Here is a 56,021-nt window from a genome sequence, read left to right on the forward strand (position 1 = left end):
GGATGACCGGGAAAAGCTTATGAAGAGATCGCCGTCTGGTGGTATATTTGAACTCAGAAAGGCCATTGCGGATTATCTCTATCAGTTCAGGGGGATGTCTGTAAGCCCGAACCAGATCATAGTCGGCGCGGGAACGGAATATCTGTATGGTCTTATCATACAGCTTCTCGGCAGGGACAGCGTATACGGTGTGGAGAATCCGGGATATCAGAAGATACAGCACATATACGATGCATATCAAGTGAAATGCTGTTATATAGACATGGATGAGAGCGGTGTCAACATAGATTCGCTAGAGCGGTCCGGGGCTGATGTGGTGCATATATCACCGTCACACCATTTCCCTACGGGAACTGTCACTCCGGCGAGCAGGAGATATGAACTGCTGGGCTGGGCGGCAAAGCAGGAGGGCAGATATATCATAGAGGATGAATATGACAGTGAATTCCGTCTGGTTGGAAATCCGATCCCGGCGCTTCAGAGTATAGACGCATCTGATAAAGTCATATACATGAATACATTTTCAAAAAGTTTGTCATCAACCATACGAATAAGCTACATGGTATTGCCAATACCGCTCATGGTAAGGTATAATCATGTACTAAGCTTTTATGCGTGTACGGTGTCGAATTTTGATCAGTATACACTCACAAGGTTTATCCAGGAGGGGTATCTGGAAAAGCACATCAACAGGATGAGAAAGTTTTACAGGAACAGCAGGGACAGGATACTTGGTTGTATCAGGAGTCACAGGCTGTATCCACAGGTAACGATAAAGGAAGAGAATGCAGGTCTTCATTTCCTTATGGAGATCGACACGTCATACACGGACAGAGAGATGGTGGACAGGGCTGCCGCGGCAGGAATCAACATATCCAGCCTTAGCCAGTACTGCCACGGAAAAGAGCAGGAGGACAGCCACACGCTGGTTATCAACTATTCGGGTATAGAAGAAGATATAATAGAGGAAGCCTGTGACAGACTTCTTGAGAGTGTGGTGCGCTTGACGACATAGCACGCAGACGCCGCGCGGAGCGTATTATATGCGTTTGCAGGATTTTTTCGTATTTTTCGTAAGGAGGACAACAGATGAAGATATCATTCGATTCACTTGAGGAGCAGAATATTCAGAACTTTAAGGGCGGTGAAGGCGTATTCAAGCCACGCATGCACGTAGGCAATTACAACAAGATCATGAGGGCAACACTTCCAGCAGGAAGTTCTATAGGACTTCACACACATGACACCAACAGCGAGATCATATTTATCATCTCAGGAGTTGGAACCATGGAGTATGACGATACCATGGAGATACTGAATCCGGGCGACTGCCACTATTGTCCGCCGGGACACAGCCACAGCCTGAAGAACAACGGCGATGAGGATCTTGTGTTCTATGCTGTAGTGCCAGAGCACAACTAGAAGAAATCGATAAAATAATATATAAGAAATATAGCTGAAAAAAAGAGGTTTCCGAATGAAATACATCTGAAATATATCTGGAATTTTGGATGCGTATCAGAGTGTGGCGACCTCTTTTTGTATACTATCAAGCACTTGTATTGATATATGGCGTCAATTTGCGTCGTAAATTCTCCCCACACAAAGAAAATTCATTTGTTAATGAGAAAATAAGCTGATAAAATGTTCTTTAGTGGCATCATTCATACGTTTGCTAAACTGTGATTTAGAGTGCCACCGGGCTGGATCATATACACAAAGACTGAGAAAGACAACTGGGCTGGATCATATACACAAGAGCTGCAACAAAACATCGATCATCGCATAGGGAAAAAGATAGATGATCGATAAAGGAAGGTGCAGATATGATTTCAGAAGAAAAAACAACAAAGACAGCAGATCCAACTATATCCCGCGAGGAGGCTATAGGGATACTCAACACGCCGGATGATCAGCTTGACGAGCTGGTGGCACGTGCCGGAGAGCTCCGCGAGAAGTACAAGGGAAAACACGTTGGGATACATATTCTGACAAATGCAAGAAGTGGTAACTGCTCCCAGGACTGTGCATACTGCGCACAGTCGTGTCGTTCAAAGGCAGACATCGACAAATACCGCTGGGTTGGCGATGAGAAGCTTTACAGAGACAATGATTTTGTGGACAAATACCATCTGTCCAGACATTGTATAGGACTCAGCGGAATGAAGTTCACGGATAAGGAGATTGAAGAGCTTGCGGTGCGCATCCGCAGGATGAAGGAAAGCGGAACACACCTGTGTTGCTCCATCGGATTTCTGACGGAGAAGCAGGCGCATATACTGCGGGATGCGGGACTTGACAGGATCAATCACAACCTGAACAGCAGCCGTGGCTTTTACAGCAATATATGTTCAACCCACACATTTGACCAGAGAGTTGCAAATATAAAGATGCTGCAGAGCGTGGGATTTGAGATATGCAGCGGAGGCATCATAGGAATGGGTGAGAGCAGGGAGGATGTGGTGGACATGCTCTTGGAACTCAGGGAGATCAATCCCGAGGCGATTCCTATTAACTTTCTTCTTCCGATAGAAGGCACGCCACTGGGGGACATTGATACGTCAGTACTCACAACGGAGTACTGCCTGAAGGTGTTGTGCCTTGCGAGGCTCATGGTGCCACAGGCGGATATAAGATGTGCCGCGGGCAGGGAGAGATATTTCAAGGGTGAGGAGAAGAGACTTCTCACTGTTGTCAATTCTATCTTTGCATCGGGTTATCTCACAGAGAACGGACAGGGCATGGAGGATACGATAAAGGCGATCACGGATGCCGGATTCACATATGAGGTGGAGTCGGCGTAGCGGTTCGTTTACATAAATTTTACGTGCCTGCATATTGAAACAGAATCGTGATGTGGAGGAGATAAACTCACAGGAACAGCAGTATGCAGATGCCTATGAGAGGGCACGTCAGTAGGCGCATTGCATAGTGAGACTGCGCAAAAGTAGCAAAGGCATTTGCTTTCTGCGGTCAGATATGTTAGAATCTGTAAAAATCAAAGATAAAAATAACGTGCAGATTACGGACCGAAAAGGATAACGACTGTGCATGCTTTGGCATGCCGGCTGTTATCCTTTTTGTGTTTTATAGTGATTGCGGATAAGGAGAAGTGCATGTATCTGATGATAGACAATTTTGATTCGTTTGTATATAACCTGAAGGCGTATTTCGAGGAAATGGGAAGATGTGTGACCGTAAAAAGGTGCGATCGGATATCTCTGCATGATGTGGAAGATCTGGAGCCGGAGGGCATAATACTTTCACCGGGACCTGGGCGGCCATGGGAGGCAAAAATGTGTGTGGATGTTGTGAACATGTATAAGGGAAAGATTCCGATACTTGGAGTCTGCCTTGGACATCAGATACTTGGGTATTGTGCGGGCGCCATTGTTGAAAAAGGAAAGATGCCAATGCATGGAAAGGTGACAGAGATACATAACTGTGGAACAGGTCTGTTTGCGCGGCTGCCGGAAAGCTTTCATGTCACAAGATACCACTCATTGGTAATAAATGGCAGCAGTCTGCCGGATGATTACCAGGTGGATGCGATATCCGAGGATGGTGCAGTTATGGGAATATCACACAGAAGGCTGCCGTTGTACGGTGTGCAGTTTCACCCGGAAGCGGTACTTACGGAGTATGGTCATGATGTATTGTATAATTTTTGTATAGCGGCGGAGAAGTTTAATTGCAGATAAGGAGTCATATATGAGCAGTATGAGGCGAGTGGTAAAAAAACTTGACAGATATGTGAGTGCAGCTGATGTTTTTGAAATATATGAGGATGAGACAGGAATAGCATTTCTTGACTCATCCCTTGTGAATAATCTGGGACACTATTCGATCATCGGGAGATGCCCGTATCTCAGGCTTGTTAAGAATGGGGATACATTTGAGGTTAATGGAGATTCTGAAAAGGATATAACATTTGAAGAATATATGAGACAGTATCTTGTACAGCATATGGATAAGAGTTCGGAGGATTTGCCGATCGTATCAGGAGCGATAGGGTATGTATCCTACGATTATGGAATGGACAGGATGGGGATTGGCTCCATCAATGAAGACCTTGTGTCTGTTCCAGAGGCAGTCATGATCTTCTATGACTGTTTCGTTGTTGAAGATTGTCTAAAAAAAGAGACATATCTTGTGGCAAATGGGATGACAGGTGATGCACAGTCAAATATTGATGTAATGGAGAATGATATAGAGAAGTATTGCGGCAGGGATGATCGGGAAAATGGCAATATAATTGACAGGACGAGTGAAGATGTACAAAAGAGGAAGAAGTATAACTTGAATGTGTACGAAGAATGCAGCAGGGAAGAGTATGAGCACTCTATAAGAAGACTGAAGGATTATATAATCGAGGGTGATGTATATGTTGCAAATATGACAAGGCATATGGTTATCGACAGTGATAAAAAGCCTCTGGACGTGTTCCATGACCTGAGAGTCAGCAATCCGTCGCCATTTGGTGGATATCTTGATCTGGGAGATTATCAGATAGTGAGCGCATCTCCTGAACGGTTCATGCAGATAAAGGATCGCCATGTGTATACCCGGCCGATAAAGGGGACGAGGAGACGAGGAGAGACTGTCAGGGAGGATGAGGCGCTCAGGAGGGAGCTTGAGAAATCACAGAAGGAAAAGAGCGAACTTCTGATGATTGTAGATCTTGAGAGAAATGACCTGAACCGTGTGTGCAGACCGGGAAGCGTAAAAGTGACTGAACTGTTTTCGATAGAAGAATATGCGACTGTTTTTCATCAGGTGGCAAATGTAGAAGGCGTGCTGCAGGATGGAGAAGATGTGATGTCTCTTCTTACTGCGGCGTTCCCGGGTGGTTCTGTTACAGGGGCGCCGAAACGCAGGGCTATGGAGATCACAGATGAACTTGAATGCGGAAAGAGAAATATTTACACCGGATCTATTGGTTATATTACATTGGATGGAAAATGCGATTTTAATATAGTGATAAGAACTGTATTGTACAGAAATGGCAGGTATTATCTTGGCGTTGGAGGCGGTATTACTGTCGATTCAGATCCTGGTGCAGAGTATGAAGAGACATGGGATAAGGCAAAAGCAATACTCAGTGCATTGCAGTAGCATTTGAAAATGATGAAAATGGGAGAAATGTAAAATGAATGTAAAAATGGATGATTGCTTTCAATTTGGTCTTGGAGCATTTGAAACTATAAGTGTGGTTGACGGCAGGCCGATATTTCTTGACAGGCATCTGAGACGCCTGGAAGATGCTGCAAGATTCCTGGATCTTGGCATGCCAGCAGAACGGGGCATAGACAGGATGACTGTGCTGGAATATCTGAGAAAGTGGATGAGTGAGCATGATTACAGAGATCGATCAGGTCATATGAGGCGATGTGCGTTAAAGATCATGCTGACTCAGGAAAATGTGGTTTTTTCAATGAGAGATAATCCTTACACCCCGGATATATACGAAAGAGGGTTTGCAATGGACATAAGTAATGTTAGAAGAAATGAGACATCGCCGTTCGTATATCATAAAACCATGAATTACGGAGACTGCATTCTTGAAAAAGGGCGGGCTGGCAAAGCTGGAATGGATGAACGGATCTTCCTGAATACAAAGGGACAGATATGCGAGGGTACGGTGAGCAATATATTTTTTGTGAGAGATGGCAGGATATACACACCCGCGATAGACTCAGGTATTCTGCCTGGAACAGTAAGGGAGTATATCTGTGAATCAGAGGCGGTCACACAGACGGTGATATTCCCTGATGAACTGTCATCGTATCAGGAATGCTTTGTGACCAATTCTCTGATGGGGGTCATGCCGGTGAAACTGTTGGGAAATATCAGCTTTGATGAGAGGAACGTCACAGCCATGATAATGAGAAAATATCATAATTTTTCAGCTTTATGCCGGTAAAATGCCTTTTTGTATCATTGTGGTCCGGGCTCAGCCACTTCGCATATGGTAAGAGTGTCACCAGATATGGTAAACCTTATATCGTATCCGCCGTACAGCATTCCATAGCGTCTATTCGGTTCATCCTGATAGCCTGGTCTTGGATCCTGCGCAAGTATCTCTTTCAGGGCCTCGATCTGTGTACTTGAAAATATCGTTTCAAGTTTGGCAGAGATATCGTCAGAGAAACGTACTGACAGCTCTGGAATATCAAGGGAGTCTGTCCAGCCCCCGGTCGCATCCGGATGGCTGTCGGTGTATGGTAGATAAGGCTTGATGTCGTACACCGGTGTTCCGTCCAGTATATCGGCTCCTGACACCACAAGTCCGTGTACACAGCCGTTTTCTTCATTATATATAATGTCCAAAAGTCTCACCGATGACAGACCGATGTTGTTCGGCCTGAATGGTGATCTGGTGGCAAAAACCCCCATCCGCTGGTTACCACCCAGCTTTGGGGGTTTTACTGTTGCGGTAAAACCATTCTTGTGAGCCCTGGAGAAGTCCCACAGCAGCCATATGTGGGAGAATCCGTCAAGTCCTCTGAAAGCCTCTGCCTGATTGTACGGTGGAAGCACCTCTATAAAAGCGGCGGCGCAGTCTGTCAGACCGCTCTGCCTTGGAATCCCGAACTTCTCTTTGTAGTCACATCTCACATATCCTATTACTTCTAAACTGGTATTTATCATGTGTTTTTATCCCACTTTCTGGTTGTAATTTATAAGTCATGACAGATTATTTGCTGTACATTCAGCATGCATTGATTAACGCCGACTTTACATTCAATTTACATTGCGTTGGTTATGTATTTTACTTGTGCCATTTATCATAGTGCAAAGAAAAGAACGAAAGGCGCGCGAGTTCTTTTCCGGGAAATAAGCAAAGAATGATATGTCCCAATAATACAATATTTGCAAAGACCGGTTCAAGAGATAACCGGCACATGTAACAATTTTCGTAGAAAATTGTTATGCAGCATCAGCCATCGCCGATAGGCGATTTTGCATGGCTGATGTTCCAGAACACATGTAATAAGTTTTCGTAGAAAACTTGTTATGCAGCATCAGCCATACCATAACGCGATTTTGCATGGCTGATATTCCAAGAAAGAATATGGACAAAGTAAGGAGAAGAAGAAAATGGTTAAATTAAAGAAAGTATTGGCAGTAACACTTGGAGCAGCACTTATGGTAGGAAGTCTTGCAGGCTGTGGAAATAATTCATCAAAGAGCGCAGATGGCGGATTCGATGCAGCACAGGATATATCAGTAGTATCAAGAGAGGAAGGCTCAGGAACAAGAGGAGCATTCGTAGAGCTCACAGGAGTTGAGGAGAAGGATGCAGATGGCAATAAGGTCGACAACACAACAACAAATGCCATCACATGCAACAGCACAGAGGTCGTACTCACAACAGTAGCAGGAGATGATTATGCAATCGGTTACATATCTCTCGGAGCACTCAACGATACAGTAAAGGCACTCAAGATCGGTGGAGTTGAGGCAAGTGAGGACAACATCAACAACGGTTCATACACCCTCTCAAGACCTTTCAATATCGTTACTAAGGATGGTATCAGTGATGTTGCACAGGATTTCATCAACTACATCATGAGCGAGGATGGACAGAAGATCATCTCAGCAAATAAGTACATCGAGGTTGCGAACAGCGGAGCATTTACTTCAACAAATCCAAAGGGCAAGATTGTTGTTGCAGGTTCATCGTCAGTAACACCTGTTATGGAAAAGCTTATCGAGGCATACAAGGCGATCAATACAAATGCTGACATCGAGCTTCAGGAGAGCGATTCAACAACAGGTATCACATCAACATCAGATGGAACATGCGATATAGGTATGGCATCACGTGAGCTTAAGGACACAGAGACAGCACTTGGTCTCAAGGCAACTGTAATAGCTATGGACGGAATCGCAGTTATAGTAAATAACAACAACCCTGCTGAGGACTACACAGTAGATCAGGTCAAGGACATATTCACAGGTTCAGCAGCAAAGTGGGAGGACGTAAAGTAATCAGCTTATGCATAAACTTAAAGAAACAATTATGCATGTAGTATTCCTGATAGCGGCACTGGTATCTATCGCGGCGGTAGCGCTCATATGTGTGTTCCTGTTTGTGAATGGAATACCGGCCATTAAAGAGATAGGCTTCGGGGATTTCACCCTTGGTGAGATCTGGAAGCCTACAAATGGATACTACGGCATTCTTCCTTTCATATTAGGAAGCATATATGTAACAGCCGGAGCACTGATAATAGGAGTTCCGATAGGACTTCTTACAGCGATATATCTGGCAAAGTTTTGTCCCGACAGATTATATAAAGTTATAAAGCCATTTATCAATCTGATGGCTGGAATACCTTCGGTAGTATATGGATTCTTTGGAATGTGTGTGCTTGTACCGATGGTGAGAAGCATATTTGGAGTAAATGGTAACACGATGCTCACAGCTTCGGTACTTCTCGGTATGATGATCCTTCCAACGATTATCAGTGTATCCGAGACTTCCATCAGAGCGGTGCCTGACAAGTATTATCAGGGAGCCCTGGCACTTGGAGCAACACATGAGCGAAGCGTGTTCAAGACTGTTGTCCCTGCAGCAAAGTCAGGAGTTATGGCAGCGATTATCCTTGGTGTTGGCCGTGCAGTTGGAGAGACTATGGCGGTCATCATGGTCGCTGGAAATCAGGTCCATATGCCTGACGGAATACTGAGAGGTGTCAGAACACTCACCACAAATATAGTAATGGAGATGGGATATGCGACGGACCTGCACAGACAGGCTCTGATAGCGACGGGCGTTGTACTGTTCGTATTCATACTCATTATCAACCTCCTGTTCTCCATCATAAAGAGAAAGACGGTGGCATAGATGACAGAGAGAGTAGAAGGAACAAAGATAGTTGTCGCATGTGGCGATGACAGAACAAAAAATACAATAATCAGCACAAAAAAGACGGCACCTGAGGACGATCCTTCATCCATAGTTGATGTGGACAGCATAGAGGCTATAAACAAGAGCACATGGTCTGAGAAATGGGCTGAGTACAGAAAGAAACCGGGATCATTCATAATGTTTATCTTTGTACATCTGGCGACACTCATAACTGTGCTCTCCATAGGATTTCTGTTGGTGTATGTACTGGTAAAGGGAATCCCAAATCTTAATGCGGACATATTCAGCTGGGAATATACATCGGACAACTGTTCGCTGGTACCGGCACTTATAAATACGGTTTACATGACGCTGCTGTCCCTCCTGATAGCAGGTCCGATAGGAATATTTGCAGCGATATATCTTGTCGAATATGCAAAGACTGGCAATAAGCTGGTGGGGGTAGTGAGGATCACAGCGGAGACACTTACAGGAATACCTTCGATCGTATACGGACTATTTGGAATGCTGTTTTTCACAAATGCGTGTGGACTTAGATTATCACTCATATCAGGTGCGTTAACCCTGGCGATAATGGTTCTTCCGGTCATAATGAGAACCACAGAGGAGGCACTTATGGCAGTGCCTAAGTCTTATAGAGAAGGAAGTTTTGGACTGGGAGCCGGAAAGCTCAGAACAGTATTCAAAGTAGTGCTTCCAAGTGCCGTTCCTGGAATACTGTCAGGAATCATACTTGCGACAGGACGTATCGTGGGCGAAACGGCAGCACTCATATACACAGCAGGATCGGTTGCAAAGATGGCGACAAAGCTTACCGATTCAACAAGAACTCTGGCGGTTCATATGTATCTTCTGTCAAAAGAAGGACTTCACACGGATCAGGGTTATGCAACAGCGGTAGTGCTTCTTGTACTTGTAGTGCTTATCAACTTTGCGTCAGATAAGATTGCAGGCAGGGTTGCAGCAGATAAAGCAAATTAAGTGATGTGTCAAGTTTTATATGAAAACTTGGCATGTAGCGCCAGCCATTTGCCGAAGGCAAATTTTGCATGGCTGGTGTTCAAAAAGAATGGAGAAAAATAGATGAATAATAACGTTAAGTTCAGCGTTAAAAATCTGAACCTCTATTATGGAAAGTTCCATGCCCTTAAGGGTATTGATATGGATATTCCGTCAAATGAGGTTACAGCATTTATCGGACCGTCAGGTTGTGGTAAGTCAACATTCCTTAAGTCGCTCAACAGAATGAATGATTTGGTAGAGGGATGCAAGATAACAGGTGATGTGAGGCTTGATGGAGAGGATATATACAGCGGAATGGATATTAACCTTTTGAGAAAGAGAGTTGGAATGGTATTCCAGCAGCCAAATCCATTTCCGATGAGCGTGTATGACAATATAGCATATGGCCCAAGAACCCATGGAATAAGAAATCATGCAAAGCTTGATGAGATAGTTGAGAGATCCCTCAGACAGGCGGCAATATGGGATGAGCTTAAGGACAGACTGAAGAAATCAGCCTTGGGTCTTTCGGGTGGTCAGCAGCAGAGACTCTGTATAGCCAGAGCACTTGCAGTGGAGCCTGAGGTACTTCTCATGGATGAGCCTACATCTGCCCTTGATCCTATATCGACATCCAAGATAGAGGATCTGGTACTTGAACTGAAGGACAATTACACAATTATCATGGTTACGCATAACATGCAGCAGGCAACCAGAGTTGCGGACAACACAGCGTTCTTCCTTCTCGGAGAGGTCGTTGAGTACGCAGAGACAGAAAAGATGTTCAGCAAGCCGGCTGACAAGCGTACAGAGGATTACATCACCGGTAGATTTGGTTAGGAGGGACACGATGAGAGACAAATATGAGATGCAGCTTAGAAAGCTTCACGCAGAGATGATAGAGATGGGAACTATGATCGAGCAGGCGATCGAGACAGCGATCAAGGCTCTCGTGGCCCAGGACACAGAGCTCGCAAAGAAGGCAATCGAGGCGGATGACGCCATCGATCATCAGGAGAGAGAGATTGAGAATCTGTGCCTCAAGCTGTTCCTTACCCAGCAGCCGGTTGCCGGGGATATGAGAAATATATCCGCAGCACTCAAGATGATAACGGATATGGAGAGGATCGGAGATCACGCCTCAGATATATCAGAACTCACACTGTGCATGGCTGGCACACCATATATAAAGAAGCTTGAGCACATACAGCAGATGGCAAAAGAGACGATCGTCATGCTGGTATCAAGTATAGAGGCATATGTCAACGCAGATGAGAAAAAGGCAAAGAGTGTAATAGAGCATGACGATGTCGTCGATGATCTTTTTGACAAGGTCAAGAATGAACTCATCACAATGATACATGAGAATCCGGATGATGGAGAGCAGGCTTGTGACCTTCTTATGGTTGCCAAGTATCTTGAGAGGATTGGCGATCACGCAACGAATATATCAGAGTGGGTCCTCTTCTCGATAACAGGAGAACATGTAGACTGATGATTGAGTCATGGACGAAAAGAGGTGATTTCTATGAAGTGGGTATGTACGAAGATAAATGAACTGTCACACATAACAGGTATAGGCAATATGAAACTTTTCATAACAGTCAGCATGGTAGTGTGCGGACTTGCGGGATGTGCTGCAGCATTGCTGCTCCACATGATCCCTGTGCTTGGAGATGCCTCATTAGCAAAGCTGATGTTCATATGTGGCGGCTACGGCATGTTCCTGGTAGGAATGCTTGGAAGTGCGGTGTATCTGCTCATAAATGAGCCACTGGGAAGCAAATAAACAGATGAAAACAGAAAAAAGGTCTATGTGATACCACAAAACTGTGCCAAATATTTTGCAGGATTTTACATAGATTTTAAATTTACACAGATTTTACATACACATATCTCACATTTTACATATCCCTTTTACAATAGACTCTGATAAAACAGACGCTGTAAAAGGGATATTGTGTATACAAGTCCTTATACAGAAGTAATTGGAAATGTAATAAGGAGACAAAAGATATGGATATTTTCAATGTGTTATCCCTTCTGGGCGGACTTGCAATGTTCCTGTATGGAATGAACGTGATGGGAGATGGCCTTGCCAAGACGGCTGGCGGTAAGCTGGAGAAGATACTGGAAAAGCTCACATCCACACCTATAAAGGGTGTTCTGCTGGGCGCCGCGGTGACAGGAGTGATCCAGTCGTCATCTGCGACCACGGTTATGGTGGTTGGACTTGTAAACTCTGGAATCATGAAGCTGAGACAGGCGGTGGGTATCATCATGGGTGCTAATATAGGAACAACAGTAACATCATGGATACTCAGCCTTACAGGAATACAGAGTGACAATATATTTATTAATATGTTGAAACCCTCATCCTTTTCACCTATACTCGCAGTAATAGGAATAATATTCCTCATGTTCACCAAGTCTGAGAAGAAGCACGATATAGGTGGAATCCTTCTTGGATTTACAGTGCTCATGTTTGGCATGGAGATGATGAGCGGTGCGGTTGCTCCGCTTAAGGATGTACCGGAATTTACGAATATACTCACCATGTTCTCCAATCCATTCCTTGGAATGCTTGTGGGAATGTTGATAACAGCCATCATACAGAGCTCTTCGGCGTCTGTAGGTATACTCCAGGCGCTGTGTGCAACCGGGGCTGTGTCATTTGGGACGGCGATCCCAATCATCATGGGTCAGAACATAGGAACCTGTGTAACGGCACTGATATCATGTATAGGAACCAAGAAGAATGCCAAGAGAGCTGCGTTTGTGCATCTGTACTTCAACATCATAGGAACAGTCGTGTTCATGGTGGTGTTCTACACGGTCAATTCATTTGTACACTTCCAGTTCCTGAATGATTCAGCGAATGCAGCTGGTATAGCTGTTGTACACAGTGTGTTCAACGTTGCAGCGACACTTCTTCTGCTTCCGTTCTCAGGCGGACTTGAGAAGCTTGCAACGCTCACTGTCAGAGATAAGGATGAGGTGGAGAAAAATACTCCTGCAGAGCTGGAGATGCTCAAGCGTCTGGATGCCAGATTCCTTGAGAAACCAGCATTTGCTGTTGGACACTGTATAGAGGTCGTAAAATACATGGCTCAGCTTTCAAAGAACAGTGTTGATATGGCACTGTCACTGGTTGATAATTATGATGAAGCGGTCAGGGATAAGGTTGAGGATCTTGAGGGTATCATAGATACCTATGAGGATGAGGTCGGTTCTTACATGGTAAAGCTCAGCAGCAAGGAGCTCTCCCATGAGGACAGCCAGAAGGTGTCGATCGGACTCCATGTTATAGGCGATCTTGAGAGAATGTCGGATCACGCCATAACCATAGCGGATATATGCAGGAAGATGAATGAGGCGGGCGCGTCTTTCTCAGAAAAGGCAAAGTCAGAGCTTGGTGTATACAAGGATGCAGTTCAGAACATAGTCAGCATGACTGTGGAGGCTTACGACAAAGAAGACCTTCAGGAGGCATCCCATGTGGAGCCGCTTGAGGAAGCCATCAATGAACTCAACAGTGCGGTTAAGAAACAGCATATCAAGAGACTTCAGAAGGGCAAATGTACCATTGAGCTCGGAATATCACTGGAGAATCTTATAAACAACTATGAGAGAGTTGCAGATCACTGTTCCAACGTGGCGGTGGCAATGCTCCAGTTGAAATCAGACAACTTTGATACACATGAATATCTGGACAACATGAAGAAGGATTCAAACATAGATTTCCAGAGCATGTACACATATTACAGAGAGATGTACAAGCTGAAGTGATATCTGGCGTGCATTAATATAAAAGATAATGATAAAAATAAAATGCAATATGCATATAAATGAAAGTGGTGTTGCATATGGAAAGGAGACAAAATGGCAGTACATATTTATATTGTAGAAGACGATAAGAATATAAGAGAGATCGAGATGTTTGCTTTGAAGAATAGCGGATATGCGGTGGAGGAGTTTGAGAATGCGAAATCATTCTTTTCAAGAACTGTGGAGAAGGTCCCTGATCTGGTGCTCCTGGATATCATGCTCCCGGACATGGATGGTCTTGAGATTGTGAAGAAGCTCAGGAGCAGACCTGATACTGTCAGAGTTCCGATCATCCTTGTGACAGCCAAGACTACAGAGCTTGACAAGGTCAAGGGATTGGATATAGGGGCGGATGATTACCTCACCAAGCCATTTGGTGTGATGGAGCTCATATCCAGAGTTAAGGCGCTGCTCAGAAGAAGCAGAGCGCTGCAGGATGACAAGCAGCTGGTACTCGGGGATATAACCCTTGATTCAGAGAGACGCGAGGTGCATGTGGGCGGCGAGCTGTGTGAGCTTACCTTCAAGGAGTTTGAACTCTTAAAGCTTCTCATGGTGAATGCAGGAATAGTCCTTCACAGAGACACGATCATGTCAGATGTGTGGGGAACGGATTACGAGGGCGAATCCAGGACCCTTGATATGCATATCAAGACACTTAGACAGAAGCTTGGCGAAGCAGGTAATATGATAAAGACAGTCAGAAATGTAGGATATAAGATGGAGTAGCATATGGGTAAGAGAGACGATAAAAGGCTGAAAAAGGTTATCAATCTGGAGTTTATCATCTTTTCACTGGTGGCCATAGCGGTGACCATGGTCCTGTCGACGTTTATATTCTATGAGGTGTACAAGGCGGAGATCATAAGGGACCTGAAGGGGTATGCTGAGGTGCTTAAGAATACCGGAGATTTCGACGCGGATGACCCCGGTGTGTATGCAAGCGTGGATACCAATGACCTCAGATTGACGCTTATAGCGCCTGACGGCAGTGTTCTGTATGACAATCAGGCCGATGAGATTTCCATGCAGAACCATCTTGACAGACCAGAGATAGCAGAGGCATTTGAAAATGGTGACGGACATGTTATAAGAAAGTCGGCAACCCTCAATAAGAGCACATATTACTATGCGATACTGCTCAAGTCTGGAAGGGTACTGAGAATAGCGAGGGAGACCAACAATGTAATCAGTATGTTCCTTGCGGCTGTGCCGGTCATGCTGGTGGTGATGGCGATTCTTGTCTGTGTCACCATCATAGTGACACACTATCTGACCAGAAACATATTGAAACCAATAGAGCAGATGGCGAACAGTCTGGATGACGATACCCACATAGTTGCGTACAAGGAGATGCGCCCATTCATAGATATGATACAGAAGCAGCATGCGGATATAGTGAAGAGCTCACAGATGAGACAGGAGTTCACGGCAAATGTATCACATGAGCTCAAGACGCCACTCACATCTATATCGGGGTATTCGGAGCTCATCGAGACCGGTATGGCTACCGAGGCGGATGTGCATCATTTTGCAACTGAGATCCACAAGAACTCCAACAGACTTCTCACCCTCATCAATGATATAATCAGACTGTCAGAGCTGGATGTATCCGAGGATGCGCCACTGATGGAGAAGATCGATCTGGCGGTCATAGCCAGAACAGCCACGGATATGCTGGCGATAAACGCAGAGAAGAACAGTGTGACACTCAGCTATGATGGCAGTCACGGATATATATATGCGAACAAGATGATGATGGAGGAGCTTGTGTACAACCTCACAGACAATGCCATCAGATATAACAATAAGAATGGAAGTGTGGATGTATCTGTAAAGACAGTAGACGGCAAGGTTATACTCAGGGTGAAGGATACGGGAATAGGAATCCCGAAGGAGCATCAGGAGAGAATATTTGAACGATTCTACAGAGTGGATAAGAGCAGATCTAAGTCAACAGGTGGCACAGGACTTGGCCTTGCTATAGTAAAGCATATAGTTGCCCGCAACAATGCACAGCTTGATATGGACAGTGAACCAGGTAAGGGAACTGACATAAAGGTTACATTTGACGCATACAGGGAAGATGAACAATGATGCAGTCGAAATCAATGAATTTTGATGGGGAATGCTGTAAAAGAACAGAATAGATGCTACAATAAAAAGGAGCCTGGTGGAAGTGTTTTAGCCAGACTCCTTAAGTATATTGATATTCACACACACCGACATTAAGTTCGAAAATATGTGAAATCTTCTGAATTTAATAATATAATACAGCATGTTACGGAAAAAATCAAGTGGTAATTATGCATAACATACAATGCGATTTATACATAATTCACAAAACATGCAGTTGAAAGGCAGATAATTTTGGCGGATCGGAAGGAAACAAATTCTTGATTATTGAATTTTATAGTATTACTATATGGTCTTGAATAAGGAGAGTGATAGTATGTCAGCAAACGAATATTTAAGGGCTCAGAAGCTTGGTGAGAAGAGATATCAGGCAGCCGTAGCAAAAAATGAATATCCATATCTTCCGGTTTTGGATGAGATAATATCACCATCCGACACTGTGGGTGAGGTGAATCTTGGTCTCCAGACCATATCGCTTGACCGCGTGGTTGGAACCGCTACCGCTGCAAGGACGACGGCGTTTGCTAGTAATTTTATGCCTATATTGGATTATCATACTGAATTTGGAATGAAATGGGCCGCATTGTGTGAGTCCCACATAGAGGAAGGTATACATGACCCGATAAAGGTATATGAGTATATGAACAAATTCTATGTAGTAGAAGGAAATAAGAGAGTGAGTGTGCTCAAATACTTTGGTGCGGACTCAGTTCCTGCCATGGTTACAAGAAAGATACCTAGAAGGACAGACTCACTTGAGAATAAGATATATTTTGAATTTATAGATTTCCACAAGCAGACGGGGATCAACTATGTATATTTCTCACAGCTCGGTGGATATGATAAGCTCAGGGAGTTCATAGGGATCACTAAGGATGCGGTTTTCACAGAGGATGAGAGACTGGATTTCAACTCGGCACATCTCGCATTTGAGAAGGCTTATCTTGCTAAGAAGGGCAATGAGGAGCTCACTATAACAGTGGACGATGCCATGCTTGTATTCCTCAATGTGTATGGCTATGAAGCTCTTAAGAACATGACTACATCCCAGGTGAAGGACAGTGTTGACAAGGTATGGAATGAGATAGTCCTCACAAATGAGAAGAAGGATAAGACGGTTCTTCCAAAGCTCGATCCTGTGGAGCCTAAGAAGTCTATACTCGACAGGGTTATAAAGCCATCAGGCCCTTCGAACCTGAAGGTGGCATTTGTGTATGATAAGTCGCCAGCCAACTCGGTCTGGACATACAGCCATGAACTGGGTAGAATGGACATGGAGAATAAACTCGGAGATTCTGTCGACAGCAGAACCTTCTGTAATGTGGATACACCTGCCAAGCTGACAGAGTGCCTTGGAAGACTTGTGGATGAGAAGTATGATGTGATATTTACGACAGGGCCTGAGATGCTTCCTGAGGCTCTTAAGACTGCAGTGCTCCACCCGGAGATAAAGATACTTAACTGTTCCCTCAGCCTTGCGAACAGCCATGTGCGTACCTATTATGCAAGAATGTACGAGGTGAAGTTCCTCACCGGTATGATAGCGGGAAGCCTGTGTGCTGACGGACAGATAGGATATGTAGCTGATTATCCGATATTCGGAACAACAGCGAACATCAATGCATTTGCCATCGGAGCAAGGATGGTCAACCCTAGGGCAAAGATATATCTGCAGTGGACGAAGGTTAAGAATGCTGATCCACAGAAGTTCTTCGAGAGAAATGGAATAACATATATATCCGATAGAGACATGATCATGCCGGATGATGCGTCACGAAACTTCGGACTTTATCACTATGATCAGAATGGAGAGGTCGTCAACCTTGCCATGCCTTTCTACAACTGGGGTGCATTCTATGAGAGAATCCTTAGATCCATACTGGAGGGCAACTGGAAGCAGGAGGAGAGGAACGAGACCAGCAATGCGATAAGCTACTGGTGGGGTATGTCAGCGGGAATAGTTGACGTCATATGCTCAAAGCACCTTCCGGCCGGAACACAGAAGCTCATATCGGTTATGACAAACCTCATAAGAGAGGGCGCTATCACACCGTTCAGTGGAAAGCTTACATCCCAGAACGGAATAGTGAGAAATGAAGATGACGGAGCGATGCTCCATGAAGATATACTCAAGATGGATTGGCTTGCTGAGAATGTAGTGGGCATGCTCCCTACAGAGGACGATCTTGTCGATGAGGCAAAGACGGTAGTTGCACTTCAGGGTATAGACACACCGGAGAGTCTGGAGCTCAAGTCGGTTCCGGAAGTGAAATAAGATAAATCTCCTACGGAGAAGGTATACTGTAGTACAGGGGAATAGATACGTGAAGATTTTGTTGTTGGCGGATGAAGAATCCAAGTATTTGTGGGATTATTTTGATAAGAGTAAGGTCGAGGGAATAGACCTGATAATATCCTGTGGCGATTTATCGCCACAGTATTTGTCGTTCCTTGCGACATTCAGTCATGCGCCCGTTCTCTATGTCCATGGCAATCACGACGTGTGCTACAAGGATACACCGCCGGGGGGCTGCGAGTGCATAGACGACAAGCTTTATGTGTATAAGGGTGTCAGAATTCTGGGACTTGGCGGTTCGATGGAATACAAGTTTGGTGGTGCGGATCATCAGTATTCCGAGCGTGCGATGGCCAGAAGAGTACGGAAACTCAGGTTTAAGATCATGAGGAACAAGGGCTTTGACATACTTGTTGCCCATTCGCCTGCATACAGGATAAATGATTCCGAGGATCTCCCACATACAGGTTTTAAGTGTTTCAGAACGCTTATGGAGGAGTACAGACCTAAGTATTTTGTCCATGGCCATGTGCATATAAATTATGGAAGAGATTTTGTCCGCGAATCAAAATACGAGGACACGACGATCATAAATGCCTATGAGAGATATATTATTGAAATTTAGGCAGAAATATTTTGAAATTAAATAATTTTTGCGAAAAGACAGGAATAAATCAAATTTATTGCTGTCTTTCTTGCGAAAATGGAGTTTTTTTGATAAACTGTGGTGAGTTGATATAGTTTATTGATAAGATCCGGAGAAGCTCCGGGATGATGAACAGGGATTGGATAAAGGAAGGAGACATGAGGTTTGGAAAGAAACAGCGAGGAATATAACAGAATACTGGATGAGCTTACAGGTTATTGTACAGAATCTGGCAAGATAGACCAGAACCTCTATGTCAATTATGATGTCAAGAGAGGCCTCAGAGATTCCACAGGAAAAGGTGTACTCACGGGACTCACAGAGATATCTGATGTCATAGGATATGATGTAATAGATGGAGAGAGAGTGCCGACTGATGGTCGTCTGTATTATCAGGGGTACAATGTTGAGGATCTCGAGAGAGGTTTTCACGGAAGTAAATTCGGATTTGAGGAGACTATGTATCTTCTGTTGTTTGGAAAGCTTCCAAATGAGCAGCAGTTTAAGAGATTTGTTGAGATGATGGAGTGCTACAGGGAGCTTCCTAGAAAGTTTACAAGAGATGTTATCCTCAAAGCACCAAGCAAGAATATGATGAACGTTCTGCAGAGATGTGTTCTCACACTCTATTCATATGATGATAATCCGGATGATATAAGCATAGAGAATGTTCTCAGACAGTGTATGGAATTGATAGCACAGTTCCCTGTGATTGCCGCATATGGTTATCAGGGCTACAAGCACTATTTCCACGACATGAGTCTTGTAATACACAATCCGAAGCCGGGGCTTTCCACTGCGGAGAATTTCCTGAGGCTTATCAGATCGGATAAGAAATATACAGAGCTTGAGGCGCAGGTGCTTGACATATGTCTGGTTATACACGCTGAGCATGGTGGTGGTAATAACTCCACATTTACAACTCATGTAGTATCGTCGACAGGAACAGACACATATTCTGCAGTTGCAAGTTCACTTGGATCGCTGAAGGGACCTAAGCATGGTGGTGCGAACCTCAAGGTTCAGCAGATGTTTGATGACCTCAAGAGCCATGTCAAGAACTGGGATGATGAGGCTGCACTGGAGAAATATCTCACAGGACTTATTGACAAGAAGGGCTTTGACCATTCAGGCCTTATATATGGAATGGGTCATGCGGTATACACCAACTCAGATCCTAGAGCTAGGATACTCAAGGGATATGCAGAGAGACTTGCCCAGGAGAAGGGCAGGACAAAGGAATTTGAGCTGTACAAGAAGGTTGAGGAGATATCAGGAAGACTGCTTGCGGCCAGAAGACGCAGCGGCAAGCCTATATCGGCAAATGTAGACTTCTACAGTGGATTTGTATATACGATGCTCGGTATCCCTATCGAGCTGTTTACTCCTATATTTGCCATCGCACGTATTGCAGGATGGTCAGCGCATAGAATAGAGGAGCTTGTCAATGCTGGCAAGATCATCAGACCTGCATACAAGTATGTGGGAACACACAGAGAGTATCTGCCGATGGAAGACAGATAAAGTTATGTACGGCAGATTAAGATAAAGCCGGAGAATACAATAGACATGCATACAGCGCTTCAATCTTCAATAGACAAGGTTGGGGCGCTTAGTGCATTTGATGACAAGGAGATGACCTGGAACATGAAAGATAAGAATAAGAACGCAAAGACTGAGGAAAAGACAAATGTCATGCGCATACTTGACAGCAAGAAGATAAAGTACAACCATTATTGTTATGTGGAGACGGGCGAGACGAATGGAGAGAAGGTTGCTGCCATACTTGGACAGGATCCTGCGTATGTGTATAAGACCCTGGTGACCGTTGCGAAGTCCGGCGCAAATTACGTGTTTGTAATTCCTGTCAAGGAGGAACTTGATCTCAAGAAAGCTGCGAAGGCTGTGGGAGAGAAGTCGATAGATATGCTCAAGGCAAAGGAACTCCTCCCTCTTACCGGATATATACATGGCGGCTGCTCACCTATCGGTATGAAAAAGTTTTTCAGGACCACGATAGATGCAAGTGCTGAAAATCTTGATAAGATGTATGTGAGTGCGGGTAAGGTTGGGTATCAGATAGAGATAGCCCCTGCGGATCTGGAGAAGGTCATACGTCTGGAGTATGTGGATGTGACGGTGTAAAGGACTAAATTACGTGACAAAAAAGCTGAAATTAAGAAGCTGAAAAATTAAAAAAAGCAGGAATATGAGCCCCTATAACGAAGTTTGCTGGGTTTCATATTCCTGCTTTTAGTTTATCTGCAAAATGTATCTGCCTCAACCGATCCGTTGTTATCTCTGCCATCTTCCGGCGGCACCGCAAGGAAGAACAAGACCTGTCTCTGTGACAGGAAGTCCGATCTCATCTGCCACAACATGTCCGCCAAATCTGCTCTTTACCTCTGTGGATATCATATATGTGAGCACCGCAGGCGCGAGACCTGTTGTATATGAATTTACAAGGAAGAAAAGCGGCTTGTCACAGAGAAGCTGGCTGCAGAGCTTGATGAAAGGATGGATCTTCTCTTCGATCTTCCATATCTCACCCTTTGGTCCTCTGCCGTATGAAGGAGGATCCATGATGATCGCGTCATATTTGTTGCCTCGTCTGATCTCTCTTTCGACAAATTTCACACAGTCGTCAACTATCCATCTGATCGGTGCGTCGGCGAGTCCTGATGATGCTGCGTTTTCCTTTGCCCAGGTAACCATTCCCTTGGATGCATCAACATGGGTGACTGCAGCTCCGGCTTTGGCGGCTGCACATGTTGCGCCCCCTGTGTATGCGAACAGGTTCAACACCTTAATATCCTTTTTAGGTGAGTTATTTATCAGTTCGCTGAACCAGTCCCAGTTGGCAGCCTGCTCAGGGAATAGACCAGTGTGCTTGAAGCTGAATGGCTTCAGATTGAAAGTCAGATCCCTGTAATTTATCGTCCACTGCTTAGGCAGGCTGAAAAACTCCCATTCTCCGCCGCCTTTGTTGCTTCTATGATAATGTCCGTTCAGTTTATTCCATGCAGGATTTTTCTTTGGAGTGCTCCACAGAACCTGGGGATCCGGTCTGAGCAGAGTGTATTTGCCCCAACGCTCAAGCTTTTCTCCGTCAGAGCAGTCAATAACTTCATAATCCTTCCATCCATCTGCTATCCACATATATGTAATCCTTCCTTATAAAAATAACTTCAAAAAATATATCCTATAGATTATACTTGTATCAAAGCACTGCGTCAAGGCTGCTGTGTGCATAGATTGATGACAGAGATTAATGACGATACAGATTGTTGGTAATGGAGAAGTTGGAATAATGGCAGATATAAGTATAAAAGAATTAATAGAAGAGATGGTACAGAGTGATCCCCACAAGATTATCCTCAGTGGCGGACGCGGTGAATATAGAAAAGTGGTATTTGAGAGAAAAATCATAGGCGGTAAAAGGTGCTTTCAGATAGAAAGGTATACGGAGAAGCAGGTGTTCCACCAGAATATAGATGAGGACGAGCTTGGAGAAGCACTGGCCGGAGATCTGCAGGATGGATTCAGACAGATAAACATGTTCTCGGCCCGGGAGGAGTGGGATGTGAAGATCTCAAAGAAGGGCAAAGTAGCTGTGAATAAGAGGCACACGGAGAATAAACTCATAACTGTTCAGGGGAACAACCGAAGAAAGAAATACATACTTGAAGAGGGAATGGATATCCTGTATTTACCCATCTGGGCATATTTACAAAGGATGGCAAGGTTGTGCACTCCATGTATGACAAGTTTAAGCAGATCAACAGATTTGCGGAGATCGTGGACAATGTCATGAAGAGCTACAACAAACCTTCTATTAATATAGTAGATTTTGGATGCGGCAAATCGTATCTGACATTTATAGTTTACTATTATCTGCATGAGGTTAAGGGGCTTGATGTCCATATAACCGGCCTGGATCTCAAGGAGCAGGTGATAAAAGACTGCAATGCGCTGGCGGAACAGTTTGGATATACTGGACTAAAATTCGAACTTGGGGATATAAATGGGTATAAGACGGATGTGGATGTGGATATGGTCATGACGCTGCATGCGTGTGATGTTGCCACGGACTATGCGCTGTACAATGCCATTTGCTGGAACGCACAGTATATATTGTCCGTGCCTTGCTGCCAGCATGAGCTGAATAAACAGATGCATTCTGATGAACTGGCTGCGCTGACAAGATACGGTATCATCAAGGAGAGGATAGCTGCGCTGGCAACAGATTCCATCCGCGGACATATGCTTGAGGCGTGTGGATATAAGACTGATATAATGGAATTTATAGACATTGCACATTCGCCTAAAAATCTGCTCATAAGAGCTGTGAAGAAAAATGTATCTCCGGACAGGAGAAAGAAGACTCTTAAGGATGCGGAAGCACTTTGTGAGGAGTTTGGATTCAGACAGACTCTGATGGAGATGATTAAGGCGGATGGCAGGATATAATTGGATTAAACCTGTGGTTTGTTGTGTGTGTGATGGTTGTGGAATATTATTAAGGAGGATATCATGAGGGCTGCGCTGTATATAGATTGTGATAGCATAGAGGCAAAGGCTGTGCCTGTTATATATGAGGATATAATCAGAACGGACAAGCTTGTGATCTGCAAGATGTTTAATTCCGACAAAGACGATGACAGTTTTATGGAGAGTGCAGGGAGGTTCAGAATACAGGACTGCATGCACGGAGAGTATAAGGTGTCATCGGCGATGGTTGCGCTGGCCGTGGAGGTTATGGCGGATGCTGTGCTTTCAAAGCCAGAGCGCATATATATAGCAACGGGGGACAGTCTGACAGTACCGCTTCTCGACAAGCTGAGGCTCACGGATATAGAGGTTGTGGTTGCCGGTCCATGTGACGCAGACAAAATCCTTGTGAACAGCGCCCAGAGATATATGTATATAGATGTTCTTGCCGGAGGAAAATGCACTGCTGATATACCGGATATAGGTGATATAGCAAAGGAGATATATTCGGTTTCTTCCTATTATAAAGGACAGGGAAGAGATGCTGTCATGGAACAGGTGTATGAAGGCGTTGTGAGAAGATACCCGGATTTTGATGTCAGAAATTATGGCTATACTCATCTTGATACATTTGTGGAGAATAATGTGAGTGGAGTGAAGGTTTATACCGATGAGAATGGCGTGACAAAGCTGACGTTGGTCGATGACAGGGAGGAGATAGACACATTTGCATATGAGTATATGACGGGCAGGGGATATAAGATAGATGATATGGCAGAGCTGCTCGATGCGATTCGAAGCAGATTCCCTGGGTTTGCGATGGAGAATTATGGTTACCATACAGATTACGGGTTCATCTTAAGCTTTTCGAAGTTTGAGATATGGGAGAACAAGGGGATCAAAATGAAGAGGACATTCAAGCTGAGTGAATCTGGCGAGTGATACCCTGTAAATACCCGTTAAAAAATAATTCAAAAAAACATAAAAAAATTAAAAAAACCTCTTGATTTAAAGAAATCCCTAGTATATAATCAAACGTGCTGTGGCATGATAGCTGAGAAGCGGAGGTTGCTGCGTACATATATGACGCAGGTTTTTCGTGGAGCGAATGTCAATTTACAAAACTGGCGACAAGTCACTGTACAATATAACCGTCTGTCAAGAGGACAGAAACGACGTGATGGTTCTGGGTTTTAACTTAGGACACACACGGGAGAGTGTACAGTCACCGCTTGTTGTACTAAGATTAAGTGCGAAAAGGAGGCGGCTTTTTTTATGGCAAATCAGATTATGAGAATTACACTTAAGGCTTATGACCACAAACTTATCGACAAGGCAGCAGCACAGATTGTTGATACAGTTAAGAAGACTGGCGCAAAGGTAAGCGGACCAGTTCCAATGCCTACTAAGATTGAGAAGATCACAATCTTAAGAGCAGTTCATAAGTACAAGGACTCAAGAGAGCAGTTTGAGCAGAGAACTCATAAGAGACTTATCGATGTTGTAGCACCAACTCAGAAGACAATTGATGCATTACAGAAGATCGATCTGTCCGCTGGCGTGTTCATCGATGTTAAGATGAAATAATCAAAGTCAGACAGCAATTCAAAAGAAACCCAATTAGATGCGGACTAATTTAAAACAAACCGCAGAAACAATTAAATAACAGTACCTAATGCATTTTCGGATGTAATTTAGTATGATTGCAGATGCAATCCGCTGTGAATTAAATTAGGAGGAAACAGAAATGAAGAAGGCTATATTAGCTACAAAAGTCGGAATGACACAGATTTTCGACGAGAACGGTGTATTAACACCAGTTACAGTATTGCAGGCTGGTCCATGTGTTGTAACCCAGATCAAAACAGTTGAGAATGACGGTTACGATGCAATTCAGGTAGGATTCGGCGAGAAGAAGGAAAGAGTAACAACAAAGGACGTATCAGGAAAGAAAGTTATCAGAAATCCACATGGTGCTGGTAAGGCAGAGGTTGGTCATGCTAAGAAGGCAGGAACAACTCCAAAGGCTTTCTATAGAGAGTTCAGACTTGAGAACACTGCTGAGTACGAGCTTGGCGCAGAGATCAAGGCAGACGTATTTGCTGCTGGCGACAAGATTGATGTTACTGCTAAGTCAAAGGGTAAGGGATACGCAGGCGGTCTTAAGAGACACGGCCTTAAGTCAGGTCCTTCAGGACATGGTTCAAAGTATCACAGACATGCAGGTTCAAACGGTTCTGCAACTACTCCAGGTAGAGTATTCAAGGGCAAGAAGATGCCTGGACATATGGGTAGCGTAAGAGTTACAATCCAGAACCTTGAGGTAGTTAAAATAGATGTTGAGAACAATGTAATCTTGGTTAAGGGCGCTGTTCCAGGACCAAAGAAGTCATTGGTTATGATTAAAGATACAGTAAAGTCTGGTAAGTAGGGCTTTGGAAAGGAGAGACAACAATGGCATCAGTTAAGGTTTATGACATTGAAGGCAAAGAAGTTGAGACATTAGAGCTCAATGATGCAGTTTTCGGTGTAGAAATAAATGAGCATATAATGCATAAGGCTGTAGTTGGTCAGTTAGCCAACAACCGTCAGGGAACACAGAGCGCTAAGACACGTTCAGAAGTTTCTGGTGGTGGAAGAAAGCCTTGGAGACAGAAGGGAACTGGTCATGCTAGACAGGGTTCAACAAGATCTCCACAGTGGACAGGCGGTGGAGTTGTATTCGCACCAAAGCCAAGAGATTATTCAGTTAAGATGAATAAGAAAGAGAAGCAGCTTGCTATGAAGTCAGCACTTTCATCAAAGGTTGCTGAGAACAAGCTGGTAGTAGTTGACAAGCTTGATCTTCAGGAGGCTAAGACAAGCGTATTTGCAAAGATCCTTGCAAAGCTTTCAGCTCCTAAGGCTCTTGTAGTAACAAAGGATAAGAACAATAACGTTGTTCTTTCAGCAAACAACATTCCAACAGTTAAGACAACAGTAGCTAATTCACTTAGCGTATACGATATTCTCAAGTATGAGAAGCTTGTTCTTACTAAGGAAGCAGTTGCAGCAATTGAGGAGGTGTACGCATAATGGCAGATATCAAATATTATGACGTTATACTTAAGCCAGTGATCACAGAGAAGAGCATGAATGCTATGGCTGAGAAGAAATATACATTCCTTGTTCATCCAGAAGCAAACAAGTCACAGGTTAAGGAAGCTGTAGAGAAGATGTTCGAGGGAACAAAGGTTGCAAAGGTCAACACAATGAACAATGACGGTAAGGTCAAGAGACGTGGTATGACACTTGGTAACACAGCAAAGTACAAGAAGGCTATCGTTCAGCTTACAGCTGACAGCAAGGACATCGAGATCTTCGAGGGACTTTAAGATATAGCCGTGGGTGGCTGCGCAGTATAGCCGCTCATCACATTAGTTGTATACGCAATCAAAGCGTGAGAATAAATTGAACCGAAAGGAGAACAACAATGGGAATTAAGACATATAACCCATATACACCTTCCAGAAGAAATATGACTGGCCTTGATTTCTCAGAGATCACAAAGACAACTCCAGAGAAGTCACTCGTTGTTTCAACAAGCAAGACAGCTGGTCGTAACAATCAGGGTAAAATAACAGTAAGACATCACGGTGGTGGTGCTAAGAGAAAGTATAGAATAATAGATTTCAAGAGAAATGACAAAGATGGTATTCCAGCAACAGTAGCTGCAATCGAGTATGATCCAAACAGATCAGCAAATATTGCACTTCTGTTCTATGCAGATGGAGAAAAGAGATACATCCTTGCTCCTTTCAAGCTTGCAGTTGGCGATGTGCTGATGAATGGCGCAGAGGCAGAGATCAAGGTTGGTAACTGTCTTCCACTTCAGAATATTCCAGTTGGTACTCAGGTACACAACATCGAGCTTTATCCAGGTAAGGGCGGACAGTTAGTTCGTTCAGCAGGAAACGCTGCACAGCTCATGGCTAAGGAAGGAAAGTATGCAACACTTAGACTTCCATCAGGCGAGATGAGAATGGTTCCGATTATCTGTAGAGCAACAGTTGGACAGGTAGGAAACATCGAGCATGGCCTTGTTAACATTGGTAAAGCCGGTCGTAAGCGTCATATGGGCGTTAGACCAACAGTTCGTGGTTCTGTCATGAACCCTAATGACCATCCACATGGTGGTGGAGAAGGTAGAGCACCTATCGGTCGTCCAGGTCCTTCTACTCCATGGGGCAAGCCAGCAATGGGTCTCAAGACAAGAAAGAAGAACAAGCAGTCTAATAAGTTGATCGTAAGACGTAGAGACGGTAAGAATGTTAAATAGTTAAGGAGGAAGAAATATGGCTCGTTCATTAAAAAAAGGACCATTCGCAGATGCACATCTGCTTAAGAAGGTAGATGCTTTAAACGCTGCTAATAAGACAGAAGTTATAAAGACCTGGTCAAGACGTTCAACAATCTTCCCATCATTCGTTGGCCACACATTTGCCGTTCATGATGGAAGAAAGCACGTACCAGTATATGTAACAGAAGATATGGTAGGACATAAGCTCGGTGAGTTCGTAGTTACCAGAACATACAGAGGTCATGGTAAGGACGAAAAGAAGGGTAGAAGATAATATTAGGAATATTTGAAAGGAGGACTTTTCAAAATGGCTAAAGGACATAGATCCCATGACAAGAGACTCAGAAATGAGAACAAAGATACAAGACCATCAGCTAAGGTTTCATACGCAAGAGTATCAGTAACCAAGGCATGTTTTGTGCTTGATGCTATCAGAGGTAAGGATGTTCAGACAGCACTTGCTATCGTAGAATACAACCCAAGATATGGCTCAAGCGTTATAGAGAAGCTTTTGAAGTCTGCTATTGCTAACGCTGAGAACAACAATGGCATGAAGAAGGAGGACCTTTACGTAGCAGAGTGTTACGCTAACAAGGGACCTACAATGAAGAGGGTTCATCCAAGAGCACAGGGTAGAGCATATAGAATCGAGAAGAGAACAAGCCACATCACAATCGTGCTTGACGAGAAATAGGAGGTAAAATATGGGACAGAAAGTTAATCCTCATGGTTTAAGAGTCGGCATTATCAAAGATTGGGATTCAAACTGGTATGCTGACAAGAGAAATGACGAGTTTGCTAAGAACTTAGCAGAAGATCAGATCCTTAGAAAATACTTAAAGACAACTCTTTACAAGTCAAACATCTCAAAGATCGAGATCGAGAGATCAGCAAAGAATGTAAAGATCGTATTATACACAGCTAAGCCTGGAGTAGTAATCGGAAAGGGTGGAGCCGGAATCGAGAAGATCAAGGCTGACGCTCAGAAGTTAACAGATAAGAAGCTCTTTATCGACGTTAAGGAGATCAAGAAGCCGGATGCTGACGCTCAGCTCGTTGCAGAGAACATCGCAGCACAGCTTGAGAATCGTATCGCATTCAGAAAGGCTATGAAGTCTTGCATGGGTAGAACAATGAAGTCAGGCGCACAGGGTATCAAGTGTGCATGTTCAGGTCGTCTTGGCGGTGCTGATATGGCTAGAACAGAGTTCTACAGCGAGGGAACAATTCCTCTTCAGACACTCCGTGCTGATATCGATTACGGATTTGCTGAAGCAGATACAACATATGGTAAGGTTGGCGTAAAGACATGGATCTACCATGGTGAAGTACTTCCAACAAAGACAGTAAAGGAAGGGGGAAATAAATAATGTTAATGCCAAAGAGAGTAAAGCGTCGTAAGCAGTTCAGAGGAACAATGGCTGGTAAGGCACTTAGAGGCAATAAGATTACAAACGGTGAGTATGGTCTCGTAGCATTAGAGCCAGCTTGGATCAAGTCAAACCAGATCGAGGCAGCCAGAATTGCAATGACAAGATATATGAAGCGTAGTGGTAAGGTATTTATCAAGATTTTCCCTGACAAGCCAGTTACAGCAAAGCCGGCTGAGACTCGAATGGGTTCAGGAAAGGGAGCACTTGAGTACTGGGTAGCAGTAGTTAAGCCAGGCAGAGTTATGTTTGAGGTTCAGGGCGTACCTGAGGAGGTAGCTAAAGAGGCTCTCAGACTCGCTATGCACAAGCTTCCACTTAAGTGTAAGATCGCATCAAAGGAAGAGTTAGAGGAGGTAGCAGGCAGTGAAAACTAAGGATTTTATGAACGAATTAAATAGCAAGTCCGTTGACGATCTCCAGAAAGATTTAGTAGCTGCAAAGAAGGAATTATTCAACCTGAGATTCCAGAATGCTACAAATCAGCTTGACAACACAAGCAGAATCAAGGACGTTAGAAAGAATATAGCAAGAATACAGACAGTTATAGCCCAGAAGGCTAATGCTTAATTATCTTGGAAGGAGGAATTATTGTGGAAAGAAATCTGAGAAAAACACGTGTTGGTATAGTTACAAGTGACAAGATGGATAAGACAATCGTTGTTTCTATCGTAGATAATGTTAAGCATCCTCTTTATGGTAAGATTGTAAAGAGAACAGTAAAGCTGAAGGCTCATGACGAGAATAACGAGTGCAAGATTGGCGATAGAGTAAAGGTTATGGAGACAAGACCATTATCAAAGGATAAGAGATGGAGACTTGTTGAGATCATCGAGAAGGCAAAGTAAGGAGGCAAATTAAATGGTTCAGCAGGAAACAAGACTTAAAGTTGCTGATAACACAGGTGCAAAAGAGTTACTTTGTATCAGAGTGTTAGGCGGATCAGTTAGAAGATATGCGAATATCGGCGATATCATCGTTGCCTCTGTTAAGGATGCAACACCAGGCGGAGTTGTAAAGAAGGGCGATGTAGTTAAGGCCGTTGTAGTTAGAACAAAGCATGGCGCTCGTCGTAAGGATGGTTCATACATCAAGTTTGACGAGAACGCTGCTGTAATTATAAAAGACGATATGAATCCAAGAGGTACACGTATCTTTGGACCAGTTGCAAGAGAGCTCCGTGATAAGAAATTCATGAAGATCGTATCACTTGCACCTGAAGTATTATAAGGAGGTGTGACTATGGCAACAATGAAGATTAAGAAAGATGATATGGTACAGGTTATCGCTGGTAAGGACAAGGGCAAGAGCGGAAAGGTCGTTTCAGTAGATAAGAAGAATGGTACCGTAGTAGTTGAAGGAATCAACAAAGTATTTAAGCATAGCAAGCCAAGCATGGCTAACCAGCAGGGCGGAATCATCGAGATGGAAGCCCCACTTGACATCTCTAATGTAATGTATCTTTACAAGGGCAAGCCAGTTAGAGTTGGTTTTGAAGGAACTGGTAAGGATAAGGTTCGTGTAGCCAAAGTTGATGGCAAGACAGAGAAGATAGATTAATTGGAAGGAGGTCGTCTTAGGTGAGTAGACTTAAAGAAAAGTATGACGCTGAAATTAAGAGCGCCATGGTTGAGAAATTTGGATATAAGAATGTAATGCAGATACCAAAGCTCGATAAGATCGTTATCAATATGGGCGTTGGTGAAGCTAGAGAGAACGCTAAGGTTCTCGACGCTGCTATCAAGGATCTTGAGACAATCACAGGTCAGAAGGCAGTTGTAACAAGAGCAAAGAAGTCAGTAGCTAACTTCAAGCTGAGAGAGGGAATGCCTATCGGATGTAAGGTAACTCTTCGTGGCGAGAAGATGTATGAGTTCCTTGATCGTCTTGTAAATCTTGCACTCCCACGTGTACGTGACTTCAGAGGTATCAATCCAAACGGATTTGATGGAAGAGGTAACTACGCATTCGGTATTAAGGAGCAGCTTATCTTCCCTGAGATCGAGTACGATAAGGTAGATAAGGTTAGAGGTATGGATATAATTTGCGTAACAACAGCACAGACTGACGAGGAAGCTCGTGAGTTACTTACACTGTTCGGCATGCCTTATAGCAAATAATAAAGGAGGAGATTCGAGAAATGGCTAAGACATCAATGAAAGTTAAGCAGCAGCGCAAGCAGAAGTTCTCAACAAGAGAGTACACACGTTGCAGCATTTGTGGACGTCCACACTCAGTTTTAAAGAAGTACGGAATTTGTAGAATCTGCTTCCGTGAGTTAGCATATAAGGGACAGATTCCTGGCGTTAAGAAATCAAGCTGGTAAGAGTAAGAAGGAGGAAATTTATTATGTCAATGAGCGATCCAATTGCAGATATGCTTACAAGAATTCGTAATGCTAATACAGCAAAGCATGATACAGTAGAAATCCCTGCTTCAAAGATGAAGAAAGCTATTGCCGACATACTTTTATCAGAAGGATATGTTAAGGCTGTAGATATCGTTGAGGACGGTAAGTTCGAGACAATCAAGATCACATTGAAGTATGGTGCAGATAAGAACGAGAAGATCATCACAGGTCTTAAGAGAATTTCAAAGCCTGGTCTTCGAGTATACGCAAGCAAGGATGAGCTTCCAAGAGTACTTGGTGGACTTGGAACTGCTATTATCTCCACAAACAAGGGTGTATTAACAGATAAGGAAGCTAGAAAACAGAACGTAGGTGGAGAAGTACTTGCGTTTATTTGGTAAAAGGAGGACGGCAAAATGTCACGTATCGGAAGAATGCCTATCGCTGTACCTGCAGGCGTAACTGTAGATATAGCAGAAAATAATAAAGTGACTGTTAAAGGACCAAAGGGAACTCTTGAGAGAGTTCTCCCTGCGGAAATGGATATAAAGTTAGACGGCGATACAATCACAGTATCAAGACCTAACGACTTAAAGAAGATGAAATCACTTCACGGACTCACAAGAACACTTATCCACAACATGGTAGTAGGTGTTACAGAGGGTTACAAGAAGGAGCTTGAGGTTAACGGTGTAGGTTACAGAGCTCAGAAGCAGGGTAATAAGCTTGTTCTTGCTCTTGGTTATTCACACCCAGTTGAGATGGTTGATCCAGATGGTATCGAAACATCAGTTGATGGAAACAAGATCATAGTAAGCGGAATCAGCAAGGAAAAGGTTGGTCAGTACGCTGCTGAGATTAGAGAGAAGAGAGCACCAGAGCCATACAAGGGCAAGGGTATCAAGTATGTGGATGAGACTATCAGACGTAAAGTTGGTAAGACTGGTAAGAAATAATAAAGGAGTGAGATAAGATGATTAATAAAGAATCAAGAAGCGCAATTCGTGTAAAGAAGCATATGCGTGTTCGTAATCGTTTAGCTGGAACAACAGAGAGACCACGTTTAGCTGTATTCAGAAGTAATAATCATATGTACGCTCAGATTATTGATGATTCAGTTGGTAAGACATTAGTAGCAGCATCTACAACAGAGAAGGCTATTAAGGATGAGCTTGAGAAGACAAATGATGTTGATGCAGCAGCTTACGTTGGTAAGGTTATTGCTGAGAGAGCACTTGAGAAGGGTATCAAGACTGTTATCTATGACAGAGGCGGTTTCGTATACCACGGTAAGGTTCAGGCATTAGCAGATGCAGCGAGAGAAGCTGGTCTGGAATTCTAGTAAGGAGGAAGAACAACGTATGAAGCGTGAAATAATTGATGCAAGTAAGTTAGAGTTAGAAGATAAAGTTGTTGCCATCAAGCGTGTAACAAAGGTTGTTAAGGGTGGACGTAATTCTAGAGTTGCAGCTCTCGTAGTTGTTGGTGATAGAAATGGCCACGTTGGCGTTGGTGTTGGCAAGGCAGTTGAGACTCCAGAAGCTATCCGTAAGGGTAAGGAGGATGCTGCAAAGCATTTAGTTACAGTTCCTGTAAATGAAGTTGGTAGTATCCCTTACGACTGGAATGGACAGTTCGGCAGTGCTTCAGTTCTTCTGAAGACAGCTCCAGAAGGTACTGGTATCATCGCTGGTGGTCCTGCTCGTAGCGTACTTGAGCTTGCAGGATATAAGAACATCCGTACAAAGTCCTTAGGATCAAACAACAAGCAGAACGTAGTTCTTGCAACAATCAAGGGCCTTACAGAGATCAAGAACCCAGAGGATATCGCAAGACTTCGTGGAAAATCTGTTGATGAGATACTTAACTAAGGAGGTATTAGAAGATGGCAGATAAGTTAAAGGTAACTTTGGTAAAGTCCCCTATCGGCGCTGTACCAAAGCATAGAAAGACAGTAGAGGCTCTTGGACTTAAGAAGGTTAATAAGTCAGTAGAGCTCCCAAATAACGCTGCAACACTTGGAATGGTTAAGCAGGTAAGTTATATGGTAAAGGTTGAGGAAGTATAAGAGAAGGAGGATACGCAGATCATGGATTTATCTACATTAAAGCCGGCTGAAGGCTCAAAGCACAGTGCTAATTTCCGTGTAGGCCGTGGACATGGTTCAGGAAATGGCAAGACTGCAGGTAAGGGACATAAGGGTCAGAAGGCACGTTCTGGATCACCTAGACCAGGTTTCGAAGGTGGACAGATGCCATTATATAGACGTCTTCCTAAGAGAGGCTTTAATTGCATCAATCACAAAGAGATCGTTGCAATCAATGTATCAGCTCTTGAGAGATTCGAGGATGGCTCAGACGTAACTGTTGAGACATTAGTAGAGGCAGGTATCATTAAGAATCCTCGTGATGGAGTTAAGATTCTTGGAAATGGAGAGTTAACTAAAAAGCTCAATGTTAAGGCTAATGCTTTTTCAAAGTCAGCAGCTGAGAAAATTGAAGCTCTTGGCGGAAAAGCAGAGGTGATGTAATATGTTCAAAACCTTAATCAATGCATTTAAGGTACAGGATATACGAAGAAGACTTTTATATACGTTCTTCATTCTCGTGGTAGTCAGACTTGGTAGTCTGATTACCGTTCCGGGAATAAGTGCGGATGCAATAAGAGAGTACATGCAGAATGCCCTCGGTGATTCACTGAACATCTTCAGTTCATTCACCGGAGGATCGTTCGAGCAGATGTCGATCTTTGCATTGTCGGTAACACCTTACATTACAGCTTCCATCATCATACAGCTTCTCACCATTGCTATACCGGCTTTGGAAGAACTGCAGAAAGACGGAGAAGATGGTAGAAAGAAGATCACCGCTATCACAAGATATATGACAGTAGGTCTTGCAATCCTTGAGAGTGCTGGTCTTGTAGTAGGATTTGGAAACAAGGGAGTCATTGAGAATTATAACTTCTGGACGGTTCTTTGCATCGTAGTCATTCTTACGGCAGGAAGTGCTATAGTAATGTGGCTTGGCGAGAGAGCAACAGAGAAGGGTGTTGGCAATGGTATATCAGTAATCCTTTTGATCAACATTGTTTCAACAATGCCAAATGACTTCAAGAATTTATACACACAGTTCATGAAGGGCAGAGACTTTGTAAGATTTACACTTGTAGGACTCATTATCCTTGCAGTTGTAGTTCTTACAGTAGTATTTGTATGTGCACTTCAGGGCGCAGAGAGAAAAATTCCTGTACAGTATGCCAAGACAGTAAGAGGAAGAAAGACGATGGGCGGACAGTCCTCTCATATTCCACTTAAGGTCAATACTGCAGGTGTTATTCCGGTCATCTTTGCATCATCCATACTGTCTGTTCCACAGATCGTAGTGAATCTGTTCAACATCAAGACATCTGGTGTAGGAGCAAAGATAATCCAGGGTATGAGTCAGGGCTACTGGTTTAACAGATCTTATCCTTGGGCATCGATCGGTTTGATCGTATATATTTTACTTGTGTTCTTCTTCGCATATTTCTACACAGCGATCACATTCAATCCAATGGAGATTGCCAACAATATGAAGAAGAGTGGCGGTTTTGTCCCTGGTATAAGACCTGGACAGTCAACACAGGATTACCTTAATAAGATTTTAAACTACATCATATTTATAGGTGCTGTAGGACTTATCATAGTAGCATGTATACCAATGTTCTTCAGTGGTTTCTTTGGAGCAAATGTTTCATTTGGAGGAACATCACTTATCATCGTTGTAGGTGTTGTTATAGAGACAATTAAGAATATTGAGTCACGTATGCTGGTAAGGAACTATCAGGGATTCCTTTTAGACTAAAATATGACGTGGCAATAAACACGAATGGGAGTGTGCCGTATAGTACACTTCCTATTCGTGTATTATAGAGAGAATAGTATTTGATAAGAATGGGAAACGTTCAAAAAAATGGAGGTTGAATATATGAAGATAATCATGTTAGGCGCACCGGGCGCAGGCAAGGGAACACAGGCAAAGATGATCGCTGCAAAGTACGGCGTACCACATATCTCAACAGGAGATATATTCAGAGCGAACATAAAGAACGGCACAGAGCTTGGTGCAAAGGCAAAGGAGTACATGGATAAGGGACTTCTTGTACCAGATGAGCTCGTTGTCGACTTGGTAATAGATAGATTCAAGGCTGATGACTGTGCAAAGGGATATATCCTTGACGGATTCCCAAGAACTATCCCACAGGCAGAGGCACTTGACAAGGCACTCTCAGCAATCGGCGATTCAGTTGATTACGCTATCAATGTTGAGGTACCTGATGAGAATATCATCGAGAGAATGTCAGGCAGACGTGCATGTGTAGGTTGTGGAGCAACATACCATATCGTATACAACCCAACAAAAGTTGAGGGCAAGTGTGATGCATGTGGAGCTGATCTCATCCTTAGAGACGATGATAAGCCAGAGACAGTAGAGAAGAGACTTAATGTATATCATGAGCAGACACAGCCTCTCATCGATTACTACAAGGCAAAGGGCATCCTGAAAGAGGTTGACGGAACTGTTGATATGAAGGATGTATTCGCTGCTATCACTGATATATTAGGTGAGTAAATATGAAGGGTATTTCCATAAAATCCCAGGAAGAGATTGAGCTTATGAGAGAGGCTGGAAGAATTCTGGCGATAACTCATGAGGAGATGAGAAAAGCATTGAAGCCGGGAATGACCACATATGATATAGATAAGCTCGGTGAAGAGGTTATCAGAAGTTATCACTGTGAACCATCATTTCTGAACTATCAGGGATATCCGGCGTCGGTGTGTGTATCTGTAAATGATGAGGTGGTACACGGAATCCCATCAAAGAACAGAGTGCTTCAGGATGGAGATATAGTAAGTCTTGATGCCGGTGTTATCTATAAGGGTTACCATTCAGACTCAGCCAGAACATATGGAGTTGGCGAGATATCTGATATGGCAAAGTATCTCATAGAGGCAACGAAGCAAAGCTTCTTTGAAGGACTGTCAGCGGCCCGTGCGGGAAATCATGTGCGGGATATAGGAATAGCGGTCGAGTCCTATGCCGATGAGTGTGGACTTGGAGTTGTTGTCGATCTGGTGGGACATGGAGTTGGAAAAAATCTTCATGAAGAGCCGGAGGTCCCAAACTTCGCAACAAGAAGAAGAGGACCGAAGCTGAAAGCAGGAATGACGATAGCGATAGAACCGATGATCACACTTGGCGATTACGAAGTGAAGTGGATGCCGGATGGATGGACGGTCGTCACCGCAGACAAATCACTGGCGGCACATTATGAGAATACAATACTTATAACAGATGGAGAGCCTGAGATACTTTCAAGGGCCGATGGAATTGAGCTGTAGATGTGATATCATATGTCGTCGTTCGTAAGCACGATAACATATTCATTATATCATGGAGAACTCATAAGTTGATTTATATATATAGGAGGATTTTTGAAAATGTCAAAAGCAGATGTAATTGAAGTAGAAGGAACAGTAGTTGAGAAACTTCCAAATGCCATGTTTCAGGTAGAACTTGAGAATGGACACAAGGTTCTTGCTCATATAAGTGGAAAGCTGAGAATGAATTATATAAAGATTCTTCCTGGCGACAAAGTTACAATAGAGTTATCACCATACGATCTTACCAAGGGAAGAATCGTTTGGAGAGATAAATAATAAAAAAATGAATTTCCCTATTGCATTTTATCAATGAAAATGATAGAATGCTAATTCGTAGCGGACTTTTTTTGAAAGGAGAGTTTCTAATGAAGGTTAGAGCATCAGTAAAACCTATCTGCGATAAGTGCAAAGTTATCAAGAGAAAGGGAATCGTTAGAGTTATCTGCGAGAATCCAAAGCACAAGCAGCGTCAGGGTTAATCAAAAAAGGAAAAGAAGTATATGGATGATAGCCCATCCGGAAGTATACTTATTTTCGTGCGTCAGTACATATATCTAATGTACTGTATTATTTAAAAGCGGCTGTGGCATACGTAGATATGCCAATACAATTATAGAAATATACAACTTAGTTGAAGTTTGCGGTGTATGCATTTCACCCCATAGCGTGTGCTATGGGATACATTTGTGGATTCAGCTTAAAAGAAGATTTTACGGAGGTTATTATAATGGCTCGTATTTCAGGTGTTGATTTACCAAGAGAGAAACGTGTTGAAATTGGTCTTACTTATATCTATGGTATCGGACTTCCTTCATCACAGCGTATTCTTAAGGAAGCAAACGTTAATCCTGATACACGTTGCGCAGATCTGACTGACGATGAGGTTAGAAGACTCAGCGAGGTTATCAAGGCAACTCAGGTAGTAGAGGGAGATTTACGTAGAGAGATAGGCTTCAATATTAAGCGTTTACAGGAGATTGCTTGCTATCGTGGTAAGCGTCATAGACAGGGACTTCCTGTTCGTGGACAGAAGACTAAGACTAACGCTAGAACTCGTAAGGGTCCTAAGAAGACTGTTGCTAATAAGAAGAAGTAATATTTATAGAATATATTTGTAAAAAACCATAGGAGGTTTAGGCTAATGGCTAAGCAGGCAACTAAAAAAGTGGCTAAGAAGCGTGTCAGAAAGAGCGTACAGCACGGACAGGCTCATATTCAGTCATCTTTCAATAATACAATTGTTACATTAACAGACGCTGAAGGCAATGCGCTTTCATGGGCAAGCGCTGGTGGATTAGGATTTAAGGGTTCTAAGAAGTCAACTCCATATGCTGCTCAGATGGCTGCAGAGACAGCCGCAAAGGCTGCTGCACCTTACGGACTCAAGACAATCGACGTATTTGTCAAGGGACCAGGTTCAGGAAGAGAGGCTGCAATTCGTGCACTCTCAGCATGTGGTATAGATGTAGTTAGTATCAAGGATGTTACTCCGGTTCCACATAACGGATGTCGTCCACCAAAGAGAAGAAGAGTTTAATTAGAGGAGGTACAAACAAGATGGCAGTAGATAGAACCCCAGTTCTTAAGAGATGCAGATCTTTAGGCATGGAGCCAATGTATCTCGGAATAGACAAGAAGTCAAACAGAAGACCAAACAGATCAAATAGAAAGCAGAGCGAGTATGGACTTCAGCTCCGCGAGAAGCAGAAGGCTAAGTTCATTTATGGTGTACTTGAGAAGCCTTTCCGTAACCTTTATGCAAAGGCTGAGCAGCAGAAGGGATTAACAGGTCCTAACCTCATGACATTACTTGAGCTTAGACTTGACAACATCATCTTCAGATTAGGCTTTGCAAGAACAAGAAGAGAGGCTAGACAGATCGTAGATCACAAGCACGTACTTGTAAATGGCAAGTGTGTAAACATCCCTTCATACTCAGTTAAGCCAGGCGATAAGATCGAGATCAGAGAGAAGAGCAAGTCTCTTCAGAGATACAAGGATATCATGGCTGCAACAGAGGGTGTTCTCGTACCAGGTTGGTTAACAGCAGACAGAGATAACCTCGCAGGTGAAGTTGTAGAGAAGCCAAGCAGAGAGCAGATCGATGTTCCTGTAAATGAGACTCTCATCGTCGAGTTATATTCTAAGTAAGATTTGTTCTTTATTTATACATTTTGTAACTTGGAGTGTAGCATTTTAAAACCCGTAAAGGAGGGGCTTAGATGTTTGAGTTTGAAAAACCAAAAATCGAGATCGTTGAGACTTCAGATGACAACAAATATGGCAAGTTTGTAATCGAGCCTTTAGAGAGAGGTTACGGTATAACACTTGGTAACTCACTTAGAAGAATAATGCTTTCTTCATTACCAGGTACCGCTGTAAGCCACGTTAAGATAAAGGGTGTTTTACACGAGTTCAGCTCAATACCAGGTGTAAAAGAGGATGTTACTGAGATAATAATGAACATCAAGAATGTCGTTATCAAGAATAACTCAGATACATTTGAGCCAAAGCAGGCATACATCGATGTTGTTGGTGAGCGCGTTGTTAAGGCAGGAGATATCAAGGTTGACGGAGATATAGAGATCGTAAATCCTGATCTTGTAATCGCAAACCTCAGTGGTCCGGACGCAAAGCTTGAGATGGAGCTTACAATTGTCAACGGACGTGGATATGTAAGCCTTGACAAGAACAAGGAAGCAGATGCACCAATTGATGTCATCGCTATTGACTCAATCTTCACCCCTGTTGAAAGAGTAAACCTTACAGTTCAGAATACACGTGTTGGTCAGGTTACTGACTATGATAAGTTAACTCTTGATGTATATACAAACGGAGCTCTTGCTCCAGATGAGGCAGTAAGTCTTGCTGCAAATCTTCTGGTAGAGCACTTGAAGCTGTTCGTAGATTTATCAGAGAACGCACGTCTTGTAGATGTTATGGTTGAGAGCACAACAGACGAGAAGGAAAAGGTTCTTGAGATGAATATCGATGAGCTCGAGTTATCAGTTCGTTCATACAACTGTTTGAAGAGAGCTGGCATCAACACAGTTCAGGAACTTATAAACAAGACACCAGAGGATATGATGAAGGTTCGTAACCTTGGTCGTAAGTCACTGGATGAAGTATTAGCTAAGCTTAAGGAGTTAGGCTTATCACTTAATCAGAACGAGGACTAATAGCAGTTCCCGTATACCACTCAAGCTGAATAATAGTAAGCACAGTGAAGACCCGCAAAGGGTATAGGAGGATAATTAAAATGGCAAAGTATAGAAAGCTTGGAAAAGCAAGCGCACAGAGAAACGCATTACTTCGTAACCAGGTAACTCAGTTACTGTATCATGGAAAGATCAAGACAACAGAGGCAAGAGCTAAGGAAGTTGTTAAGATCGCAGAGAAGCTCATCACTTTAGCAGTTGCTGAGAAGGACAACTACGATGAGGTTACAGTTCAGGCTAAGGTTGCTAAGAAGGATAAAGATGGCAAGAGAATCAAGGAAGTTGTAGACGGTAAGAAGGTTACAGTATACGACACAGTTGAGAAGACAGTTAAGAAGGATCAGCCTTCAAGACTTCATGCCAGAAGAGAGATGCTCAAGGTTTTATATCCAGTTGTTGAAGTTCCTACAGATGCTGCTGGTAAGAAGGCTGGTACTAAGAAGATCGACTTAACACAGAAGTTATTCGATGAGTATGGTACAAAGTACGCAGGACGTAAGGGTGGTTACACAAGAATCATCAAGATCGGTCAGCGTAAGGGTGATCAGGCTCTTGAGGTTATTCTCGAGTTAGTATAATCGATTGATAGATTGATATTATACAGATAAATAAACAGGGCTGCAGTACATAGACGTATTAGTTTACGTTCGTGTACGGCGGCCCTGTTTTTTAATAAAATTTAGTGAAATATAGAGATTTCATTGATATAGATTGGAAAGATTATGAGCTTCATAAATGTAAAAGGACTATCTCATAAATTTAATATAAAGGATAAAGACGGCAATAAGATAGGGGAGAACTGGGCAATAAAGGATGTAGATTTTCTTGCCGACAAGGGGGAGATAATCGCGCTCCTTGGCAGAAACGGTTCAGGGAAGTCTACGTTTGCAAGACATTTGAATGGACTGCTTGCACCGCATGAGGGTTCGATAGTCATAGGTGGAAAAGACATGGCGGAGATGGGAGAGCTTAAATCCGTCAGACGACAGGTAGGAATGGTGTTTCAAAATCCCGATAACCAGATAGTCGGCAACACCCTCGCTGAGGATATAGGATTTGGGCTGGAGAATCTTGGCGTCTCCAGCGAAGATATATGGAAGAAGATAGATGAGATGCTGGAGCTCACAGGGCTCACAGCCTATAAGTATGCCAATACGTCAAGAATAAGCGGTGGACAGAAACAGCGGCTTGCAATCGCATCGTCCATGGCGATGACTCCGGATTGTATAGTGCTAGACGAGGCGACATCCATGCTTGACCCGCAGGGAGCAAAGGATATGCTGGAGCTTGTGCAGAGATTGAACAAAGAAAAGAAAATAACCGTAATAATGGTGACTCACAGGATAGCTGAGGCACTTATGGCGGATAAAGTATACATATTGGATAATAGCAGGATCGTGGCAGAGGGTACACCTGGAGATGTATTCACAGATGTTGACCGGCTTAAGAGCTATGGACTGGAGATACCGGTTGATATGAAGCGTAGGGCCGGAATACCGATCGATATCTGCTATAAATATAAGAACAGGCATATGGATATAAGAAGCGATATGAACAATGCGCAGAGTAATCATGCTGAGGATGAGAAGACTGCAGATAATTCAGAAAAATGTATAGTTGAGCTTCAGAATGTATCATATTCGTATGTGAATGGAAATGAGTCATTTCAGGCGCTTTCTGATATAAACATCAAAATATATGAAGGACAGGTTGTCGCTGTAATAGGGCAGACCGGCTCGGGAAAGAGTACACTGCTTCAAATGATAAATAAGCTGATAGTTCCACAGAGTGGCAAGGTATATCTGTATGATACGGATGTGCAGAGTGTAAGAAATATCAAGGATATCCGCAGGAGGATAGGGTATGTATTTCAGTTCCCTGAGTCCCAGTTGTTTGAGAATACGGTGCTCAATGATGTAATGTATGGCCCGATAAACTTTGGAATGTCAAAGAAAGAGGCTGAGGATGCTGCCAGAAAGGCGCTTGAGTTGGTGGGAGTACCGGAGAAATATGCGGAGTATTCTCCATTCGAATTGTCCGGTGGTTTGAAAAAGAGGGTGGCAATAGCGGGAATACTGGCATATGAGCCAGACGTATTGATCCTTGATGAGCCTGCATGTGGGCTTGACGGAGAGAGCCGGGAGCAGTTATGGAATCTCGTCAGAAAGCTCAACAGAGAGAAAAATGTGACGATCATACTGGTATCCCACGACATGGAGGATGTGTATGAGATGTCAGAGAGGATTCTTCTTATGGAGCATGGAAGGATAGTGTATGATGGAGGGACAGGTGAGTTTTTTGAGGACAGGAGCTTACTTGAGCAGTACGATATAGATGTTCCCAGGTGCCCGGAATAGGAGATTTACTATGATACGAGATATTACAATAGGACAATATTACAGTGGCAATTCTGTGATACATAGAATGGATCCGAGAACAAAGCTTGCAATAACATTTCTATATGCCATATCGCTGTTTCTTTGCAAGGACTGGATCATGATACTTGCCGCAACGGCATTCCTCTGTATATATGTGGCGGTGAGCAGGGTGCCGATAACATACATTTGCAGGGGACTGAAGGTCATATGGATGTTTATTCTGTTTACAGCAATATTCAGCGTGTTCAACGGGGACGGACGGGTACTTTGGAGCTGGCACAGACTTCGCATAACAGATAACAGTGTGATGACTACGGTGCTTGTGGTTATACGCCTTGTATACCTCATAATAGGCTCATCTGTAATGACGTACACTACAAGATCGATGAATCTGGCAAATGGACTGGAGAGCAGTCTGGGATTCTTGAAGAAAATAAAGGTTCCGGTGTCTGATATGGCCATGATGCTTATGATTGCATTGCGATTTATCCCGATATTTATGGAGGAGCTGGATAAGATCATGAAGGCACAGCTTTCCAGAGGTGCGGACTTCGAGAGTGGCAATATATTCAAGAGGATAAAGAGTTATGTACCTGTATTTGTACCATTATTTGTATCGGCGATAAGGAGGGCCACAGATCTTGCCCAGGCCATGGATGCCAGATGTTTTGACGGCAGCGAAGGCAGGAGCCGCATGAATCCGTTAAAATACAGTGGAACAGACTATGTAAGTTATGCTATAGTGTTGGTGTATCTGGGATGCATGATAGTATACAGATGTGTGATGTAGGAAATCCTACAATCTTATTTCGGGATACATGCGCACTTCGGGATCAAAAGTCGTTTGTATATAGATTTGTTTTAAACATTACAGAGTCAATGACGATCGGGCTTGATTAAGAATTGCGCTGTATGTATATTGGCCTGAGAATGTATTAGAGGCAGGAGAGTAACTCAGATACATTGATAATTATAGAAAAGGATATGGATAATTCAGATACATCGATAATATAGAAAAGGATACGGATGTGTCAGATACATCCCTAGTATGAATATGAAGAGAGTAAAATTGATCGTAGCCTACGATGGAACAAATTATTGTGGATGGCAGGTTCAGATAAATGGAATAACGGTTGAGGAAGTCCTGAATAAGACACTCAGCGAGCTTTGTCATGAGGATATAAAGGTTATAGGAGCCAGCAGAACGGATTCCGGTGTACATGCACTGGGAAATGTGGCGGTGTTCGACACTGAATCAGGAATACCTGGAGAGAAGTTTTCATTTGCGCTTAATCAGCGGCTCCCGGAAGACATAAGGATACAGGAGTCATGCCAGGTGGCTGACGATTTTCATCCGAGATACTGTGACACGATCAAGACATATGAATACAAGATATTAAACAGAAGATTTGATATGCCGACAGAGCGTCTTTACTCGACATTCGTCTATTATCCACTTGATATAGATAAGATGAAGCGGGCTGCGGCAGTGCTGGTTGGGGAGCATGATTTCAAGAGCTTCTGTTCATCAAGGTCTCAGGTGGAGAATACAGTCCGTACAATAACAGATATAACCATAGATAAAGTTGGTGATATGATACATATAAGGATAAGCGGAAATGGTTTCCTGTACAATATGGTCCGTATCATAGTGGGAACTTTGATGAAGATAGGTCTTGGAATCTGGCCAGAGGACTGTATGGAGTCAATACTTGAGGCTAAGGATAGGACGAAAGCTGGTCCGAAAGCCGAGGCCAAGGGGCTTACTCTTGTGGAGATAAAATATCTGTAGACGTAAACGGCTGTAGACGTATAATATTTGTCGGGATAAGATAAAATTGCTAATAATATGTTGGCAGTTTATAAAATAGCGTGGTTATATTTTGTATATAATAACTTGGAAAAGTGGACTTGAAATAATCTAGAAATAAGAATGAAAAGTGGAAAACATCTAGCAAAACAGTGAAAAATAGATTAAAAACATTGTGTGAAATGCACAAAAAATAATGAAAACAAGAGCCAATCATGTTATAATTACATTGAAATGCTGCTACATGACGGATATGTCAGGAATTGTTTCGAAGTGTTCGGAATATTTCAAGGTGTTTCAGTGAAGATAACATGATTGGTTTTTTTTATTTTGATTTTAGGAGGGCAAACAATGGCAAGATTTACGTTACCAAGAGATCTGTATCACGGAAAAGGTGCTTTGGAGGCACTCAAGACATTCAAGGGTAAGAGAGCTATGGTCTGTGTCGGAGGCGGATCCATGAAGAGATTTGGATTCCTGGACAGGGCAGTACAGTACCTTGAGGAAGCTGGAATGGAAGTTAAGTTGTTTGAGGGAATTGAGCCAGATCCTTCGGTTGAGACAGTTATGAAGGGTGCAGCAGCCATGCTTGAATTTGAGCCTGACTGGATAGTGGCCATCGGCGGTGGTTCACCTATAGACGCAGCAAAGGCTATGTGGATAAAGTATGAGTATCCTGATGCGACATTTGAGGATATGTGTAAGGTATTTGGAATCCCTGAACTTAGAAAGAAAGCTCATTTCTGCGCTATTTCTTCAACATCAGGAACTGCAACAGAGGTTACCGCATTCTCAATCATCACAGATTACGAGAAGGGAATCAAGTATCCGATAGCTGATTTTGAGATTACACCTGATGTTGCGATCGTAGATCCTGAGCTGGCAGAGACCATGCCTCAGAAGCTGGTTGCTCACACAGGTATGGATGCCATGACACATGCAATCGAGGCTTATGTATCGACAGCAAACTGCGATTTCACAGATCCACTGGCACTTCATGCCATCAAGATGATCCAGAATGATCTGGTTGGATCATATAACGGAGACATGGAGAAGCGTGACGCAATGCACAATGCGCAGTGCCTGGCAGGTATGGCATTTTCAAATGCACTGCTTGGAATCGTACATTCAATGGCACACAAGACCGGAGCAGCATTTGCCGATTACGGTGCACATATCATCCACGGAGCAGCAAATGCGATGTATCTTCCAAAGGTTATCGCTTTCAATGCAAAGGATGAGACAGCAAAGATTCGTTACGGCGAGATAGCAGACTTCATGGGCCTTGGCGGAGAGACCCTCGACGAGAAGATAGCTCTTCTCATCGCATATCTGCGCAAGATGAATGATGAGCTGAACATACCTCACTGTATCAAGAATTATGGACCAGACAGCTATCCATGTGAGCAGGGCTTTGTTCCGGAGGACGTATTCCTTGAGAGACTTCCTGAGATCGCTGCAAATGCGATACTTGATGCATGTACAGGCTCCAACCCAAGACAGCCAAGCCAGGAGGAGATGGAGAAGCTGCTGAAGTGCTGCTACTATGACACAGAGGTGGATTTCTAAATAAAAGATAGTATTTACAGACAGAAGAATGAATGATAATATGGTATCCGGCGGTGCACATGTATCGCCGGATATTTTTGTTGGAAAAAATAGTTGACAACAAAATGTAATTATAATATACTTGCAAAGTATGCGAAGTTTATAAGTGCGTTTCGAACCAATGCCCCGGTAAGGAATGTGCTGAATATACATTAGTAAAGAAGATTATAAAAGAATAATTTAGGAGGTACCACGATGAAGAGCTTTATGGCAAGCCCATCAACAATAGAGAGAAAGTGGTATGTAGTTGACGCTACAGGACATACTTTAGGTCGTCTTGCATCAGAGATCGCAAGCATTTTAAGAGGAAAGAACAAGCCAACATTTACACCACACATTGATACAGGTGATTATGTAATAGTAGTAAACGCTGACAAGATCCAGGTAACTGGTAAGAAGTTAGATCAGAAGGTATACTACAACCACTCAGATTATGTAGGTGGTATGAAAGAGACAACTCTTCGTGAGAAGATGGCTAAGAAGCCAGAGGATGTTATCTACCTTGCAGTTAAGGGAATGCTTCCAAAGGGACCACTTGGCAGAGAGATGATCACAAAGCTTCACGTATACGCTGGTGCAGATCACAAGCATCAGGCACAGAAGCCAGAAGTATTAGAGATTAAGTACTAAGAAGGAGGAGATTAACAGATGGCTAAGACAACAAAGTTCTATGGAACAGGAAGAAGAAAAAGCAGTATCGCCAGAGTTTACATCACTCCAGGTACTGGTAAGATCGTTATAAACAAGAAGGATATGGATGAGTACTTTGGCCTTGATACACTCAAGGTTATCGTAAAGCAGCCACTCGTTGCTACAGGCACAGAGGGCAAGTACGATGTACTCGTTAACGTATGTGGTGGTGGTTTCACAGGTCAGGCTGGAGCTATCAGACATGGTATTTCAAGAGCACTCCTTGAGGTTGATGCTGAGTACAGACCAATCCTTAAGAAGGCTGGATACCTTACAAGAGATCCAAGAATGAAGGAGAGAAAGAAGTACGGTCTCAAGGCCGCTCGTCGTGCTCCACAGTTCTCAAAGAGATAATTATATATCATTTCAGATATATCAAGAACCCGCAGAAGTCCAACGCTTTTGTGGGTTCTTTTTTTCAGAACTTTTGAGATTTAGATTAGGAGGGACAAAAGATATGGTGACATTATTGTCGAAGCTGTGGATCAAATCAGATAATTATAAGGATAGCAAGGTGAGGGAGAAATATGGTGTTCTTTGCGGAGCTGTTGGTATATTTTTGAATGTATTATTGTTCCTGGGAAAATTCTTTGCTGGATTACTTTCGGGGGCTATCTCGATCACGGCGGATGCGTTCAACAATTTATCAGATGCAGGAAGCTCGTTTATATCTATGATAGGCTTTAAGTTATCTGGTAGAAAACCGGACCCGGATCATCCGTTTGGACATGGAAGAATAGAGTATATATCAGGCTTATTTGTAGCAGTCATGATCATATTGATGGCCTACGAGCTTATTAAAGATTCAATCGGAAAGATCCTACATCCGGAACTTCCAAAATTCAGCATTCTAGTTGCCGTTATACTCGTTGTTTCAATTGGAGTAAAGATATATATGTATTTCTACAACAGGAGTATAGGCAGAAAGATAGAGAGTGCGACCATGATAGCGACGGCGAAAGACAGTTTATCTGATACATTTTCCACAATGGTTGTTCTTGCATCTGCACTTGTTGCTCATTTCTGGAAAATACCTGTAGATGGATATTGTGGGTTATTGGTGGGCGTAATGATACTCATAGCTGGCATTACTGCAATGAAGGATACGGTCAGCCCTTTGCTTGGTCAGGCACCGGAACCAGAGCTTGTGGACGAAATCAAGAAGATCGTGAGGTGTGATAAAAGGATCCTTGGTATTCATGATCTTGTGGTCCATGATTATGGACCTGGCAGACTTATGGTCAGTCTGCACGCAGAAGTTCCTTATAAGGAAGACATTCTTGAACTGCATGATCTGATCGATCAGATAGAATTCTCTCTCAGAAAAAAATTAAATTGTGAGCCTGTCATTCACATGGATCCGATAGTAGATGACGATGAGGAGACAAATGCTGCGAAAGCGCGGATCACTGAAATTATAGAATCACTTAATAAGGATAGCAGAAAAAATGAAAATGTTCAGTTTCACGACTTTAGAATGGTAAAGGGTTCAACACATTCCAATCTTATTTTTGATGTGGTTTTGCCACATGGATATCAAATGTCAGAAGAACAGATAATATCCTATATCAAGGAAAAAGTTAGTGAGTACAATAAAAATTACTATTGTGTGATACATATTGACAGAGCGTATGTAAAATAATTCCAGATGGTGAGCATCCTGACCACAGAAGAGTAAGATCTTCTGTGGTTTTTATTATTATTACATAATACATTTACAGGCATTTCCTCAATCTTAGGTTTGACTTTACTATGATAAACTGTTACTATGTTACCGTGTTGTGCCCTAATAGGGCTTATATATCGTGCAGATGCCCGGTGTAGTGTGTTTCATGCATCTGCCAAGTATATTTCAGGAGGAAAAAAGTATGAAAAAGTTATTATCACTGCTCTTAGTGGCAGCAATGGGACTTTCACTGGTTGGATGTGGCGGATCTGATAACGGATCTAAGAGTGAATCAAAGAGTGATCTGGAGTATGTAAAGGATAAGGGAACTCTCGTTGTCGGCGTTACAGACTTCGCACCGATGGATTACAAGGATGAGTCAGGCAACTGGATCGGATTTGACGCAGATATGGCATCAGCATTTGCAGAGAGCCTTGGCGTAAAGGCAGAGTTCGTAGAGATAGACTGGGACAACAAGATCATGGAGCTTGACGGCAAGACCATCGACTGTGTATGGAATGGTATGACACTTACAGATGAGGTTACAAGCTCAATGGCATGTTCAGATGCATACTGCAACAATGCTCAGGTAGTTATCGTGCCAAAAGATAAGGCAGACAAGTATCAGACTGTTGACAGCATTAAGGAGCTTACATTTGCTGTAGAGGCAGGAAGCGCAGGCGAGGATCAGGCCAAGGCGCTTGGACTCAACTATACAGCAGTAAAGGCACAGGCAGATGCACTCATGGAGGTTGCAGCTGGAACATCGGATGCAGCGATCATTGATTCACTCATGGCAGCAGCTATGGTTGGCGAGGGAACAGGTTATGACAAGCTCACATATACCGTAGGTCTTAACAGTGAGGAGTATGGCGTTGGCTTCAGAAAGGACTCAGATCTTGTAGCTGAGCTCAACAAGTTCTTTGCAGACAGTAAGGCTGACGGTTCAATGGAGAAGTGTGCTGAGACATATAAGGTACAGGCTGCACTTGCAAAGTAATAGATAAGATATAATTAGTATTTTTACCATCACTTAGAGAGAAAAATTATTATGGATTTGTTTTTTGAACAGCTCCCGGTCGTACTTGGAGCTCTTAATACAGGATTTATACAGACATTAAAATTGTTCTTCGTGACATTGCTCGGTGCATTTCCGCTTGGACTTCTTATAGCACTTGGTTCCATGTCAAAGTTTAAACCACTCAGCTATCTTATGAAGTTCATCGTATGGATAGTGAGAGGTACACCACTTATGATACAGCTGCTCATCATATATTATTTCCCGGGACTTGTATTCCACAACCCGGTATGGGGCGGCGGCGAAGGCGGAAGATTTGTTGCGGCATCGGTGTCATTCATAGTGAACTATGCCTGCTATTTCTCAGAGATTTACCGTGGAGGTATCCAGGGGATTCCTGTAGGACAGGAGGAAGCCGGACTCGTGCTCGGCATGACTCCAAAGCAGATATTCTTCAAGGTCAAGCTTTTGCAGATGATAAAGAAGATAGTTCCGGCGATGTCCAACGAGATCATAACTCTGGTCAAGGATACGTCCCTTGCCCGTATCATCGCACTTCAGGAGATAATCTGGGCAGGCCAGGCATTCATGAAGGGTTCACAGGGCATCTCTGGTGCGATATGGCCACTCTTCTTCTGCGCATTCTACTATCTGATATGGAATGGTGTACTCACAGTTTTACTTGGCAAATTAGAGAAGAAACTTGATTTTTTTAGATAGGAGGAGCCGCTATGAACGCAGTTCATACTCGGAATCGGCTCCGACGACCTGCCCTGCTGCGGAGCAGAGGGGCGATACATATTAAATAGGAGGAGCCGCTATGGCTATATTAGAGGTTGAACATATAAAAAAGAAGTTTGGCAAGACAGATGTGCTCAAGGATATAAGCTTTTCTCTGGAGCAGGGAGAGGTCCTTTCTATCATAGGATCATCAGGAAGTGGAAAGACAACACTTCTTCGCTGTTTGAACTTTCTGGAGATGCCGGACAATGGAGTTATCCGTGTAAATGATGAGATCCTGCTTGACACTGACAAGCCGGAGACACTCAAGGAGTCGGAGGTGCGCAAGAAGAGACTGCATTTTGGACTTGTGTTCCAGTCATTTAATCTCTTTCCACAGTACACTGCGCTTCAGAACGTAATGCTTGCAAGAGAGCTTCTTGCAAAGGAGAGACCGGATTTCAAAGTAAATAAGAAGAATATACTCGACGAGATAAGAGTCCAGGCAGAGGAACTTCTACGCCAGATGGGACTTGAGGACAGAATGAACAACTATCCTCACCAGCTTTCAGGCGGACAGTGCCAGCGAGTTGCCATAGCAAGGGCGCTTGCGTTGCAGCCGGACATCCTGTGTTTCGATGAACCTACATCGGCTCTTGATCCGGAGCTCACAGGAGAGGTACTTAAGGTTCTCAGAAACCTTGCAGACAAAAAGACAACCATGATAATTGTTACCCATGAGATGGCATTTGCAAAGGATGTTGCAAGCCAGGTCATATTCATGGATGATGGATATATACTTGAGCAGGGAAGACCTGATCAGGTATTTGACAATCCGAAGATGGAGAGGACAAAACAGTTCCTTTCATCATATTCATAAAAGATGTATATGATCCCGGAGTATCGACAGGAGTCGATATTTCGGGATTTTTTTATGGAGTTGATGACATGGGGAAAGGTATAAAGTATAGTAGTAGATAAGTCAGTTCTGATGGACTGATGTTCAATAGACAGGAGGAGATGCTTATGAGCAAGATACTCGTCATAGAGGACGATAAAGAGATAAACCGGCTTATCTGCGAATATTTGACAGAAAGTGGCTATGAGCTGATATCAGCCACAAATGGCATAGCTGGGCTGTCTATTCTCGAAAGCACGCCGGATATCGATCTCTGTCTGCTGGATCTCATGCTGCCGATGAAGAGTGGCGACAGGATTATGCAGAGTCTCAGGGGATTTTCGGATGTTCCGGTCATTGTGCTTTCGGCGAAGGACACGGTCCAGACGAAGATAGATCTGTTCAGGCTTGGCGTTGATGACTATATCACAAAGCCGTTTGATCTGGATGAGCTGCTTGTCAGGGTGGAGGCGGTGTTAAACCGCTGTATATACAGAGAATCTTCTGGACATCCATGCGGCATCAAAGGGATAGCTGGATATTCATATACTTACAAGCACCTCATCATGGACGACGAGGCAAAGAATGTCACGGTAAATGGCAATAAGCTGGACATCACTGCAAAGGAGTATGGGATATTGAGGCTGTTACTGACAAATCCTAACAAGCTCTTTTCAAAGGCAAATCTGTTCGAGAGTGTGTGGAATGAGACATATTATCCGGAGGACAATGTCCTCAAAGTTCACATGAGCAATCTCAGAAATAAGATAAAAAAGTATGACGACCAGGAGTACATAGAGACCGTCTGGGGCATGGGATACAAGCTTGCGGAGTGATTCTTAACCTTTTCTTTACATTTGAATTTACCATTTCTTTATGCATAGAAAGTAATATATAAAATGTGAAGAGACAGCGTGGGTGATCGCGGGATCAAAAGAGCGGGATATGATTTACATGGCGCGATCATCAGATGTGTAAATCGGGGAAGGGAGCAGTATATGGCGAGTGCGATAAGCCTTAAGGGGTTGACCAAAGTGTATGGCGATAAGCGTGTTGTGGACAATTTTTCGCTGGATGTTGAAAAGGGACACATATATGGTCTGATAGGACCAAATGGAGCGGGCAAGACCACCATAATGAAGATGATAGCGGGACTTACAGATCCTGCTGAGGGAGAGATAGAGCTGTTTGGCTCAGGCAAGGATCTGAATGCGAACAGGGAGAGAACGAGCTTTATGATCGAGGCACCGTATCTGGATAAGAGCTTTACCGCCAGGGAGAATATGGAGTACATAAGCCGGCTCAGGGGAGTGGCGGATTCATCAAAGATAGATGAGATACTTGAACTTGTGGGGCTGGCAAATACCGGGAAGAAGCGGGTGAAACATTTTTCACTTGGAATGAAGCAGAGACTTGGAATAGGCATGGCACTGCTGCCTGATCCGGAGGTCATGATACTCGATGAGCCTGTGAACGGACTTGACCCGGAGGGAATCGTGGAGGTCAGGAATCTTCTTAAGAGGCTGAAGGATGAGAGGGAGATAACGATACTTATCTCCAGCCATTTGCTTGCCGAACTTTCGGAGCTCTGTACGGATTTTGCCATAATCGACAGGGGTGTGCTGGTGGAATGCATTTCCAAGGAAGAACTGGATGAGAACTGCAGGAGCTACATAGAAGTGGCGACGGATGACATGGAAAGACTTGTGACAGTCATCGAGCAGGATCTCGGAATATCAGGTTACAAAGTGATGGAAAACGGAGACACCCGTATCTATGATATGCTGTCAGAACTTAAGACCGTGTCAAGAGCGATAACGGCATCAGGACTTACTATACTCAAGTTCCATGTACAGGGGGAGAATCTGGAGGAGTATTTCCTGTCCAGGGTATCATCATCCAGTGATGATAGTAATGCTCCGAAGAGCTTTGTTGGCAAGATGCTCAGAAAGGCAGGTAGATAGTATGAACAGACTTATGAGAGCGGAGTGGTACCGCGTGAGGAAAACCTATCATCTGTCAGTGTGGGCGGTTGCGCTGTGTGTATTTATGATTTATCTGGGGTACATGGATGTCGGTTTTGACAGTGCAAGCTCAGGAGTAGAGGCATTTGGAATGTTTCTTGAGAAGGACCTTCTGCTTATGACATATCTTCCGCTGATCATCGCGGGAATGTACGTGACATCATATGAGAACAAGGTGCTCTGTTACGAGGTAATGGCGGGCAACAGAACGTCAAGGCTGCTGCTTTCCAAGCTGTTTACAGTTGTGCCGCTCATGTCGATAATCAGTATAGCGTTGATGATCTCTCCTATACTGTATTTCGGAGCGAAGAACGGTTATGGAGATACGAAGTATCTTGCGCTCAGGATATTGATCGTTGCTGTGATATGTATCAGAGTGCTCAGCTGTTCAGTGCTCATCATGACAACTTTCAAATCAGCTGTAGGAATGTTTGTGGTGTTCCTCAGATTCCTGATACTAGAGGCATTTGGCAGCCTGATGATAGACATGGTAACTGAGGGAGGCGGCAGCGTCTCAAAGGTAACTTACTGTCTTGTGGGAGGTGGTCTGACCTGTTCCGGTCTTCCAGATATAGCATCTCAGGACGTGATAATCTGTGTGGTGGCAGGAGTTGTTGAAATACTAATCTGGTATGTGTTATCCTACAATAGCTATGAAAAAAAGTGGTTCAACTAATGACATACAGCATATGACTATGGGAATGTGCGGGTGTCTGACAGATAAGGGCAGATAGGGTATGGATATCTATTATAAGATTGTGATCGGACTGTTGCTTATTATAGTGGCAGTCCTTTTTATACGGGTGATGCAGTACAAGAGGCAGATGCGGATATTTGCGGATAAACTGAAGGCGCGCCTTGACGGCGGTGTGGATCAGGATATACATGTGGAGTATTTCGACAGGGATATCCTGCAGCTTGCAAATGCGTTAAATGACTATTCAGATCAGATAAAAGAGAAAAATCTGGCGGTGGAGAAGGACAGGGCAAGGCTGAAAAGTGTCATAGCCGGGATTTCCCACGACTTCAGAACACCGCTCACGGCGGCAAAGGGGTATATGCAGCTCATGAAAAAGGGCGGACATGTCATAGGTAAAGATCAGGAATATCTGGATATTGCCCTTGCAAAGACAGATTATCTCCGGGTGCTTTCAGATGCATTTTTCGAGGTGTCGTCAGCCGAGGCGAAGGATGACGAGATAGAGACCGCAGATGTGGATGTGGCGGCACTTCTGACATCCCAGGCATTTGAGCAGTATGACTGGGTGAAGGAGTCTGGGGTAAATGTCACATTTGACATACCGGAGCAGTTGGTCATAGTTCGGAGCAATGAGACCATGCTCAGCCGGATATTTGCCAACTTCTTCTCGAATGCGCGGAAGTATGCCAAGAGCCGGATATCTGTGAGGCTGGTATGTGAGGACGGCCGGGTGGAAGTCATATTTGAAAATGACATAGATTTGGACGATGAGATAGATGTGGATACGATATTCGATGCGTTCTGCCGTGGAAAGTCCAGACAGAAGGAGGGCGCAGGGCTGGGACTTTACATAGTAAGGTGCCTTGCGGACAAGCTGGGACATGAGGTGAGCGCGGAGGTTCAGGATGGGGGATTTGCGATAAATATTTCTATGGTGGCTGAACAGAATTATAAAGAATAATTTGGAAATAAGTGTGAATTTAATACAGAAATAGCAAAGACACTAAATGTCACTTGCCCAATGTCAGACGGGCAGGCAGCATTTGGTGTCTTTTTTGGTGGCGGACAGAAGAATGCTTAAAACAATGGGACAATTAATTCGGTAATGCGTTCTACTTCATGTCACATGAAAACATATCAGCAATCCATTCCCATAGCCGTGGCTTTGGTGGCCTGTGTCTCTCCCCTGGGATGATGTGGTGGGGCATAGATGGATGAGAGCTTCAGTGGATTATTGCCGATGTTTATTATGTTGTGCCATGTTCCGGCCGGAACACAGATGCAGTCCCCTGCGCACAGATTCTGGCGGAAGCAAAGCTCGTTCGGGCAGCAGCCCATCCTGACTGAACACTGTCCCTGTTCGATCCTGATGATCTGATCGGTATTGTCATGGATTTCCAAACCTACATCTGAGCAGGCAGGTATACACATGACGGTCATCTGCATGAAACAGCCGGTCCACACGGTTTCACGGTAATTTTGGTTCTGTAACGCTTTTTCCCGGAGATCTATAGTGCAGATGTTGTCACGGCAGTCAGGTCTGCCCGGAGAACAGTTATTGTAGCATTTCATAGGATAGCCCTTTCAAATTTAATAGTTGTTCTATTTATAGTATTCAGAAAGGATAGAATATGACAAAAATTATATATTTTTATGTACCCAGGAGGAAAGCCATATATAGAAAATGCAAAAAGTGATAAAAAAATTGAAATTAGTATTGACATTTTGTGCATAAGCAACTAATATAAGATATATCAAATGGAAACGGTTCCAAAAACGTTTCCGAAAAAAACAAAGTAACCAATAAGCAGCTCGTATAAGAGATGACTGAAGGAAAAATTTTTATTATTTTATGGGAGGAACCAATATGAACAAGAAAGGTATTGCGGCACTAGGACTGTCACTTATGATGGCAGGTACCATGTTGACAGGATGTGGCTCAGGAGATTCAGATGGAGCAGGAAAGAAGGCTGATGCAAAGGGCTCTGTATATTATCTGAACTTCAAGCCGGAGCAGGATACACAGTGGCAGGAGCTTGCTAAGGTGTACACAGAAGAGACTGGCGTTGATGTGACGGTAGTTACAGCAGCTGCTGGTCAGTATGAGACTACTCTTAAGAGTGAGATGGGTAAGTCAGAATCACCTACCCTGTTCCAGGTAAATGGACCGGTTGGTCTTGCTTCCTGGAAGGACTATTGTTATGATCTTGGATCATCACAGGTGTATAAAGAACTCACATCTGAGGACTTTGCACTTAAGGATGGCGATAAGGTCGCAGGAATCGGATATGTTATAGAGTCATACGGAATCATTTACAACAAAGAGCTTTTAAGCAAAGCTGGATACACTGAGGATGATATCAATTCATTTGCAGACCTCAAGAAGGTGGCAGAGGATATAACAGCTAATTCAGACAAATTAGGATTCTCAGCATTCACATCAGCTGGAATGGATGGCTCATCAGAC

The 56,021-nt window shown here is 43.5% G+C and carries 71 protein-coding genes (2 of these 71 only partly in view); 68 read left to right on the forward strand and 3 right to left on the reverse strand.

The features are described 5' to 3' along the window. The 6 genes from pdxR to DXB91_RS07115 form a co-directional block, all read left to right on the forward strand. Window positions 1–1,015 carry the 3' portion of a MocR-like pyridoxine biosynthesis transcription factor PdxR gene (pdxR, locus tag DXB91_RS07090; RefSeq protein ID WP_118017279.1) on the forward strand. Its footprint begins 449 nt before the window's first position, so 1,015 of the gene's 1,464 nt are visible here — the last part of the coding sequence; its start codon lies off the left edge, out of view; the stop codon is at window positions 1,013–1,015. Window positions 1,016–1,089: 74 nt separating this feature from the next. Continuing rightward, the gene (locus DXB91_RS07095; protein ID WP_004850052.1) at window positions 1,090–1,422 is read left to right on the forward strand and encodes a cupin domain-containing protein; all 333 of its coding nucleotides are present in this window, start codon (window positions 1,090–1,092) and stop codon (window positions 1,420–1,422) included. Window positions 1,423–1,826: 404 nt separating this feature from the next. After that, window positions 1,827–2,804, forward strand: a complete 978-nt coding sequence (gene bioB, locus DXB91_RS07100; RefSeq protein WP_118017281.1) for a biotin synthase BioB — start codon at window positions 1,827–1,829, stop codon at window positions 2,802–2,804. A 312-nt stretch (window positions 2,805–3,116) separates the two neighbouring features. Beyond that, complete coding sequence (locus tag DXB91_RS07105) at window positions 3,117–3,701, forward strand: anthranilate synthase component II (protein WP_118017283.1); 585 nt, start codon at window positions 3,117–3,119, stop codon at window positions 3,699–3,701. Window positions 3,702–3,711: 10 nt separating this feature from the next. Continuing rightward, complete coding sequence (gene pabB, locus DXB91_RS07110; protein ID WP_118017285.1) at window positions 3,712–5,115, forward strand: aminodeoxychorismate synthase component I; 1,404 nt, start codon at window positions 3,712–3,714, stop codon at window positions 5,113–5,115. Window positions 5,116–5,149: 34 nt separating this feature from the next. Further along, complete coding sequence (locus tag DXB91_RS07115; protein ID WP_118017287.1) at window positions 5,150–5,923, forward strand: aminotransferase class IV; 774 nt, start codon at window positions 5,150–5,152, stop codon at window positions 5,921–5,923. Between the two features lie 14 nt (window positions 5,924–5,937). On the opposite strand, the gene tsaA is transcribed toward DXB91_RS07115, so the two are convergent. Continuing rightward, window positions 5,938–6,651, reverse strand: coding sequence for a tRNA (N6-threonylcarbamoyladenosine(37)-N6)-methyltransferase TrmO (gene tsaA, locus DXB91_RS07120; RefSeq protein ID WP_118017289.1), 714 nt, complete (start codon window positions 6,649–6,651; stop codon window positions 5,938–5,940). Window positions 6,652–7,101: 450 nt separating this feature from the next. On the opposite strand from tsaA, the gene DXB91_RS07125 reads away from it, so the two are divergent. The 13 genes from DXB91_RS07125 (at window position 7,102) to ybaK (ending at window position 20,931) form a co-directional block, all read left to right on the forward strand. Beyond that, window positions 7,102–7,995 (forward strand): substrate-binding domain-containing protein, encoded by an 894-nt coding sequence (locus DXB91_RS07125; RefSeq protein WP_118017291.1) that lies wholly within the window; start codon window positions 7,102–7,104, stop codon window positions 7,993–7,995. A gap of 7 nt (window positions 7,996–8,002) precedes the next feature. Further along, window positions 8,003–8,854 (forward strand): phosphate ABC transporter permease subunit PstC, encoded by an 852-nt coding sequence (gene pstC, locus DXB91_RS07130; protein ID WP_118017293.1) that lies wholly within the window; start codon window positions 8,003–8,005, stop codon window positions 8,852–8,854. Continuing rightward, window positions 8,855–9,859: a phosphate ABC transporter permease PstA gene (gene pstA, locus DXB91_RS07135; RefSeq protein WP_243003540.1), complete on the forward strand. Its 1,005-nt coding sequence runs from the start codon at window positions 8,855–8,857 to the stop codon at window positions 9,857–9,859. A gap of 102 nt (window positions 9,860–9,961) precedes the next feature. Continuing rightward, complete coding sequence (pstB, locus tag DXB91_RS07140) at window positions 9,962–10,720, forward strand: phosphate ABC transporter ATP-binding protein PstB (protein ID WP_055223138.1); 759 nt, start codon at window positions 9,962–9,964, stop codon at window positions 10,718–10,720. 10 nt (window positions 10,721–10,730) lie between these two features. Continuing rightward, window positions 10,731–11,375 carry a phosphate signaling complex protein PhoU gene (gene phoU / locus DXB91_RS07145; RefSeq protein ID WP_055146528.1) on the forward strand — a complete coding sequence of 215 codons (645 nt, stop codon included), beginning with the start codon at window positions 10,731–10,733 and terminating at the stop codon, window positions 11,373–11,375. Between the two features lie 33 nt (window positions 11,376–11,408). Beyond that, on the forward strand, window positions 11,409–11,669 hold the full coding sequence (locus DXB91_RS07150) for a hypothetical protein (protein WP_118017295.1): 261 nt from the start codon (window positions 11,409–11,411) through the stop codon (window positions 11,667–11,669). A 227-nt stretch (window positions 11,670–11,896) separates the two neighbouring features. Continuing rightward, window positions 11,897–13,669, forward strand: coding sequence for a Na/Pi cotransporter family protein (locus tag DXB91_RS07155; protein ID WP_055146525.1), 1,773 nt, complete (start codon window positions 11,897–11,899; stop codon window positions 13,667–13,669). Window positions 13,670–13,762: 93 nt separating this feature from the next. Then, entirely contained in the window at window positions 13,763–14,437 is a 675-nt protein-coding gene (locus DXB91_RS07160) for a response regulator transcription factor (RefSeq protein ID WP_118017297.1), read from the forward strand. Between the two features lie 3 nt (window positions 14,438–14,440). Beyond that, window positions 14,441–15,805, forward strand: a complete 1,365-nt coding sequence (locus DXB91_RS07165; protein ID WP_118017299.1) for a sensor histidine kinase — start codon at window positions 14,441–14,443, stop codon at window positions 15,803–15,805. Window positions 15,806–16,160: 355 nt separating this feature from the next. Continuing rightward, entirely contained in the window at window positions 16,161–18,119 is a 1,959-nt protein-coding gene (locus tag DXB91_RS07170) for a BMP family ABC transporter substrate-binding protein (RefSeq protein ID WP_118017301.1), read from the forward strand. Between the two features lie 49 nt (window positions 18,120–18,168). Beyond that, window positions 18,169–18,765 carry a metallophosphoesterase family protein gene (locus DXB91_RS07175; RefSeq protein ID WP_055223143.1) on the forward strand — a complete coding sequence of 199 codons (597 nt, stop codon included), beginning with the start codon at window positions 18,169–18,171 and terminating at the stop codon, window positions 18,763–18,765. Window positions 18,766–18,951: 186 nt separating this feature from the next. Further along, entirely contained in the window at window positions 18,952–20,310 is a 1,359-nt protein-coding gene (locus tag DXB91_RS07180) for a citrate/2-methylcitrate synthase (RefSeq protein ID WP_022216639.1), read from the forward strand. 123 nt (window positions 20,311–20,433) lie between these two features. Continuing rightward, window positions 20,434–20,931 (forward strand): Cys-tRNA(Pro) deacylase, encoded by a 498-nt coding sequence (gene ybaK / locus DXB91_RS07185; RefSeq protein WP_118017398.1) that lies wholly within the window; start codon window positions 20,434–20,436, stop codon window positions 20,929–20,931. Window positions 20,932–21,081: 150 nt separating this feature from the next. Here the strand turns inward: ybaK and DXB91_RS07190 are convergent, their stop codons facing one another. Then, entirely contained in the window at window positions 21,082–21,945 is an 864-nt protein-coding gene (locus DXB91_RS07190) for a class I SAM-dependent methyltransferase (protein WP_118017303.1), read from the reverse strand. A 151-nt stretch (window positions 21,946–22,096) separates the two neighbouring features. Between DXB91_RS07190 and DXB91_RS14640 the strand changes: the two genes are divergently transcribed. The 48 genes from DXB91_RS14640 to DXB91_RS07425 all read left to right on the forward strand — a co-directional run bounded on the left by DXB91_RS14640 (window position 22,097) and on the right by DXB91_RS07425 (window position 54,515). Continuing rightward, window positions 22,097–22,600 carry a hypothetical protein gene (locus DXB91_RS14640; protein ID WP_330416347.1) on the forward strand — a complete coding sequence of 168 codons (504 nt, stop codon included), beginning with the start codon at window positions 22,097–22,099 and terminating at the stop codon, window positions 22,598–22,600. Further along, window positions 22,543–23,256 carry a class I SAM-dependent methyltransferase gene (locus tag DXB91_RS14645; protein ID WP_330416348.1) on the forward strand — a complete coding sequence of 238 codons (714 nt, stop codon included), beginning with the start codon at window positions 22,543–22,545 and terminating at the stop codon, window positions 23,254–23,256. The genes DXB91_RS14640 and DXB91_RS14645 overlap by 58 nt, the downstream gene beginning before the upstream one ends. 63 nt (window positions 23,257–23,319) lie before the next feature. Continuing rightward, a complete protein-coding gene (locus DXB91_RS07200) occupies window positions 23,320–24,219 on the forward strand; it encodes an OST-HTH/LOTUS domain-containing protein (protein ID WP_118017305.1) in 900 nt (299 codons plus the stop codon). Window positions 24,220–24,552: 333 nt separating this feature from the next. Beyond that, window positions 24,553–24,864 carry a 30S ribosomal protein S10 gene (rpsJ, locus tag DXB91_RS07205; RefSeq protein WP_004850108.1) on the forward strand — a complete coding sequence of 104 codons (312 nt, stop codon included), beginning with the start codon at window positions 24,553–24,555 and terminating at the stop codon, window positions 24,862–24,864. A gap of 160 nt (window positions 24,865–25,024) precedes the next feature. After that, a complete protein-coding gene (gene rplC / locus DXB91_RS07210) occupies window positions 25,025–25,708 on the forward strand; it encodes a 50S ribosomal protein L3 (protein WP_015533789.1) in 684 nt (227 codons plus the stop codon). Window positions 25,709–25,731: 23 nt separating this feature from the next. Continuing rightward, window positions 25,732–26,352 carry a 50S ribosomal protein L4 gene (gene rplD, locus DXB91_RS07215; RefSeq protein WP_015533790.1) on the forward strand — a complete coding sequence of 207 codons (621 nt, stop codon included), beginning with the start codon at window positions 25,732–25,734 and terminating at the stop codon, window positions 26,350–26,352. Next, entirely contained in the window at window positions 26,352–26,651 is a 300-nt protein-coding gene (rplW, locus tag DXB91_RS07220; RefSeq protein WP_004850114.1) for a 50S ribosomal protein L23, read from the forward strand. Before rplD ends, rplW begins: the two co-directional genes overlap by 1 nt. Before the next feature lie 98 nt (window positions 26,652–26,749). Next, entirely contained in the window at window positions 26,750–27,595 is an 846-nt protein-coding gene (rplB, locus tag DXB91_RS07225) for a 50S ribosomal protein L2 (RefSeq protein ID WP_022216644.1), read from the forward strand. A gap of 16 nt (window positions 27,596–27,611) precedes the next feature. After that, a complete protein-coding gene (rpsS, locus tag DXB91_RS07230; RefSeq protein ID WP_022216645.1) occupies window positions 27,612–27,890 on the forward strand; it encodes a 30S ribosomal protein S19 in 279 nt (92 codons plus the stop codon). 33 nt (window positions 27,891–27,923) lie between these two features. Next, on the forward strand, window positions 27,924–28,310 hold the full coding sequence (gene rplV, locus DXB91_RS07235) for a 50S ribosomal protein L22 (protein WP_004850120.1): 387 nt from the start codon (window positions 27,924–27,926) through the stop codon (window positions 28,308–28,310). 10 nt (window positions 28,311–28,320) lie between these two features. Next, a complete protein-coding gene (gene rpsC, locus DXB91_RS07240; protein WP_022216646.1) occupies window positions 28,321–28,986 on the forward strand; it encodes a 30S ribosomal protein S3 in 666 nt (221 codons plus the stop codon). Next, the gene (gene rplP / locus DXB91_RS07245; RefSeq protein ID WP_022216647.1) at window positions 28,986–29,423 is read left to right on the forward strand and encodes a 50S ribosomal protein L16; all 438 of its coding nucleotides are present in this window, start codon (window positions 28,986–28,988) and stop codon (window positions 29,421–29,423) included. The genes rpsC and rplP overlap by 1 nt, the downstream gene beginning before the upstream one ends. Next, complete coding sequence (rpmC, locus tag DXB91_RS07250; protein WP_004850126.1) at window positions 29,413–29,616, forward strand: 50S ribosomal protein L29; 204 nt, start codon at window positions 29,413–29,415, stop codon at window positions 29,614–29,616. Before rplP ends, rpmC begins: the two co-directional genes overlap by 11 nt. A 23-nt stretch (window positions 29,617–29,639) precedes the next feature. Then, a complete protein-coding gene (gene rpsQ, locus DXB91_RS07255; protein ID WP_022058713.1) occupies window positions 29,640–29,894 on the forward strand; it encodes a 30S ribosomal protein S17 in 255 nt (84 codons plus the stop codon). 13 nt (window positions 29,895–29,907) lie between these two features. Continuing rightward, window positions 29,908–30,276 carry a 50S ribosomal protein L14 gene (gene rplN, locus DXB91_RS07260; RefSeq protein WP_022216648.1) on the forward strand — a complete coding sequence of 123 codons (369 nt, stop codon included), beginning with the start codon at window positions 29,908–29,910 and terminating at the stop codon, window positions 30,274–30,276. Window positions 30,277–30,288: 12 nt separating this feature from the next. Beyond that, complete coding sequence (gene rplX / locus DXB91_RS07265; protein WP_004850132.1) at window positions 30,289–30,606, forward strand: 50S ribosomal protein L24; 318 nt, start codon at window positions 30,289–30,291, stop codon at window positions 30,604–30,606. Between the two features lie 20 nt (window positions 30,607–30,626). Beyond that, a complete protein-coding gene (gene rplE / locus DXB91_RS07270) occupies window positions 30,627–31,166 on the forward strand; it encodes a 50S ribosomal protein L5 (RefSeq protein ID WP_004850134.1) in 540 nt (179 codons plus the stop codon). A 20-nt stretch (window positions 31,167–31,186) separates the two neighbouring features. Then, the gene (locus DXB91_RS07275; RefSeq protein WP_004850137.1) at window positions 31,187–31,372 is read left to right on the forward strand and encodes a type Z 30S ribosomal protein S14; all 186 of its coding nucleotides are present in this window, start codon (window positions 31,187–31,189) and stop codon (window positions 31,370–31,372) included. Window positions 31,373–31,395: 23 nt separating this feature from the next. Continuing rightward, a complete protein-coding gene (rpsH, locus tag DXB91_RS07280; protein WP_022216649.1) occupies window positions 31,396–31,797 on the forward strand; it encodes a 30S ribosomal protein S8 in 402 nt (133 codons plus the stop codon). 15 nt (window positions 31,798–31,812) lie between these two features. Next, the gene (gene rplF, locus DXB91_RS07285; protein WP_022216650.1) at window positions 31,813–32,352 is read left to right on the forward strand and encodes a 50S ribosomal protein L6; all 540 of its coding nucleotides are present in this window, start codon (window positions 31,813–31,815) and stop codon (window positions 32,350–32,352) included. 17 nt (window positions 32,353–32,369) lie between these two features. Beyond that, complete coding sequence (gene rplR / locus DXB91_RS07290; protein WP_022216651.1) at window positions 32,370–32,738, forward strand: 50S ribosomal protein L18; 369 nt, start codon at window positions 32,370–32,372, stop codon at window positions 32,736–32,738. A gap of 19 nt (window positions 32,739–32,757) precedes the next feature. Beyond that, complete coding sequence (gene rpsE / locus DXB91_RS07295) at window positions 32,758–33,267, forward strand: 30S ribosomal protein S5 (RefSeq protein WP_015533792.1); 510 nt, start codon at window positions 32,758–32,760, stop codon at window positions 33,265–33,267. A gap of 14 nt (window positions 33,268–33,281) precedes the next feature. Further along, window positions 33,282–33,464 (forward strand): 50S ribosomal protein L30, encoded by a 183-nt coding sequence (gene rpmD, locus DXB91_RS07300; RefSeq protein WP_004850147.1) that lies wholly within the window; start codon window positions 33,282–33,284, stop codon window positions 33,462–33,464. A 21-nt stretch (window positions 33,465–33,485) separates the two neighbouring features. Continuing rightward, complete coding sequence (rplO, locus tag DXB91_RS07305; RefSeq protein ID WP_004850150.1) at window positions 33,486–33,926, forward strand: 50S ribosomal protein L15; 441 nt, start codon at window positions 33,486–33,488, stop codon at window positions 33,924–33,926. Window position 33,927: 1 nt separating this feature from the next. Beyond that, entirely contained in the window at window positions 33,928–35,241 is a 1,314-nt protein-coding gene (secY, locus tag DXB91_RS07310) for a preprotein translocase subunit SecY (RefSeq protein ID WP_118017307.1), read from the forward strand. A gap of 123 nt (window positions 35,242–35,364) precedes the next feature. After that, window positions 35,365–36,009 (forward strand): adenylate kinase, encoded by a 645-nt coding sequence (locus DXB91_RS07315; protein WP_022216653.1) that lies wholly within the window; start codon window positions 35,365–35,367, stop codon window positions 36,007–36,009. A gap of 2 nt (window positions 36,010–36,011) precedes the next feature. After that, window positions 36,012–36,782 (forward strand): type I methionyl aminopeptidase, encoded by a 771-nt coding sequence (map, locus tag DXB91_RS07320; RefSeq protein ID WP_015533796.1) that lies wholly within the window; start codon window positions 36,012–36,014, stop codon window positions 36,780–36,782. Window positions 36,783–36,881: 99 nt separating this feature from the next. Next, window positions 36,882–37,100, forward strand: a complete 219-nt coding sequence (gene infA, locus DXB91_RS07325) for a translation initiation factor IF-1 (protein ID WP_004850160.1) — start codon at window positions 36,882–36,884, stop codon at window positions 37,098–37,100. An 89-nt stretch (window positions 37,101–37,189) separates the two neighbouring features. Then, window positions 37,190–37,303, forward strand: a complete 114-nt coding sequence (rpmJ, locus tag DXB91_RS07330; RefSeq protein ID WP_015533797.1) for a 50S ribosomal protein L36 — start codon at window positions 37,190–37,192, stop codon at window positions 37,301–37,303. A gap of 248 nt (window positions 37,304–37,551) precedes the next feature. Then, complete coding sequence (gene rpsM, locus DXB91_RS07335) at window positions 37,552–37,920, forward strand: 30S ribosomal protein S13 (protein WP_015533798.1); 369 nt, start codon at window positions 37,552–37,554, stop codon at window positions 37,918–37,920. Window positions 37,921–37,965: 45 nt separating this feature from the next. Beyond that, the gene (gene rpsK, locus DXB91_RS07340) at window positions 37,966–38,361 is read left to right on the forward strand and encodes a 30S ribosomal protein S11 (protein WP_004850165.1); all 396 of its coding nucleotides are present in this window, start codon (window positions 37,966–37,968) and stop codon (window positions 38,359–38,361) included. A gap of 20 nt (window positions 38,362–38,381) precedes the next feature. Next, the gene (gene rpsD, locus DXB91_RS07345; RefSeq protein ID WP_015533799.1) at window positions 38,382–38,975 is read left to right on the forward strand and encodes a 30S ribosomal protein S4; all 594 of its coding nucleotides are present in this window, start codon (window positions 38,382–38,384) and stop codon (window positions 38,973–38,975) included. A 71-nt stretch (window positions 38,976–39,046) separates the two neighbouring features. Further along, window positions 39,047–40,003: a DNA-directed RNA polymerase subunit alpha gene (locus DXB91_RS07350; protein WP_015533800.1), complete on the forward strand. Its 957-nt coding sequence runs from the start codon at window positions 39,047–39,049 to the stop codon at window positions 40,001–40,003. A gap of 80 nt (window positions 40,004–40,083) precedes the next feature. Then, window positions 40,084–40,620, forward strand: coding sequence for a bL17 family ribosomal protein (locus tag DXB91_RS07355; protein WP_015533801.1), 537 nt, complete (start codon window positions 40,084–40,086; stop codon window positions 40,618–40,620). A gap of 144 nt (window positions 40,621–40,764) precedes the next feature. After that, window positions 40,765–42,399 (forward strand): ABC transporter ATP-binding protein, encoded by a 1,635-nt coding sequence (locus DXB91_RS07360; protein ID WP_118017309.1) that lies wholly within the window; start codon window positions 40,765–40,767, stop codon window positions 42,397–42,399. A gap of 10 nt (window positions 42,400–42,409) precedes the next feature. Then, window positions 42,410–43,210 carry an energy-coupling factor transporter transmembrane component T family protein gene (locus DXB91_RS07365; protein ID WP_118017311.1) on the forward strand — a complete coding sequence of 267 codons (801 nt, stop codon included), beginning with the start codon at window positions 42,410–42,412 and terminating at the stop codon, window positions 43,208–43,210. Window positions 43,211–43,474: 264 nt separating this feature from the next. After that, window positions 43,475–44,212: a tRNA pseudouridine(38-40) synthase TruA gene (truA, locus tag DXB91_RS07370; RefSeq protein ID WP_055223150.1), complete on the forward strand. Its 738-nt coding sequence runs from the start codon at window positions 43,475–43,477 to the stop codon at window positions 44,210–44,212. Between the two features lie 369 nt (window positions 44,213–44,581). Beyond that, entirely contained in the window at window positions 44,582–45,799 is a 1,218-nt protein-coding gene (locus tag DXB91_RS07375) for an iron-containing alcohol dehydrogenase (RefSeq protein ID WP_004850177.1), read from the forward strand. Window positions 45,800–46,033: 234 nt separating this feature from the next. Then, entirely contained in the window at window positions 46,034–46,468 is a 435-nt protein-coding gene (rplM, locus tag DXB91_RS07380) for a 50S ribosomal protein L13 (RefSeq protein ID WP_117550692.1), read from the forward strand. 18 nt (window positions 46,469–46,486) lie between these two features. Further along, window positions 46,487–46,882: a 30S ribosomal protein S9 gene (gene rpsI / locus DXB91_RS07385; RefSeq protein ID WP_004850181.1), complete on the forward strand. Its 396-nt coding sequence runs from the start codon at window positions 46,487–46,489 to the stop codon at window positions 46,880–46,882. 103 nt (window positions 46,883–46,985) lie between these two features. After that, complete coding sequence (locus DXB91_RS07390) at window positions 46,986–48,170, forward strand: cation diffusion facilitator family transporter (RefSeq protein ID WP_117550691.1); 1,185 nt, start codon at window positions 46,986–46,988, stop codon at window positions 48,168–48,170. 226 nt (window positions 48,171–48,396) lie between these two features. Next, the gene (locus DXB91_RS07395) at window positions 48,397–49,194 is read left to right on the forward strand and encodes a transporter substrate-binding domain-containing protein (protein WP_022058703.1); all 798 of its coding nucleotides are present in this window, start codon (window positions 48,397–48,399) and stop codon (window positions 49,192–49,194) included. Window positions 49,195–49,245: 51 nt separating this feature from the next. Then, on the forward strand, window positions 49,246–49,932 hold the full coding sequence (locus tag DXB91_RS07400; protein WP_004850185.1) for an amino acid ABC transporter permease: 687 nt from the start codon (window positions 49,246–49,248) through the stop codon (window positions 49,930–49,932). A 100-nt stretch (window positions 49,933–50,032) separates the two neighbouring features. Continuing rightward, window positions 50,033–50,812: an amino acid ABC transporter ATP-binding protein gene (locus tag DXB91_RS07405; protein WP_004850188.1), complete on the forward strand. Its 780-nt coding sequence runs from the start codon at window positions 50,033–50,035 to the stop codon at window positions 50,810–50,812. Window positions 50,813–50,958: 146 nt separating this feature from the next. Then, the gene (locus tag DXB91_RS07410) at window positions 50,959–51,666 is read left to right on the forward strand and encodes a response regulator transcription factor (RefSeq protein ID WP_118017313.1); all 708 of its coding nucleotides are present in this window, start codon (window positions 50,959–50,961) and stop codon (window positions 51,664–51,666) included. A 78-nt stretch (window positions 51,667–51,744) separates the two neighbouring features. Continuing rightward, entirely contained in the window at window positions 51,745–52,794 is a 1,050-nt protein-coding gene (locus DXB91_RS07415; RefSeq protein WP_243003541.1) for an ABC transporter ATP-binding protein, read from the forward strand. A gap of 1 nt (window position 52,795) precedes the next feature. Continuing rightward, a complete protein-coding gene (locus DXB91_RS07420) occupies window positions 52,796–53,530 on the forward strand; it encodes a hypothetical protein (RefSeq protein ID WP_118017315.1) in 735 nt (244 codons plus the stop codon). Window positions 53,531–53,591: 61 nt separating this feature from the next. Continuing rightward, the gene (locus DXB91_RS07425) at window positions 53,592–54,515 is read left to right on the forward strand and encodes a sensor histidine kinase (protein ID WP_118017317.1); all 924 of its coding nucleotides are present in this window, start codon (window positions 53,592–53,594) and stop codon (window positions 54,513–54,515) included. 176 nt (window positions 54,516–54,691) lie between these two features. Here the strand turns inward: DXB91_RS07425 and DXB91_RS07430 are convergent, their stop codons facing one another. Further along, window positions 54,692–55,126, reverse strand: coding sequence for a cupin domain-containing protein (locus DXB91_RS07430; RefSeq protein WP_243003542.1), 435 nt, complete (start codon window positions 55,124–55,126; stop codon window positions 54,692–54,694). A 295-nt stretch (window positions 55,127–55,421) separates the two neighbouring features. Between DXB91_RS07430 and DXB91_RS07435 the strand changes: the two genes are divergently transcribed. Next, on the forward strand, window positions 55,422–56,021 hold the 5' end (the start) of the coding sequence (locus DXB91_RS07435; RefSeq protein WP_118017319.1) for an ABC transporter substrate-binding protein. 738 nt of this gene lie beyond the right edge of the window; only the first 600 of its 1,338 coding nucleotides appear in the window; its start codon is at window positions 55,422–55,424; its stop codon lies beyond the right edge, outside the window.

The sequence above is a fragment of the Coprococcus sp. OM06-34AC genome (assembly GCF_003462545.1).
GTDB classification, from domain to species: domain Bacteria; phylum Bacillota; class Clostridia; order Lachnospirales; family Lachnospiraceae; genus Coprococcus; species Coprococcus aceti.

Excerpts from the sequence above, each read along its gene's own strand:
- map (WP_015533796.1), top strand. The coding sequence starts at position 36,012 with ATGAAGGGTATTTCCATAAAATCCCAGGAAGAGATTGAGCTTATGAGA.
- DXB91_RS07125 (WP_118017291.1), top strand. The coding sequence starts at position 7,102 with ATGGTTAAATTAAAGAAAGTATTGGCAGTAACACTTGGAGCAGCACTT.
- rplV (WP_004850120.1), top strand. The coding sequence starts at position 27,924 with ATGGCTAAAGGACATAGATCCCATGACAAGAGACTCAGAAATGAGAAC.
- rpsE (WP_015533792.1), top strand. The coding sequence starts at position 32,758 with ATGAAGCGTGAAATAATTGATGCAAGTAAGTTAGAGTTAGAAGATAAA.
- rpmJ (WP_015533797.1), top strand. The coding sequence starts at position 37,190 with ATGAAGGTTAGAGCATCAGTAAAACCTATCTGCGATAAGTGCAAAGTT.
- rpsJ (WP_004850108.1), top strand. The coding sequence starts at position 24,553 with ATGGCAAATCAGATTATGAGAATTACACTTAAGGCTTATGACCACAAA.
- DXB91_RS07160 (WP_118017297.1), top strand. The coding sequence starts at position 13,763 with ATGGCAGTACATATTTATATTGTAGAAGACGATAAGAATATAAGAGAG.
- phoU (WP_055146528.1), top strand. The coding sequence starts at position 10,731 with ATGAGAGACAAATATGAGATGCAGCTTAGAAAGCTTCACGCAGAGATG.
- pabB (WP_118017285.1), top strand. The coding sequence starts at position 3,712 with ATGAGCAGTATGAGGCGAGTGGTAAAAAAACTTGACAGATATGTGAGT.
- DXB91_RS07375 (WP_004850177.1), top strand. The coding sequence starts at position 44,582 with ATGGCAAGATTTACGTTACCAAGAGATCTGTATCACGGAAAAGGTGCT.
- DXB91_RS07360 (WP_118017309.1), top strand. The coding sequence starts at position 40,765 with ATGAGCTTCATAAATGTAAAAGGACTATCTCATAAATTTAATATAAAG.
- bioB (WP_118017281.1), top strand. The coding sequence starts at position 1,827 with ATGATTTCAGAAGAAAAAACAACAAAGACAGCAGATCCAACTATATCC.
- rplC (WP_015533789.1), top strand. The coding sequence starts at position 25,025 with ATGAAGAAGGCTATATTAGCTACAAAAGTCGGAATGACACAGATTTTC.
- rplX (WP_004850132.1), top strand. The coding sequence starts at position 30,289 with ATGGCAACAATGAAGATTAAGAAAGATGATATGGTACAGGTTATCGCT.
- DXB91_RS07350 (WP_015533800.1), top strand. The coding sequence starts at position 39,047 with ATGTTTGAGTTTGAAAAACCAAAAATCGAGATCGTTGAGACTTCAGAT.
- rpsD (WP_015533799.1), top strand. The coding sequence starts at position 38,382 with ATGGCAGTAGATAGAACCCCAGTTCTTAAGAGATGCAGATCTTTAGGC.
- DXB91_RS07355 (WP_015533801.1), top strand. The coding sequence starts at position 40,084 with ATGGCAAAGTATAGAAAGCTTGGAAAAGCAAGCGCACAGAGAAACGCA.
- rplD (WP_015533790.1), top strand. The coding sequence starts at position 25,732 with ATGGCATCAGTTAAGGTTTATGACATTGAAGGCAAAGAAGTTGAGACA.
- rpsK (WP_004850165.1), top strand. The coding sequence starts at position 37,966 with ATGGCTAAGCAGGCAACTAAAAAAGTGGCTAAGAAGCGTGTCAGAAAG.
- DXB91_RS07430 (WP_243003542.1), bottom strand. The coding sequence starts at position 55,126 with ATGAAATGCTACAATAACTGTTCTCCGGGCAGACCTGACTGCCGTGAC.
- pstC (WP_118017293.1), top strand. The coding sequence starts at position 8,003 with ATGCATAAACTTAAAGAAACAATTATGCATGTAGTATTCCTGATAGCG.
- ybaK (WP_118017398.1), top strand. The coding sequence starts at position 20,434 with ATGAAAGATAAGAATAAGAACGCAAAGACTGAGGAAAAGACAAATGTC.
- DXB91_RS07365 (WP_118017311.1), top strand. The coding sequence starts at position 42,410 with ATGATACGAGATATTACAATAGGACAATATTACAGTGGCAATTCTGTG.
- DXB91_RS07425 (WP_118017317.1), top strand. The coding sequence starts at position 53,592 with ATGGATATCTATTATAAGATTGTGATCGGACTGTTGCTTATTATAGTG.
- DXB91_RS07150 (WP_118017295.1), top strand. The coding sequence starts at position 11,409 with ATGAAGTGGGTATGTACGAAGATAAATGAACTGTCACACATAACAGGT.
- DXB91_RS07190 (WP_118017303.1), bottom strand. The coding sequence starts at position 21,945 with ATGTGGATAGCAGATGGATGGAAGGATTATGAAGTTATTGACTGCTCT.
- DXB91_RS07105 (WP_118017283.1), top strand. The coding sequence starts at position 3,117 with ATGTATCTGATGATAGACAATTTTGATTCGTTTGTATATAACCTGAAG.
- rpsS (WP_022216645.1), top strand. The coding sequence starts at position 27,612 with ATGGCTCGTTCATTAAAAAAAGGACCATTCGCAGATGCACATCTGCTT.
- rplN (WP_022216648.1), top strand. The coding sequence starts at position 29,908 with ATGGTTCAGCAGGAAACAAGACTTAAAGTTGCTGATAACACAGGTGCA.
- rpsI (WP_004850181.1), top strand. The coding sequence starts at position 46,487 with ATGGCTAAGACAACAAAGTTCTATGGAACAGGAAGAAGAAAAAGCAGT.
- secY (WP_118017307.1), top strand. The coding sequence starts at position 33,928 with ATGTTCAAAACCTTAATCAATGCATTTAAGGTACAGGATATACGAAGA.
- DXB91_RS07410 (WP_118017313.1), top strand. The coding sequence starts at position 50,959 with ATGAGCAAGATACTCGTCATAGAGGACGATAAAGAGATAAACCGGCTT.
- rplR (WP_022216651.1), top strand. The coding sequence starts at position 32,370 with ATGATTAATAAAGAATCAAGAAGCGCAATTCGTGTAAAGAAGCATATG.
- DXB91_RS07165 (WP_118017299.1), top strand. The coding sequence starts at position 14,441 with ATGGGTAAGAGAGACGATAAAAGGCTGAAAAAGGTTATCAATCTGGAG.
- pstB (WP_055223138.1), top strand. The coding sequence starts at position 9,962 with ATGAATAATAACGTTAAGTTCAGCGTTAAAAATCTGAACCTCTATTAT.
- DXB91_RS07315 (WP_022216653.1), top strand. The coding sequence starts at position 35,365 with ATGAAGATAATCATGTTAGGCGCACCGGGCGCAGGCAAGGGAACACAG.
- rplP (WP_022216647.1), top strand. The coding sequence starts at position 28,986 with ATGTTAATGCCAAAGAGAGTAAAGCGTCGTAAGCAGTTCAGAGGAACA.
- rpsM (WP_015533798.1), top strand. The coding sequence starts at position 37,552 with ATGGCTCGTATTTCAGGTGTTGATTTACCAAGAGAGAAACGTGTTGAA.
- DXB91_RS07200 (WP_118017305.1), top strand. The coding sequence starts at position 23,320 with ATGAGGGCTGCGCTGTATATAGATTGTGATAGCATAGAGGCAAAGGCT.
- rplM (WP_117550692.1), top strand. The coding sequence starts at position 46,034 with ATGAAGAGCTTTATGGCAAGCCCATCAACAATAGAGAGAAAGTGGTAT.
- DXB91_RS14645 (WP_330416348.1), top strand. The coding sequence starts at position 22,543 with ATGTATGACAAGTTTAAGCAGATCAACAGATTTGCGGAGATCGTGGAC.
- DXB91_RS07420 (WP_118017315.1), top strand. The coding sequence starts at position 52,796 with ATGAACAGACTTATGAGAGCGGAGTGGTACCGCGTGAGGAAAACCTAT.
- rpsH (WP_022216649.1), top strand. The coding sequence starts at position 31,396 with ATGTCAATGAGCGATCCAATTGCAGATATGCTTACAAGAATTCGTAAT.
- DXB91_RS07115 (WP_118017287.1), top strand. The coding sequence starts at position 5,150 with ATGAATGTAAAAATGGATGATTGCTTTCAATTTGGTCTTGGAGCATTT.
- DXB91_RS14640 (WP_330416347.1), top strand. The coding sequence starts at position 22,097 with ATGGCAGATATAAGTATAAAAGAATTAATAGAAGAGATGGTACAGAGT.
- infA (WP_004850160.1), top strand. The coding sequence starts at position 36,882 with ATGTCAAAAGCAGATGTAATTGAAGTAGAAGGAACAGTAGTTGAGAAA.
- rplB (WP_022216644.1), top strand. The coding sequence starts at position 26,750 with ATGGGAATTAAGACATATAACCCATATACACCTTCCAGAAGAAATATG.
- DXB91_RS07390 (WP_117550691.1), top strand. The coding sequence starts at position 46,986 with ATGGTGACATTATTGTCGAAGCTGTGGATCAAATCAGATAATTATAAG.
- rplO (WP_004850150.1), top strand. The coding sequence starts at position 33,486 with ATGGATTTATCTACATTAAAGCCGGCTGAAGGCTCAAAGCACAGTGCT.
- DXB91_RS07395 (WP_022058703.1), top strand. The coding sequence starts at position 48,397 with ATGAAAAAGTTATTATCACTGCTCTTAGTGGCAGCAATGGGACTTTCA.
- rpmD (WP_004850147.1), top strand. The coding sequence starts at position 33,282 with ATGGCAGATAAGTTAAAGGTAACTTTGGTAAAGTCCCCTATCGGCGCT.
- rplF (WP_022216650.1), top strand. The coding sequence starts at position 31,813 with ATGTCACGTATCGGAAGAATGCCTATCGCTGTACCTGCAGGCGTAACT.
- rplW (WP_004850114.1), top strand. The coding sequence starts at position 26,352 with ATGGCAGATATCAAATATTATGACGTTATACTTAAGCCAGTGATCACA.
- DXB91_RS07155 (WP_055146525.1), top strand. The coding sequence starts at position 11,897 with ATGGATATTTTCAATGTGTTATCCCTTCTGGGCGGACTTGCAATGTTC.
- pstA (WP_243003540.1), top strand. The coding sequence starts at position 8,855 with ATGACAGAGAGAGTAGAAGGAACAAAGATAGTTGTCGCATGTGGCGAT.
- tsaA (WP_118017289.1), bottom strand. The coding sequence starts at position 6,651 with ATGATAAATACCAGTTTAGAAGTAATAGGATATGTGAGATGTGACTAC.
- rpsC (WP_022216646.1), top strand. The coding sequence starts at position 28,321 with ATGGGACAGAAAGTTAATCCTCATGGTTTAAGAGTCGGCATTATCAAA.
- DXB91_RS07405 (WP_004850188.1), top strand. The coding sequence starts at position 50,033 with ATGGCTATATTAGAGGTTGAACATATAAAAAAGAAGTTTGGCAAGACA.
- DXB91_RS07400 (WP_004850185.1), top strand. The coding sequence starts at position 49,246 with ATGGATTTGTTTTTTGAACAGCTCCCGGTCGTACTTGGAGCTCTTAAT.
- truA (WP_055223150.1), top strand. The coding sequence starts at position 43,475 with ATGAAGAGAGTAAAATTGATCGTAGCCTACGATGGAACAAATTATTGT.
- DXB91_RS07095 (WP_004850052.1), top strand. The coding sequence starts at position 1,090 with ATGAAGATATCATTCGATTCACTTGAGGAGCAGAATATTCAGAACTTT.
- DXB91_RS07275 (WP_004850137.1), top strand. The coding sequence starts at position 31,187 with ATGGCTAAGACATCAATGAAAGTTAAGCAGCAGCGCAAGCAGAAGTTC.
- DXB91_RS07170 (WP_118017301.1), top strand. The coding sequence starts at position 16,161 with ATGTCAGCAAACGAATATTTAAGGGCTCAGAAGCTTGGTGAGAAGAGA.